Consider the following 43,230-nt stretch of genomic DNA (forward strand, 5'->3'; position numbering starts at 1 on the left):
GGATGACAGGGAAACCGTCATGTCCGGTTCGGCGGGAGGCCGCGCGGAAAAGGACCTGCCACGGGCAGGTACCTCGCCGCGCGGCCGACCCAACCGCCTGGCTCCACGGCTTCCGCCGCCTGCGCATCCGCTGGGAACGACGCGACGACATCCACGAGACCTTCCTCGACCTCGCCACCTGCCTGATCACCCACCGGCACGTCCAACGCCTTTGTTAGGACCTCTAAGTGGGTGAGCGCGGCGGGTCACGACGGGCAGATGGAGTGAGTGGACCATTCCGGAAGGTACGCCGCCTGCTCCTCGGGTGTGATGTTGCGGTGCAGTGCCTGGCAGATCCTCGTGATCGCTGTGTCCGGTCCGGGCACTAAGACGTCCCACAGCCGTACCTTGCCGTCGCCACCGGCGGTGGCCAGGGTGTGTCCGTCGGGGCCGAACGCCAGCGCGTAAACGGGACCGAGGTTGCCAGTGAAGGTGCTACGGACGGCACCGGTGGTGGGGTCCCACAGCCGTACCTTCCCGTCCTCGGCGGCGGTGGCCAGGGTGTGCCCGTCAGGGCCGAACGCCAGCGCGTAGACGGTGCCAGCCTTGTCAATGAGGGTGGCACGGACCCCGCCGGTCGCGGTGTCCCACAGCCGCACCGTACCGTTCTCGCCTGTGGCGGCCAGGGTGCGGCCGTCAGGGCTGAACGCCACCGCGCGGACCATACCCCCGTAGTTGCTGAGGGTGGCGCGGATGGTGTTGGTGGTGGTGTCCCATAGTCGCACCGTGCCGTTGTCGGTAGCGGCGGCCAGGGTGCGGCCGTCTGGAGCGTAGGCCAGCGGGCCGGAAACATCGTGGGGGCTGGTCAGGGTGGTGCGGACGGCACCGGTGGACGTGTCCCGCAACTGCACGTTGCCGTTGAGGTCCGTGCTGGCCAGAGTGCGGCCGTCAGGGCTGAACACCACGCCGCGGCCGACGTCGGTGATGGTGGTGCGGATGGCACCGGTGGACGTGTCCCGCAACTGCACGTTGCCGTTGAGGTCCGTGCTGGCCAGAGTGCGGCCGTCAGAGCTGAACAACACATTTTTCGCGCCGCGGCCGACGTCGGTGATGGTGGTGCGGATGGCACCGGTGGACGTGTCCCGCAACTGCACGTTGCCGTTGACGTCCGTGCTGGCCAGAGTGCGGCCGTCAGAGCTGATTACCACAAAGTCCCGGGTATAGGTGTCGGTGATGGTGGTGCGGATGGTGCCGGTGGCGGTGTTCCACAGTCGCACCACGGAATCGCTGCCGGTGGCCAGCGTGCGGCCGTCCGGGCTGAAGGACACTGCCATGCTGTCGGTAAGGCCGACGGCGATGGTGCGCGAGGTCCCGGTGTGGTTCTCCCACAGCCGCAGCGCACCTTTGTGGTTCACGGCGGCCAGGGCGAGCCCGTCGGGGCTGAACGCCATGGATGTCACACCGTCCACAGGGAGGGTGTCGTAGGACAGGCCGGTAGCCGTGTCCCACAGCCGAACCATCTGGGCAGTGCCGCTGCTGGCGGCCAGGGTGCGCCCGTCCGGACTGAACGCCACTATCTCCGCCGACTCGTCATGGCCTGTGAGGGTGGTTCGGATAGCACCGGTGGCGGTGTTCCACAGCCGCACGCGACCAGAATCGCTGCCGGTGGCCAGCGTGAGGCCGTCCGGGCTGAAGGACACCGAGCTCACGATGCCGTCGAAGGTTTTGTCGTCGGAGAAGAGCGTACGGAAGGTACCGGCGCCTGTGTCCCACAGCCGTACCGACGAGGTTTCCACCGCGGCCAGGGTCTTCCCGTCGGGGCTGAACGCCACCGACCGGACGGGATTGTCGCCGGCGGTGAGGGTGGTGCGGATGGTGCCGGTTCCAATGTCCCACAACCGGACTCCGGCATAGGTCGCGGCAGCCAGGGTATGCCCGTCAGGGCTGAACGCCACCGAGAGGGGTGCCTCGGTGAAGGTGCTGGAGGCCGTGAGGATGGCACGGGTGGTGTTGGTGGTCGTGTCCCAGAGCCGCACCCTGCCATCCTCGGCGCCGCTGGCCAGCGTGCGCCCATCAGGACTGAAGGACACCGAGCGCACCCGGCCGGTGTGGCCGACCAACCGCTGGCGCAGCGGTCGGTCTGCGGCGGCGTCCAGAGCGGCGGTCGCCTCGCCGGTGGGACTGGTCCGATAGGCGGCGATGGCCAGGAGCGATGCGAGGTCGGGGTCGGTGTCGAACATGGCGGCGGACTGTGCCGCGAGCTGGCGAGAAAGGGTGTCCTGCCGCTCGGCGAGAGCGGTCTGCCACTGCCACAACCCGGAGGCGACCAGCACGAGAGCGAGGACGCTGGCCAGGATGACGTTGATCCGCCTGCTGCGCCGAATGGCTACTCGCTGGTGTTGTCGGCCAGCCGTGACGAAGGCGTCGAGGTCGGCGGGCAGGCGCCGCTGACGGGCCCACTCGACGCCTTCGGTGAGGGTCGTCCCGGCGGGCAGGTCCTGGAGGTGGCCGGATGCCTGCCAGCGGGTCTGCTGGGCGCGGGCTCGGTGGAGCCAGTCACAGAACCGGGAGTCCTGGTCGAGCCACCCGCGCAGCGTTTCCCAGTCGCGGATGAGGGCGTCGTGGATCAGCTCGGCCACGGGGATTCCTGGGGAAACACCGTCCTGCCCGGGTAGACGCACCATTTCGGTGGTGACGATGCGGTGCCGGGTGAGTACGGCCAGGACCTTGTCGACGGCGTGCGGGTCTTCGGGTGCGCCGGCTCCGGAGGCCAGAGCACGTAGCTCAGCGAGAGGAACCTGCTGGCGCACGGCGGGGATGTGCCGCGTGTCGCTGGCCGGGCGGACGAGCGCGGTCAGAATCCTTTGCGCGATGGATCGTTGGTGTTCGTCCAGTTCGGCGAGTGCGCTGTCGCACCAGGTGGCCAGAGCCCCGGTGACCCCGCCCAGGCGGCGGTAGGCATCGTGGGTCAGGAGGCCGTCGTAGTCGAGCCGACGTTCCCACAGTCGGCTGAGTGCCACCTCCAGGAGAGGCAGTGCCGTCACTGGGACCTGGAGGGCGGCAGCCGAGCTGGGGTCGGTGGCCAGGACATCCGCGATGATCTGCTCGGCCAGCCCCGGTTGGAAACGTGCGCCCAGGTCGCAGGCGGGCCCGGTAATGATCGCCTGCAGTTCGTCATGGGTCAGGACGGAAGGCACGTTGAGAAGCCCGGGTAGTGCGGCTTGCAGCAAACGGGGGGCCAACGCGGACAGCCGGGAGTAGAAGTCGTCGCGCATCACGATCACCACGCTGAGTGCGGCCGAGGAGTCGATCGCCGCGGTGATCTGTGCGAGCGCGTCCTCGCCTCGGTCAGAACACTCCGGTCCGGCGACAAGGTGGGCGAGGAGCTCTTCAAACTGGTCGATGATTAGGACGACACGGTCGTGAGCCGGGTCGTCGGCGAGCAGGCGAGTGACGGCGGGTCCGATGCCCTCCTCGGCAGTCATGGGCAGACCGGCCCGTTCGAGCGCGGCGGGAAGATCCTGGCCTGGCCGGACCACTACAGGTCGCCACCGGTCACTGCCGGGCAGTCGGCCAGAAGCCAGTGCCGGCAGTACGCCTGCCTGTACCAGGGACGACTTACCCGACCCGGAAGGCCCGAGCAGCAGCACTGCCCGCCGCCCGCCGCCCAGGCCGGCCAGCACCTGCCGCACCGCTTCCTCGCGGCCCCTGAACCAGCGGGCGTGCTCCGCGGTGAAGGGCTCCAGCCCCCGGTACGGTGACACATCGCTCTCGGCCAGGGCGGGCCAGACGTCTCGCAGCGCCGATGCGGGAGTGACGTAGACGATGCCCCGCCCACGGTCGTGGCCGTCCGATGCGGTGATCGCGGCCACCATCCCCACCACCAGGCCGGTCACCTCATCCAGCACCGGCCCGCCGCTGAACCCGGTGGTCAGATCGTTGGCCTCGGTCAGCTGCAGCAGATCACCGGCGCTGTCGGCGGCCGGCAGCAGCCCACCGGCCGTGGCGAACCCGAAGTGACCGCCCGGCGGAGCCTGCTGAGGGAAACCGAACGAGCGCACCCGGTGCCCGCGGCAGCCCGCAGCCGACCCCAGGGACAGCGGGGCCGCCCCCACCGCGCGCTCCAGCCGCACCAGGGCGATGTCCTGGCCCTGCGGGTCGCGCCATCCGTCCTCCAGCACCCGGCCCGCGACCGCCGGCGCGCCAGGTGCATGCGGGAACACCAGTTCCACCATCGCCCCGGGATCGCATCCGCCATTCACCAGGACGTGGGCACACGTGACCAGCAGGTCCTCAGCCACCAGGAAGCCCGCCCCCACCACGACCCCGGCCCCGTCACGGACCTGGGCGACAGCCGCAGGTACCGTCCCGGCCCGGGAGACTTCATGCCCGGCGCCCACCCGATCTCTCCCCCTCGGAGCCTCACCGGCCCCATGCGTGCGTGTCCCTCTCCCCGTACCGCTCCCACCAACCCGGCCGACGCGAAACCCACGGACCTGACAAGCCAGGCAGCGGGCCCACCGTACAAGGCCGCACCTGAAACCGCCTCCGGAATGGACAGAACCGCCGCCAACTCATATATACGTACAGGGACTTGTCGATCAAAGCAGCGGACTCGCCCGTCCCCGTTCGCTGCTCACGGTGCTCGCCACCGTACCGGCTCTCCCGTCCTGCCCTCCTCCGGAACGGCAACGGGCGGACCGTCAGCCTCTCGGCGCCACACCGGTACTCTGACGACCCTGCTGCGCGGCAGCCGCGGGGGCAGCGGCGCTCCGGCGACACCTCGAGTGGCACTGCCGACACGCCACCGCGACCGGCCAACGCCGGAAACGCATCAGTCTCCGCGCCCGGCCCTGTCCCGTGCCCCGCGGCGGGTGGCTACCGTCCGAACCGTCAAACATCCGGCGGTCCGGACGGGCCGCCGTCACACGCCTTCTGGAGGTCACGGTGACCGCGAACCACCCCACCCGCAGGAAGCATCCTCAAGTCCACCGGCGGGCTCGGCGCCGCGCTGGCGCTCGGCGGCGCGAGCGTCCTCGCGACGGCCTCGACCGCCCACGCCACCAACGACGGCTTCGGCCTGCACATCACCGACCGCAACGAGGGAGACGCCCGGATGTGGTACTGCCGCTTCCGGACCGCCGAGATCGGCTGGGACCGCGGGGTGCCGATGGCCGGGATGTCGAGCTGCGGGGTTCGACGGTGGCGCGGGAGCGGGAGCTGCAGCGGCGGGTCGAGGGGGCGCTGGAGGAGATGCTCGGGGTGCGGTTCCTGGCGTCGGAGTACTCGACGGGGCCGTGGCATCAGGGGCGGATAGACACGCTGGGGCTGGACGAGGGACGGCGTGCCGGTGGTCATCGAGTTCAAGCGTGGGCGCGATGCCGGGGTGATCACCCAGGCCGGGTCCTACCTTGTCTGGCTGCTGGCGCACCGGCACGAGTTCGAGGCGCTGGTGCGCAGACGGCTGGGCGTCGAGGTGGCGGAATCGGTCCAGTGGCAGCGGCCTCGGGTGATCTGCGTGGCGGGCGAGTTCTCGCGCCATGACCGGGCGGCTGCTTCGCTGTACCAGCGGGATCACCGCGTTGACCTGGTGCGTTACCGGGTTTTCGGGCCGGACCTGCTGACGCTGCAGCTGGTCGAGACCGTTCCGGGTTTCTCCGCTACGGGTGCCGCGCCGGTGTCGGCCCGTGCGGCCGACGAGGCGGGTGGCGAGCCGGAGGTGGTCGCGGTGCTGGCGGGGTCCTCGCAGGTGGAAGTGCCGGAGTGCCTGCGGGAGCTGTACGGCGAGCTGGACGAGGCACTGACCGAGGCGGGCGAGCTGGAGGTGGTAGTGCTCAAGCACTACATCGCCTACAAGCGGCTGCTGAACGTGGCGTCGGTGGTCTTCCGGCCCTCCGTCTCGCACCGGGCGCTTCTGGTGTACCTGCGGCTGGACCCGGACACGGTGGAGCTGGAGGAAGGCTTCACCCGCGACGTGCGCGGCATCGGGCATCTGGGGACGGGTGACCTGGAGGTGCGGGTCGTCTCGTCGGCGGACATGAAGAAGGCGTTGCCGTTGATCCGGCGTGCGGTCGAGGAGTCCTGAGGAGGCGGGAAGGGCGGCTGGAGTCTGGTGCTCCGGCCGCCCTTTCGCGTCTTCGGCCGCGCGCCCTGGTGGCGGTTCTGATGCTCACGCCTCCGGTCCGGCGAGGACGAGGTCGTCCTTGGTCAGCTCGGCGCGCAGCCGCTGTTCGGCGATGTCGGCGTAGTGGGGCGAGAGTTCGGCGCCGACGAATCGCCGGCCTTCGCGTAGGGCGGCGACGCCGGTGGAGCCGCTGCCGGTGAAGGGGTCGAGGACAGTCCCGCCTTCAGGGCAGATCTGGACGAGCTGCTGCATGATCTCCAGCGGCTTCTGGGTGATGTGGACGCGGTCCTTGCGGGGCTGGCTAGCGATGAAGTGGCCGGGCAGGTAGAGGGCGCGGCTGTTGTCGAGGGTGCCCTTGACGCCCCAGGTGATGAACTCCGCGCTCTGCTTGAAGCCGCCCTTGCGGGGCCGGCTGGCGGGCTTGATCCAGGGGATGGTGCCCTGCCAGGTCCAGCCGGCCATCTGGAGCGCGTCGCTCGTGGTGGGTTCCTGCCTCCAGTCGGAGAAGACCATCGCGACGGCATGCTCGGTGCTCACCCGGTACGCCTCGGTGAGCAGTTCGGTGAGCCAGGAGCGGTAGGAGCGCTGGTCGCGGTTCTCGCCGGGGAAGGTCTGGAGGTCGTGGGCGGAGCCGGTCTGCACGTACTTGGCGCGGGCGTCGCGGCTGGTGCGCTCGGAGCTGGTCCGGCCGCCGCTGTTGTACGGCGGGTCGGTGATGACGGCGTTGACGGACTCGTCGGGGAGGGTCTTGAGCACGGTGAGGGCGTCGCCTCGGTGCAGCGTGTAGGTCACGGGTTTTCCTTCGGGGCGTGGTTGGGCCCGCTCCGGGCGGCGCCCGGCGGCAGCCGCCGGGAGCGGGGATGCCGAGGAAGGTAGCGGCGATCGGCAGCCGGACCTAACGGCTGGCAGCGGGGGTGCCGGGCCTGGTCGGGGGTCGTTTGGTGCGGCCGACTTTCGCGTCTACTGTCTCGCCATGCCAACCGGGCAGCAGGCCAAACGGCCCTGGCCCGGCGAGTGTTGATCCGTGCTGCCCTGTGCTCGCGGAGCCACGCGGGCAGCATCTCCCCTTCCCCCGATCCCGAGGAGCGCCGTCGTGTTCCGGCTGAGATTACGAGCGCGGCTGGCTGCCGCGCGTACCCGAGACCGGCGTCCTGGAGCTACCAACTCCCGTGACCCGGGCCCGCCCTGAACGAGGGCGGTTTCACCACCGGCGCGGTGCCGGCGACTTCTTCGCACGAGAGGCCGGCACCGCGTTCTCCTACGAACCCCCAAGGAGCCGCTGCGATGCAGCATGCCCTGGCACACCCGTGCCCTCATCCACCTACGCCACCCGGTCGGCCGCTGCCTGGTGACCTGGGGCCGTCGTGAAGAAGACGGTCGGCGCGCTCGTCGGCGTCGTCGCGTGCGGTCCGCTGGTGCTGGCCCTGCCCGTGGCGATCGTCGGCGCGGGCAACGCCTCGGCCGCCGCACCCAGTTCCTGCCCTCCCGGCGGAAATTCACAGGGTGTGGATTCCTCGGCGGTGGCGGCGCAGGTCGAGGCGATCCTCAAGGGCTCCAGTCCGCTGTCGGCGCCGGCCGTGGCCGGGCTGAGCAAGCCGTCCGAGCAGATCCCCAACGCGAGGGCGATCCAGGCCACCGGCGTCGCGATGCACATCCCTGTGCGCGGTCAGGTCGTCGCTCTGGCAACAGCCTTACAGGAGAGCGAACTTCGCAACGTCAACGGCGGCGACCGGGACTCGCTGGGCCTGTTCCAGCAGCGACCGAGCCAGGGCTGGGGCACGCCGGAGCAGATCATGCAGCCGGTGTACGCCTCGACGAAGTTCTACGAGGCGTTGCAGAAGGTCAACGGCTGGGAGTCGATGACCGTCACCCAGGCCGCCCAGGCGGTGCAGCGCTCCGGCTTCCCCGACGCCTACGCCAAGTGGCAGCCCCTGGCGGAGGCGCTCCAGAAGGCTCTCGCGTCGCTGCTCGCCCCCGCCGCCGGTACCTCGCCTACGCCGAACCCGACGCCGACACTGACCCCAACGGCCAGCGCGAGCGCCAGCCCGGCAGCGGGTGGCGGATGCGGGACGCCCACGGCGGGCGGTGACGGCAGCGACTTCGGCACGATCCCGGCCGGCTCGCTGCCAGGCGGCTACATGATCCCGGCCGACGCACCGCAGCCGGTGCAGACGGCGATCCGGTGGGCGCTCGGCCAGCTCGGCACCGCCTATCAGTGGGGCGGCAGCTGCGCGAACTCGCATGGTGCGGACCCGATGGGCAGGTGTGACTGCTCCTCGCTGATGCAGATGGCCTATCGGTCGGCTGGCGTCTCGCTGGAGCGGACCACGTACGACCAGGTCAAGCAGGGCACCGCCGCTTCGGCGGACGCGCTCAAGCCGGGCGACCTGCTGTTCACGCGCGGCACCGCCGCCGTGCCGGAGCACGTCGGGATGTTCATCGGCAACGGGCTGATCGTGCACGCGCCGAAGACCGGTGACGTGGTCAAGATCTCGACCCTAGCCTCGTGGCGGCCGGAGATCCTCGCGGTCCGCCGGGTCGTCTGACCCGCGCCCTCGTCTTCCTCTCTCCTCTCCCCCTTTCTTTGGGCTGCCTTCGCGCGCCCTGAATTGCTCTGGAGCTTCCCTTGTATCTCGCGGACGCAGTCGTTCAGCTCGCCTACGACCCCGGCATCACCCCCAACGAGGGTGGCCTGCCTGGTCTTTCGGTCCTCAAGCAGGTGATGGGCAGCCTGAATTTGTTCGGGATCATCGCGGTCGTCGGCGCCCTGGCCGTGAGCGCCGGTGTGTGGGCCTGGGGCCATCACTCGGGCGGGCACCAGGCGGAGGCCAACGGCAAGAAGGGCGTCCTCGTCTCGGCCGGCGCGGCGCTGCTGCTCGGCGCGGCTAACGGGGTCGTCTCCTTCTTCTCGACCCTCGGAAGCCAGGTCAAGTAATGCAGAAACGTTCCTTCAACCCCAGTCCTCGCGCAGGGGGCTCCGGCGGAATGCTGGTCCGCCGCCGGGCGGTGCTGGGCTCGCTGGTCCTGGTGGTGCTCGTCGCCTGTGCCGGCGTGCTGGCCTACGTCACCCGGGACGGGCGCGAGGCCGCCAACCCGGCTGCTGCGGCTGCTGGTTCGGCCGCGCCCTCCGCTCCGGTGGCCTCGCCGATGCCGGGTGGGCGTCCGAAGATAGCGCCGGGTCCGCCCTCGACGCACGATCCGATCGCGTTCGCGAAGGCGGCGGCGGTGGCGCTGTGGTCGTACGACACCCGCTCCTCCTCGCAGCCTGAGCTGGTGGCCTCCCTCCACCGGTGGCTGACCAACGAGGGGCAGTTCCTCGACGTCGACTCGGTCGACCGCCTGGTCCCCTCCCCGGTGCTGTGGGGACGGATGGCCGACTCCGGGCAGTTCGCCACCGCGACCGCGGACGAGGCGCACTTCCCGGACCGGTTCACCAAGGCGCTGCAGGCCGATCCGGGCGCGATCACGCAGGCGTACGTCTACGCCGTGACCGTCTCCGGGAAGCAGTCGATCTCCTGGAACGGCGCCCCGGCCGGTGGTTCCGAGGACCGTTCGGCCACCCTCGCCGTCCAGTGCCGTCCTGACCGCCCGTGTGCTCTGGCCGGTGTGCTGCCGGCCGTGGCGCCCTGACCTGGGGAGTTCCTCGTGGACATCTGCAACCTCCCGATGGTCGCCCAGGTCTGCAACGTGGTCGACGGCATCAACTTCGTCAGCGACCCGGGCAAGTCGATCACCGATGGCATCGGCGCGTGGATCGCCAAGAGCATGGGCGAGCTGGCGGCCAGCGCCGTCGACCTGTGCGCGAAGGCGGTCGACGAGACCACGGCCATCGACCTGTCGGCGCCGTGGTTCCGGGACAACTACCAGCTGATCCTGCCGATCGGGCTGATCCTGACCGTGGGCACCTTCTGCGCCCAGCTCGTCCTGGCTGCCTGGCGGCGGGACGAACGGGCGCTGGCCAAGGCCGCCTGGGGCACGATGACCGGCGTCCTGTTCGCCTTCGGTGCGATCAGCTTCACGGCGGTCGCGGTCACCGTGGTCGACGCCTTGTCGGCCGGGCTGTTCCAAGCCGCGCACACCAGCGTCGCCGACGCGGTCAGGCGCATGATCAAGATCAGCCAGTTCGGCCCCATGTTCGCCCTCGGCTGGGCGATCCCCGCCCTGGTCGCGGTCGGCAGCGCGATCGGTGCGTTCCTCTACTGGTGCGTGATGGTCGCCCGCAAGGTCGGCGTGCTGATCCTGGTGGTGCTCGCCGCGTTCGCGGGTGCCGGCGGCGGCTGGGAGGTCGCCCAGCGGTGGCGGCGCGGCTGGATCGAGGCCACCGCCACCCTGATCGTCTCCAAGCTGCTGATGACGGTGGTGTTCCTCGTCGGCGTCTCCGCGCTCGGCAAGACGGACGCCAAGGACGGCATGGCCGCCCTGTCCGACGCCATGGCGGGTGTCGTGATCATGGTGATGGTGCTGCTGTGCCCGTACGCCGTCTACAAGTTCGTCCACTGGGCGACGGACGGCAGCGGCCACGACGACACGCACCGCACCGGCATGGCCGGCATGGCGGTCGCGGCCGGGGCGGCGAAGACCGCCGGTTCTCTGGCCATGCAGATGGGCACCGGTGTCCCGGCGCCGCAGGGCCCGGCCCAGGTCCCGGGCATGGGCGAGGGCGTTGGCGGTGCCGCCTCCGGCATCGACCCGACCGGCCGGATCAGCAAGGAGGGCATCGACGCCGGCCCCGCGCAGCAGCCGACGAAGTTCCGCTTCGGCGAGGACCCGAGCGCGCCCGGCGACCGCGGACGCGCCCTGGTTACCAGGCCCGGCCTGCCGGCCCTGGTCACCCGGGCATCGTCCGGCGCAGGTGGCGGGCAGCCGCAGTCCGGCGGCGGCCAGGAGTCCCCGGCCGCACCGCCCCTCCAGGACGCTGTCGCGGCGGGCACGGTCTCGCCGTCCGGAACTGCCGTGCCCACGGCCGCGAGCCTGCCCACGCCCGGGGCCTCCGCACCGGCGCCTGGAGGACCGGCCGCCCCGGCACCGTCCCCTGCCGGAGCATCCGCTCCGGAGCCGGTCCGGTTCGTCTTCCCGAACCGGCCCACCCAGCCCGGTTCCTGATCGGAGCCCCGTAGCCCGGGGTGGGCGGCAGAGCGCCGCCCACCCCGGGTCCTGCCCCCGAGCCCCTGGAAGGAGCATCTGCGATGACGTCCAGAAGAGCGCCGCGCCCCCGCCCGCCGCCCGCACGCTCACCCCGCTGGAATCCCGATGTCCTCCTCGACGCCCGACACTCCTGCGTCCGTCAAGTTCCCCCACCGCAGCCGCCGAGGTGTGCTGCTCGGTCTGAGCGCCCCGCAGCTGATCACCACCGCCGCCACCGGCCTGCTGCTGCTCGCCGTACTCGTCACCCGCGGCATCACCGGCGCCCTGCAGCTCATACCCCTGTGGGCGGGTGTCGCCGCCCTGGTGTTCATCCGCTACCGAGGCCGCACCCTCGCCGACTGGGCACCCGTCGCCGCCCGTTACGGCCTGCGGCGCCTACGTGGCCAGCTGATCTGGCTCGCCCGTCCCTCCTCCCGCCCGGTCCGCGAGGGCCTGCTCCACCTGCCCGGCAGCGCGGCCAGCCTGCACGTGGTCACCGCCCCCGATGGCCGCTACGGCGCCGTCCACGACCCCCACACCGGCACCCTCACCGCCATCGTCAAGGTCTCCTCTCGCGCCTACGCCCTCCTGGACCCCGGCACCCAAAACGCCAACGTCAGCGGGTGGGGCCGCTCCCTGGCGGCGCTCGCCCGCACCGGGCAGGTCGCCCGAATCCAGGTCATCGAGCGGACCGTCCCGGACACCGGTGACGCGCTGCGCCGGTACTGGGAGGAGCACGGCCGCCCCGATGCCCCGCTCGCCGGTGAGCTGTACGGGGAGCTGATCCGCGGCGCCGGTCCGGCCGCCGCCCCGCACGAGGCGTACGTCGCCGTGGCCTTGGACTTCAAGGGCGCGCGGCGGCTGATCAACCAGGCCGGAGGCGGCCTGACCGGCGGTTTCGCGGTCCTGGCCCAGCTCACCTCCGCGTTCGAGCAGTCCGCCCGCACCGCCGGCCTCGCCCCGGCCGGCTGGCTGTCCGCAGGCGAGATCGCGGCCGTCGCCCGCACGGCCTACGACCCGAAGTCCCGTGCGGCGCTGGACCGCTGGTCCGAGGACGGCCGCCCGGCCGCCGACCCGGCCGCCGCCGGCCCGGTCGTCGTGGTGGAGAAGGCCGACCACATCTCCACCGACTCCGCCCACCACACCACCTACTGGGTGGAGAACTGGCCCAGGACGCAGGTCAACCCCGGCTTCCTGCACCAGCTCATGTTCGCCTCCGGCGTGCGCCGCACCGTCTCCCTCGCCTACGAGCCGCAGGACCTCGACTCCGCGCTGCGCGACGTGCGCCGCAAGAAGGCCAGCGTGATCGCCGACTCCGCCGAGCGCGCCCGCAAGGGCCAGGTCTCCAGCGAGGCCGACTCCGTGGAGTACCAGGACATCCAGGACCGCGAACGCCAGCTGATCGCCGGCCACGCCGACGTCGCCCTCACCGGCCTGCTGACCGTCTCCGCCGACACCGAGGACGAACTGCGCTCCGCCTGCGCCGTGGTGGAGACCGCCGCCCTGGGCGCCCAGCTCGACCTGCGCCCGCTCACCTGGCAACAGGCCGAAGCCTTCACCGCCTCCGCCCTGCCGTTCGCCCTCGCCGCCTGATGCCAGCCTCCCGCCTCCCGAAAGAGCACCCCTGATGCCGGCCACCGCCCCCGTCGCGCAGGACTTCGTCCCGTACGCGACCGCCGCGATCGACTTCCATCGCGCGCTCAACATCCCCACCGGCCCGCTGGTCGCCTCCCGCGCCGAACTCGATTCCCTCCACGAGCACCTGGTCGCGCTGCACGGCCTCCTTGATGCCCACGCCCAGCGCACCTTCCGGCTGCTGCCGGGCGAGGGCGACCACCTCAAGGCCGCGCGCACCCGGCTGTGGCAGGCCGCCGACCACCTCCACGCCGCCTACCACGCCTCGCCCCGGCCCGGCAGCGGCGAGGTCCCAGGCCCCGAAGCCTGCCGCGCCCGGCTTCCCGAGGGCGCGCCGGAGCTGAGCATCTGCCGCCGCCACCAGGAGACCGCGCAGCTGGTGCGCCGCCGCACCACCCCTGCCGACCTGCACACCCCGTTCACCGGCCTCGTCCGCCGCTGACCCTGCACCCCGGAATCCGTGATCATGCCCAGGAACCGCGCCACCGCCAGCCCCCTGTTCGTCCCGCGCAAGATCACCCGCGCCCAACAGCGCGCGGCCCGAGCCGAGTTCGCCCAGGCCCGTACCAAGGCCCGCCACGCGCAGCCCGCCGCCGAACGCCCCCGGAACGTCGGTCCCGACGCGGACCTCCGGCCCGTCTTCCCGGCTGCCGGCCGCCCGGGTCCGGCCTCCGCTCGCGGCGGCAAGCTCCGCCTGCCCAAGCACCGCCTGACCACCGCCGTCGCGGGCGGGGCCTACCCGTTCCTCGCGGAAGCCGGCCTCGGAGCCGAGGGGATCTTCGTCGGCCGCGACCTCCATGCCGAGGGCTCGTTCTGCTACGACCCCTTCACGCTCTACAACTCGGGCCGAATAGAAGGGTTCACGAACCCGAACGGCATCTTGTGCGGCGTCATCGGCATGGGCAAGAGCGCCCTGGCCAAGTCCATCGCCACCCGTGCCATCGCCCACGGGTACAAGATCTACGTGCCGAGCGATCCCAAGGGCGAGTGGTCGGGACTGGCTGAGGCTCTTGGCGGCCAGACCATCGCCCTGGGCCCCGGCCTCCCGGGCAGGCTGAACCCGCTGGACGCCCCGCAGCGCCCGGAGGGGGTGAGCGAGGAGGACTGGAGCAGCGAGGTCCGCAAGCGCCGGCTCCTGCTGCTGGCCAGCCTCGCGGCCACCGTGCTCAAGCGGGACTTGCTGCCGATGGAACACACCGGCCTCGACGTCGCGCTCGACCTGGTCGTCGCCGACGCCCTCGCTGCCGACACGGTGCCCCTGCTCGGTGACATCGCCCACGTCCTCGGCCGTCCCGAGCGCCTCGACGCCGCCCTCGGCGGCCAGGCCGGAAGCCTCGGCCACGCCGCCGACGACCTCGCCCACGCCCTGCGTCGCCTGGTCCACGGTGATCTCAGCGGGATGTTCGACGCGCCGTCCACCGTGACGTTCGACGCGAACGCGCCGATGCTCTCCATCGACCTGTCGCGTCTCGGCAGCAGCGGCGACGACACCGCCCTCGTCCTGGCGATGACCTGCGCCTCGGCATGGATGGAGGCGGCCCTTGCAGACCCTTCCGGTGGCCGCCGGTGGGTGATCTACGACGAGGCGTGGCGGATCATGCGCCATGTCGGCTTGTTGGAGCGGATGCAGCAGCAGTGGAAGCTCTCGCGAGGCCTCGGCATCGCCAACTTGCTGATCCTGCACCGGCTTTCCGACCTGCTGTCCGCAGGCGACGCCGGATCGCGCGGGCGGGTTCTCGCCGAGGGCCTCCTGGCCGACTGCAGCACGAGGATCATCTACCGCCAGGAACCGGACCAGATCCCCGCCGCCATGGCCCTGCTCGGCCTCACCGGCGTCGAAGCGCAGGCCATCGCTGCCCTCACTCGCGGCCGGGGCCTGTGGAAGGTCGCCTCGCTCTCCTTCATCGTCCAGCACCTCCTCCATAGCCGCGAACGGGCGCTCTACGACACCGACTTCCGCATGGCCGCATGACCTGCATGACTTCAGAAATCCTGAACTCAGGGGTCCACCACGGACGACTCGCGCCTCACACCGGACAGCGAGGAGCGGGTCCCAGCCGTCCTCGTCCGCAGCGGCCGCCTCCCCGGCCAGCTCCCCGACCTTGCGGCGCGCGCTTCCGGATGCGTGGTGCCCGGCCCGGCTGACATGCGCTCTACCAGCAGATTCCGGCCGGGCCAAACTCCCGCTTCTCCGCATCATCAGCTCCGCCGGAAGCCGTCCTCACGGCCTCGGCCGCCCTTGTCCGTACCAGCGAAGCGGAGCCCCCCGTGCCTGCCGCCGACCCCACCCAGCTTCCCGACGTCGCCATCGGCCACCACCCGAGCCACGGCATCGTCGCCTCCCTGCCCACCCAGAACCCAGCCGCCCAGTGGATGCTGGAACGCCTCGACTTCCAGCACCTGCCCGGCAACCCGCGCCTGTACACGCTCACCGACCAGCATCGCGAGGCCCCCGAGCGCGCCGCTTGGGCCGCCAAGCTCCTCACCGGTGCCGGCTACCGCGTCGACACCGACATGTCCCTGGCCCCCGAGACCACCACTGGAAAGCACCGGGCACAAGCCCGGAAGACCGGCGCCACGCCGGAGCCCTCCGGGCCGCAGCGCATACCCGCGCCGGACGCCGGCCCGGATGTCGCCATCGCCGAGCACCCGAGCCTGGGCATCGTCGCCGCTGTCAACGACGACCTGCCCTTCAACCCGGGCATCTTCCTGGACACCGATGGCTGGCGCTACCGCCGGGACCTGGACGTCTACCTCCCCCCGGCCGGCACCCGGGAGGAGTCCCTCGACGTGGTGGCCCACACCGTCACGGGACTGCGGCGCGGTCACTTCCAGGTCGCCATGCAGCCCCAGCTCGCCGAGGACGTCGCCGCCCACCGCGTAGCGGTCCGCCAGGCGTTCACCACGCACAAGTTCCGCGTCGACGAGGCCGCGCTCAAGACGCCCGCCACCGTGCCGCCCGCTGTCGCCGTGAGCCCGCCGCCCGCGGCGGTCGACCCGCGCATCGCCTTCGCCCGCGCCCGCTGACCGACCCCGCCGCACCGTCCGGCCACCACCCAGGGGGCCGCCACCCACCGGGCCGGTGCGCACGCCTGATGTCCACTCCCCCGATCACCAAGGAACAGAATTTAGATGGCTGTGAAGAAGGTCTGGCAGATCACCCACCAGTGCGGGCACGAATCGGCAAGGGATCTTGGTGACCGTCCGGCCGACCGCCGGGCCGGCTTCGCCGAGTGGCTGGCGAAGCAGGAGTGCACCGACTGCTGGCGCGCCGCCCAGAGCGAGGATGAAGCGGGCAAGGCGCAGTGGTTGGAAGCCAAGCGCGCCGCCGAACAGGCCGAATCCGAGGCCTGGTCCGAGCAGTTCCGGATGCCGCCGCTGGAAGGCTCCGCCAAGGGTGTTGCCTGGGGGGTTCGCTGCCGCCACCAGGTCCTCGCCGCCGCCTACACCGCCCTCGTCCTCGATGCCGGCATGCCGGAGCCGCAGTGGGAGCAGATCGAGGACCAGGCCCGCACGATCACCCGCGCCGGCTGGTGGATCGACCAGCGCGCCTGCGAGCCGGGCGACCTGCCCGAGCTGCTGGAGGCGGCCGTCGACGCCGACCGGCCGACCGAGAATCCCTTCGTCTGACCCGCCGGCGCCCCGCCCCGGCGCAGGGCACCTGCCCCAACTCCCTGCCAGCGCGCACTGATTCGGAACACAGCACCATGGCCACCGCCCCTCTGTATTGCACCGTTAAGCGCACCGAGAGCACCCCCGACCTGCTCGCCGCGCTGTACGACGACGGTCCCGGCTTCGAGTCCTACCTGCTGGCCTCGTGGTCGCCTGGCCCGCCCGCCGAGGAGGACCTCGTCCTGCCGGACCTGGCCGCGCTGCTGGACGAGCCGGTGGCTTTGCGCAAGCCCCGTACCGGCCACGCCCCTTCCCGGCGTCTGACTTGGCACTGCTCGATACGCAGCACTGGCGCGCTCAGCGACGACCAGTGGTTCGAGCTGACGTGGAAGGTGCTCGACGCCACCGGCATCGAGCCGGACGGCGACCTGGGCGCCTGCCGGTGGGTCGCCCTGCGCAACACCGGCGACCGGCTCGACCTCGTCGCCACCGTTATCCGCAAGGACGGCCGCTGGGCCCGGCTGCACAACGACCAGCGCCTCGCCCGGTGGGCCTGCGAGGACTTCGCCCGCGACCACCGGCTCACTGCGCGGCGCTGACCCCCGCGCGGCGCCGGGCCAAACCGGCGGATCTGCGGATTCTGTCCCCTGTCAGCCTGCCCGCCGGGCCCCGCCGTCCGCCGTCCGAGAAGGGGACGTTCGTGATCGCTCACCTGCAGCGCGCCGCCACGACGGCCGCGCTGATCCCCGCCCTGTACGGCCTGGACGACCCACGTGGCCGCCGGCGCCCCTGGCTGATCGGCGCCGACTACCGCGGCGCCGACAAGCAGCTGCCGCTGTTCGGCGACCCGCAGGAGGTCCTCGGCGGCGGCGTGCTCGACGCCCCGGCCCTGCGGATCGGCTCCCGGGCGCCCGAGCAGCCGGTGTGGATGTGCTCGGTGCGCTCCGACCCCCGCCACCCGGACCTGAGCGACGCCCAGTGGGTCGACGTCGCCCGGCGTCTGGTCGCCGCGACCGGGCTCGCCCCCGTCGGCGACCCGCACGGCTGCCGGTGGGCCGCGATCCGCAACGACGACCGGTCGGTGCACGTCGTCGCCACCGTCGTCCGCGAGGACGGATACCTCCACAACACCTACCGGGACCCCTTCCACGTGCAGGCCGAGTGCACCCGCATCGCCGCCGAACTCGGCCACCTCACCCGCACCGTCACCACCGCCAAGGACCACCGGATGCCCGTCATCACCATCAGCGCCGCGCCCAGCGGCAGCGTCGTCGCCACCGGCACCGGCGACGACCTCTCCGCTACCCTGCTCCGGCACGCCGGGTTCCAACAGATCGACGACTGGCACGGCCGCCGCCACCGGCTGCCCACCACCACACCCCGCCCCGAAGCGGCCTCCATCGCCACCCACGCCGCCCAGATGCTTCGCGCCGCCCGCTACAACGTCGACGTCGACCCCAAGCTCCACGTCGAGCCGCTCGACCCCCCGGGCCGGCAGATCCTCCACCTCACCGACGCGATCCGCGGCGCCGCCGACTTCGCCGAACTCGCCGGGGTGCTCGACGAGCTGCTCGACGCGGACGACGGGATGCTCGTCCGCCTCCAGGAGGCCCTGGAGACCGCCTCCGAGCAGATCACCGATCTCGACCCCGACCAGTACGAACTCTCCGACCGGTTCGGCGCCGCGTCCGACCAGCTCGTCACCGCCCAGGCCGAACTCGCCGGGGTGCTCGACGAGGTGCAGCTCGCCATGTCCAACACCGCCGGCACCGCTGACGTCCTTGCCGCTGAGGACCTACGCACCCGCGCGGCTCTCGCCCGCAGCACCACCACTCCCGCCGCCAATGCGCCGGGCGCGCCCGCCGCAGCAGCCTCCACCGGGCTTCCGCCCGTGCTGGCCGCAGCGGTGGGCGCTGCCGGCCGCCCCCGCTGAAACGTTCCTGCCCTTCACTACCGCCCAGGGAGCCCGGATGCCCGAGCACTGCCCGTCAATCGGAGAAGCGGTCGGCGCCGCCATGCAGCACAACATCCGCCTGGCCCATCGCGACCCGCAGACCCTCGCCGACCAGCCACTCCGGGTCCGCTACATCCCACCGCCCGCCGCCGACCCCTACTCCCTGCCGGGGATGGTCGTCCGGCTGGAGGAGGACGCCGGCCCCGGGGAGGTGGCGGCGATCCTCGAGGAGACGACCAGCGCCCTGACCGGGCCGCTGACGCAGCTGACCGAGCTGGTCGCGGCCGCAGCCGACTGGGCCGGAGCCCGGGTGGACTTCGACCCGCCCGGTTACAACCTGACCTACGACATGTGGACGCGACTGGCCACCGCGCACCAAGCGCTCCTCACCGTCCGGGAGGACCTGGAGGCCGCCACCGAGGGAATCCCGGCCTGCCCCCGCCGAGCCCAGCCCCACGCGCCACCCGGACATGACGCCCGTCCTGCGCACCCGCGAACTCCTGCACGACGTCATGGGCGCCGAACCTCCGCCCGGCCCAGGCACGCCGGACACCCGCCGCCAGGCAGCGGCCCTCGCCACCTCCCCCAACGCCACCGCCCGCAGGGCCACCCCTACAGACCTGCCGACCCCCGCGTCGGCCACGGCCGCCACCGCCCGCCCCCGGCCCACCCGCTGACCGAACGAAGGAGGACCAGGAAGATGCGCACCCTCGCCGACGTCTTCGGCACCGACGTCGAGATCGTCCACCGCTCGGACGACATAGTCCGAGCCTTCTGCCGGGCCGACGCCCCGGAGCAGATCCACGACGTCCTGCGCCAGTGCGGGTTCACCGCATCCGAAAAGCACAGCTCCTGCTGCTACAGCCTGCCCCCGGAAACTCCCGGCGCCGACCAGGCCGCTACGGCCTCCACGGCAGCCGCCCTCCTGGACGACGCCGGGCACCGGGTCGGAATCGCCCCCCACCTGGTCGTCGGCTACGTCGGCCAGAACTGCATCGTCCAGACCGAGGCACAACGGCACGCCGCCACCCTGCGCACCGGACCCTCCGCCGCTGCCAACGCCGCCCCCACACAAGTCGGCACGCCCGCGGCGGCGCCTGTCCGGCCTGCCGCCCGCACCCGCTGAAACGTTCCGCCAACCCCGCCCCGAAGGGAGAGCAGTCCCGTGGTGATCCGTACGAGAGCCGAGCGCGCCCCGCCCGCCGCCCGCTCGCACCCCCATGGATCTCTTGTGCCCGCCCCGCGCACCGGCGCTCCGTCGACCACCACCGGTACGGACGCGCTCCTCTACTCCCTGTTCGCCGTCGTCGGCGCAGCCCTCGCCTTCGGCTCCCTCGCCTGGCTGACCGGCAACATCACCAACGCCCTTGTCGGGTCCGGCCCGTGGGCGCCGTTCCACGCCACCGAGGCCCTCCTTCACCCCGACCGGCTGTGGCCGGACCTGGGCCCGGTCGCCGTCCTGGCCGGCGCCCGCATCGTCCCCGGCGCGCTCACCCTCGCCCTCGCCGTCACCGCGCTCATCCTGTGGCTGCGCCACCGCTCCGGGACGAGGAGCGGCATGGCCCGGTCTGCGGACATCGCGCCGCTGCTGGACAAGGAGATCACCGCCAAGGCCCGCAGCCTGCGCCCGAGCCTGAGGGACGTCAAGGACATCGCCCCGGCCGACCGCGGTATCCCCATCGGCACGCTCTCCCCGGGCAAGGCCGAGGTCCGGGCCTCGTGGGAAGACGTGATGGTCGCGATCATGGCGCCCCGCTCCGGCAAGACGAGCGGCATCGCGATCCCCGCGATTCTGGCAGCCCCCGGCCCCGTCCTGTTGACGTCGAACAAGGCCGCCAACGACGCCTTTACGGCGTGTATCGACGCCCGTGCGAAGGTCGGCACGGTATGGACGCTCGACCCCCAGCAGATCGCGCACCACCCACGCGAGATGTGGTGGGACATCCTCGCCGACGCCCGCGACCTCGCCGGCGCCAAGCGCCTCGCCGGGCACTTCGTCACCGCCAGCGTGGACGAGTCCAGCGGCTCCGACTTCTGGTCGACCGCGGCGAGCAACACGCTCGGGTCGCTCTTCCTGGCTGCGGCGAGCCATCGCCGCCCGATCACCGACGTGCTGGCCTGGCTCGCTTCCCCCTCCGACCGCACCCCCGTCGACCTGCTCACCGACGCCGGCCACCACGCGGTCGCCGCCCAGCTCCAGGGCACCGTCACCGGCGCCACCGAGACCAGGGATGGCATCTACGAGACGGCGCGCCAGTACGCGAGCTGCCTGCTCGACCCGGAGATCGCCGCCTGGGTCACCCCCACGCCCGACCTTGCGGAGTTCAAGCCGTTCGACTTCGCCTCCTCCCGCGACACGCTGTTCCTGCTCAGCAAGGACGGCGGTGGCAGCGCATCGGCGATCATCGCCGCTGCGGCCGACGCGGTGATGCGCGCAGCCGTCATCGTCGCCGAACGATCCGGCGGCCGGCTCGACCCGCCCGCCCTGTGCGTCCTCGACGAGGCCGCGAACGTCTGCCGCATCAGCGACCTGCCGGACCTGTACAGCCACTTGGGCAGCCGTGGCGTCATCCCGATCACCATCCTGCAGTCCTACCGGCAGGGCCAGCGATGCTGGGGTGAGGCCGGCATGGACGCCCTGTGGAGTGCGGCCACCGTCAAGGTGATCGGCAGCGGGATCGATGACGCCGACTTCGCGGACAAGCTGTCGCGGCAGATCGGCGAGCACGACGTGCAGACCGTCTCCGTGTCCGACTCCGGCAGCGGCAAGTCGACTTCGGTGTCGATGCGCACCGAGCGCATCCTGCCGCCCGACGAGATCCGCGCCCTGCCCAAGGGCAAGATCCTGCTCTTCGCGACTGGCATGCGCGTGGCGATGCTCAACATCAAGCCCTGGTACAAGGAACGCTCCGCCAAGGAGATCGGCCCGGCCTCCTCCCGCGCCACCAAGGCCATCACGGATCGCGCCATCGCCAAGAGCACCACTGGCCGCGACGACTTCACGCTCTCGGCCTGACCCGCCCCGCCCGGCGGCACCGACCAGGAGTCCGCCCTTCTCCGGCCGGCGCCGCCACGGCCCTTCCCCCTCCTCCACTCCGACCGGGTGCGCCACGTCCACCCGCCCACGCCAAGGACACCAGCGCAGCCGCCAGTCCCTGCCGAGGCTGGCCCGGCAGCTGCCCGCCGCAGCCGCTGAACCACCGATCGACTCCTGGAAGGTCTTCATGTCCGACACCAACTCGCCCGTGGCCCAGCACCGTTCGGCCCTGCTGGCCGGAGCGCCGGTCGTCCGGCGCGGCGGCCAGTGGTGGCTGATCACCGGTACCGGTTCGATCCTGGCCACCGATCCGGTCTTCAGCGGCGAGCTGGACCGCTTCGCCGCCGCGATGGCCGCCGCCGACCACGAGGTCAACCGGCTACGGGACGACCAGGCTGCCGCCCGCAAGCAGCGGAAGGGGAAGCGGTGATGGACGCGCTGCTCAAGGGTGAGCAAGCCCTTCTCGGCGCGGTCCTGCTCGACCCTGCCCAGCTCGACACGCTGGCCTGGCTGACGCCTGCCGACTTCTACCGCCCGGCCCACCGCGCCCTGTTCACCGCGATGCGGACCCTGGCCACCGAGCGGCGGCCCGTACGGGAAGCTGACGGCACGGTGCCGCTGTCGTGGGTGACCGACACCCTTGCCGAGGCCGGCCGCGAGGTGCGCGGGCTGAGCGCCTCGTACGCGCACACGCTGATCGCCGCGTGCCCGCGCCCGCACAACGCCCCCGTGTACGGCCGGATGGTCCTCGAAGGAGCCATCCACCGCACGGTGCTGGAGCACGCCCTCCGGCTGGAGAACGTCGCCCGGACCGACGCCGAGCAGCACCAGGTCGAGGGCGTCCTGCACCACGCCGACATCCTCACCGGTGTGCTCGGCGACCTCGCCCGGCACTGGGGCGCCGAGCCCCGGCCCGTCCCGCCGCCCGCAACGGGCCCGGCCGTTCCTCCCTCACCGGTCGGGCCCGAGGAGGCCGAGGACGAGCGGTTCCTCCTGGCCGTCCTCGTCAACCAGCCTGCGGCGATGGCCGAGGTGTACGAATGGCTGCGACCCGGCGACTTCGCCGACGCCGGCCACGGCCAGGTCTACCGCTGCCTCGGCGCCCTCCACCACCGGGGCGAGCCGATCGACGAGGTGACCGCCGTGTGGGAGGTCCAGCGGCGCGGCCTGCTGGCCGATGGCACGATCTCGCGCGAACAGCTCGACGCTCTCTTCGGCGGGCCGGGGGCGGGTTCGGCCGAGTGGCTGGGCGACCAGGTCATCCGCTCCTCTGTCGTCCGCACCGCCGCCGGAGCCGCTGCCGCGATCAAGGCACTCGCCGAGGGCTCGACTACGGCGCCCGGCCGTCTCATCGGCCAGGCCCTGCACGTCCTCGGCCCGCTCGACGAGGTACGCACCCGCTGGCGCACGGCCAACCAACTCCCCTCCCCCGCAACCGAGAAAGCAGACCCGGCAGGGCACTCGGACCCTGAGGCCCGGGTACGCGCGGCACTGTCCCGAAGCCCCCAGCCGCCCTCCGTCCCGAGGGCTGCCCCGCCCGTCGCCGCAGCGACCCAGCGAGCCCCAGCCCGCTCACGCTGAACCGATCCCTTCGTCCCCTACACCACGGGAGCCCCCACCATGGACGTCACCCCCTACCGGCGCGAGCGTGAGCAGTTCCACGCGCGCGCCGACCAGCTCGCCGACGCCGCCCGGCATCTGGCACGCCTGAACCCGACCAGCCGCGTGCCCGCCCCCGAAGCGGCCTCCGACGTCCTGGCCGCCCTCGCGGGCCTGCAGCAGTACGTCCTCTCCTGCGCCGGCGACGTCAACGAAACCGGCGCCCTGCAACGCGACCCAGGACCACGTCCACCACCGCGCCGAATTCAGCGACGCCCTGCTCGCGCCCGTCATCGCACGCGCACGCCCTTCCGCAGAACCTTTCAGGGGTACGACTGGGGATCCGGTCCGACGCCGCGATCAGTCCGCTTCGGGGAGCTGTCCCACCGCCTGGGCGCTGACCGTAGCCGTGACCTTCGCCCCGGGATAGCGGCCCTCCAGCTTCTTGACGAGGCTCTGCACCCGGCGGGGGGTCTCCGCCGGGCTGACCCCCCGCAGCACGGGAAGTGGCGGCAAGTCCTCGCCGTTGGACCAGGACCCCTCGATGACCAGATCGGGACCGATCATCCGGGATCCCCGGTCCCGGGCCTCTTGGGCTGCCCAGTCCGGCCGCGCCGTTCTCGACACGCTCAAGGTCAGGACGTGGCCTGCGTACTGTCCCTCTCGGACGGGCTCGGGAATCGCTGGCCGTGCGCGGCGCGGCTCCAGTGGGTGTCCACGGCCGATCGGCCACAGCCTGGGGGCGTGGAGCTCACTGTCGTAGGGCTGGAGGTACGGCCTGCCGGTTTCCGGGTTGACGGTCTTACGGGCCTGCTCGATCCAGCGCTCGTACTTACGGGAGGGCTGAGCACGCTCACCCTCGGCTTCCACCAGAGGGAGGTCATAGACCTCCGAGATGGCGCGCTTCGGAGAGAGGCCCAGCTTGAGCGCGTAGTTGTACATCGTGGCAATGGTGGCGGCCCGCAACTGCACGCCGTCCGTCTTCTTCCTGTGCGGCGTGGGAAGGGCCAGGGAGACCACCCAAATCGAGCTGCGGGGGAGTTCCTTGGCTGCCTCAGCTGCCTTTCTTATGCGCCGGACCAGTTCGGGGTCGTCGGTCGGTCGCCGGGCGTTGCTCCGGGTCCGAGGGGGCGGGGCGTCCCGGACAGTGCGCGAGCTCCAGGTCGACCAGTCGATGTCGACCTCTATCACCCAGCCCGGCCACCCGTAGAGATTCCGCAGGGTGACGCCGGTCTCGGTGAGGTCCATCTCGATCTCACCGGACCCCATCCCGAATGCCATACGGCCACTATCTCGCAAGCCGGCATTCGGCACGTCGCGGTCGTCCGGAGAAACACCCCCGATTTTGTCGGGCAGGATCTCCCGGCGATCGCAACGATGCTCGTGCCATGACGAACATCAGCTCCACCCAGACGCCTTCCGCCCTGCCCCAGCAGTCCTACCCGGCTCCCGCAGGCCCGGCTGCCGCGGCCCTGCTCCCTCTCCTGATCCTGCTCTTCGTCCTCGTCATCCTCATCATCGGAGCCGGTCTGCTCTACGTGACGCTCGCGCACCCCTGGCTCGCGACCCCGCTCACAGTCGCGGTCGCCGGCGTGACCCTCATCGTCACGATCGCGGGAGCGATCGCCGCCTTCCTCACCGTCTCCAAGAGGTAGACAGCGCGACGCACACCGCCAGGCCAGGATCGAAGTCACCTGAAAGAGAGTGATGGTCCTGATCTGCCAATCTCACGACGGCGGCACAAGTGCCAGCGTTGTGCCATCGAGCCCGAGACTGTGTCACGGAACCTGAGGCCCTACAGGCAAGGAACGGCGGCAGCCAGCACCCGGCGAAGCGCAAGAGCGGCGGCCGCGGGCCGGACCTGGCCGACGAGATGGACTGGCTGCTACTGACGCCGAAGGCGAGCGACGGAACGAAGGGTTCGCCGAACAAGCGACACGGGAACGGCGACCTGACCCTGCCGTCCGCGGCGGCGTTCCTGCTGCCGACCCCGAGGGCAAGCGACACCGGCACCCAGGGCCGGTGGCCGGGCAAGGGCTGGCGTCCGCCGCTGTCAGCAGTGGTGCTTCCGCTCTGGTCGCCCCCCGACACCCCCGGAGACTCCGGGTGGTGGGGCCAGTGTGCCCCCGCCATCGCCCGCTGGGAGATGCTCACCCGGCCCGCGCCACTCCCGCGGACGCGGGCGACCGGCTTCGCGCGGAGTGGATGCAAGGGCTGGAGCTGGGCTGGGTGACCGTCACGCCGGGTCTCAGCCGACCCGCCCAGCTCACCGCCCTCGGCGACGGCCTCATCCCCAAGAAGCCGCCAGGGCATTGGAGCTGGCTCCACTCTGCGCGCTGCCCGCGCTGCCGCACCGGCTGACGGGCTTCTACCTGCTTTTCCCGGCCGTACCAAATCCCGGAATCCGTGGACTCTTCTCCCCGCAGCCGCACCGAATCGAGGGGCTGTCATGCCCTGCGCATGCCCCGGTCCGGCGCGCCCGCGCGCCGCCGGCCGTACGACCGAAGGACTTCCTCCTTGAGCACAACCACCGACCGCGGCCCGGACCAAGACAGCAGCAGTTACCGCACTGTCCTGGGTGCGCCGCACGTCGCCCGTCTGCTGGGCGGCACCCTGATCGGCCGCCTGCCCACCGGCATGGCGCCGATCGTGATCCTGCTGCTGGTGCGCGCCGCGGACGGCCCGCTCGCCCTGGGCGGGCTGCTCGGCGCCCTGTACGGCCTCGCCTCCGCGCTCGGGCAGCCGCTGCTCGGGCGCCTGGTCGACCGCCACGGCCAGACCCGGGTCCTCGTCGCCGCCACGGCCACGGCTAGCACGGCGTTCCTGCTGCTGCCGTACACCGGTCCGGTGCGGCACCCGGTGTTCGCCGCGCTGACGGTGCTGGTGGCGGGGCTGGCGACGCCTCCGCTGGAGGCAGGTCTTCGGGCTCTGTGGCCGGTGCTGCTGCCGGACGCCGGGCGCCAGCGCAGCGCGCTCTCGCTGGACAGCAGCACCCAGGGCCTGGTGTTCGTCGCAGGTCCCCTGCTGGCCAGCGGCTTCGCGGCCGGTGCCGGAGCGATGACCGCGCTGGTGGCGACCGCGGCACTCGGCCTTGTGGGCACCGGCCTGGTCGTCACCGCCCGCGCCTCCCGTACCTGGCTGCCTGCGGAGTCCGTCGAGGCCATGCACTGGGCAGGTCCGCTGCGGGTTCCGGGCCTTCGGGTGCTGTTCGCCGCACTGATCGGCACCGGTGTCGCGCTCGGTGCCGTCGACGTCCTTGCCCTGTCCGCCGCAGAGCGCCACCACGCCGGGTGGCTGGCCGGGGTGATGCCGGCCGCGCTGTCCATCGGCAGCATGCTCGGCGGCCTCGCCTACGGCCGCCACGCCTGGCCCGGCGCGCCTTCGAAGCACCTGGTCGCCGCCTCGGTCGGCTTTGCCGCCGGATGGCTGCCGCTGCTGCCCGACCCCGTGCCCGCCGTCGCCGTCCTGGGTGCGGTGCTGCCCGGAACCTTCCTCGCGCCGCTGCTGACGGCCGCGTTCCTCACCGTCGACCGCCTCGCCCCGTACGGCGAGAGCACGGAGGCGTTCGCCTGGCTGATCGCCTGCATCGGCGTCGGCCAGGCCGCGGGCACCGCCCTCGCCTCCCTCGCCGCCACCGCCGGGCCGCTGCTCGTCGCCGCCGTCCCGCTCGCCGGGGCCGCCTTCGCGCTGTGGCTGCTGCACCGCTTCAACGACCGCCTCTCCGCCTGAACCACCCACGCTCACCCCGAAGGACAACCGCCGTGAACACCCCCTTCCTCGCCGCCGCAACCGCCTCCACCCGCATGCACGTGGTGTGGGACTGGAACGGGACGGTCAAGGACGACCTCGACGACCACGTCGACGCGCTGAACGCGACCCTGCCCGCCCTCGGCGGCGAGCCGGTCGACCGCGAAACGTACCGGGCCAAGCACACCGTGCCGATCCCGAACTTCTACGCCCGCCTGCTCGGCCGCACCATCACCGAGCAGGAGTGGGTCTCCAGCGACAACGCCTTCCTGGACCACCTGCGTGCCCAGCCGGTGCGCGTGCGCGAGGGCGCCGTCGAGCTGATGGCCGCCCTGCGCGAGGCCGGACACACCCAGTCGCTGCTGTCACTGTGCCCGCACGACACCTTGCTTCGCGAGGTCGAGCAGGCCGGCATCGGCCACTTCTTCACCCGGGTCGAGGGCCGCACCGGGCCCTCCGGCGGCACCAAGGCCGCCCCGCTCGCCGCCCACCTCGCCGCCCTCGGCCTCACCGACCAGGCGCACCGGGTGCTGCTGGTCGGCGACGCCGTCGACGACGCCGAGGCCGCCCACGTCTGCGGCGCGTACGCGGTGCTGCACACCGGCGGGCTGCACCACCCCGCCAAGCTCGCCGCCTCCGGCCACCCGCTCACCGCAACCCTCGCCGACGCCGTCGCCCTCGGCCTGCGCCTCATCCAGGACCACGGCACCCAACTGGCCTGCGCCTAGCGCGAATCGGCGGCCGGACCAAACCGCCGATCCTGCGGACCATCTCCCCCAACGACCGCTTCACCGGAGCCCCGCTGTGACCAGAAGAAGACCCGCCACGCCCGCCCTCCCCGTCCGTACGAACCTCCTGGATGTGCCATGTCCGAGTCCGACCCGATGCCGGGCACCCCCGAGCCCGAGCCGATCCGTATCCCCGACGAGGACCTCGACGACCTCGTCAGCGCCCTGACCCGCACCATGGCCGAGGTCCGCCAGCACGGCGTCATCCTCGACCGCCTCGGCTCCGAAGCCGACGACGAGACCGGGTCCGGCCCCGCGCGGCCGGACCCGGCGGCCGGGGCCGAACCCGCCACCGCCCCACCTCTGTTCATCCTCGCCATGGGCGGCGCCCAGTACGCCGCCGAACTGGCCGAGCTCTCGGCCTGGGTCACTCACCTCCTGCTGCCCGTCTACGGCCGGGAGATCGGCTCCACCCGCCCCTGGTGCGCGAAGTGGCACGAACACCCGGAGGCCGTCGCCCGTCTCCACGCGCTGTGGCTCGCGTGGCAGCAGCTGACGGCCGCCGAGGCCGGCCAGAGCGGGCCTTCGACGTGGCACCGCGACCACCTGGACCACGCCCTGCTCCAGCTCCGCGCTCCGGACGGCCCGTTCGCCGCTTGCACCACCAGCCCGTCCCGGCTGGCCCACCGCGTCCTGACCACCCCCGACCAGCTGGGACTCGCCGCATGAACACCCTCGACTTCCGCCTCGACGGCCTCAAGCCCGCCGACGAGTCCCCCGGCCATGCATACAACTACCCCTGGGAGAACGACTTTCAGCTCATCTCCCAGCACGACGTGGGCGAGCGCAGCTTCATCATCGCCTTCGACAAGACGGCCACCTGGGACTACCCCAACAAGGCCAACATCGTCTCCTTCGACGCCGACCGCGACAGCAGCCGAGGCATGTTCAGCATGCACCGGGAACGGCACGCCACCTTCGCGTTCGCGCAGAACTGGCTCGTCAACCGCGGCTGCCCGCCGGACACGCTCGCACCGGTCCTCGGCGGCCCCACCCCCGCCGACGAGCTGTCCGTCCGGGTCGAGGACCGCATCCGGCGCTCGGGCGAGCGCCTGGAGGTCGCCGACTACCAGGTCATCGACGGGGCCGAGACCGAGGGCTGGAGCATCGCCGTCGACAGCGAGGCCAAGGAACTGCCCGTCCGCCTGTTCATCGAGACGCTTCAGCCCGATCAGTGGACCTACACGGTGCGCGAGGGAGCTTTCCCGGACCACGCCGCCGCCGATGAGTGGCTGGAGAAGCGCTCCACCCCGCTGCCCGAGCCGCCCGAGTACCGCCGCGACGCCCTGCGCACCCGCGCCGCCCTCGCCCGCAGCACCACCTCACCGGCCAACGCCGCCGCCGTGCTGGCGTCCGCGCCCGCAGCCGCCGCCGTCGCGCAGCCCGATCGGGGGCGGTCGCTGTGAGCCGCGCCAAGTTCGCCTTCTCCGCCCACCCCGACGCCATCGCGGACCTGCGCCAACTCCCGGACGCCATCCGCGACCAGGCCCTGTTGAGTCTGCAGGACCTCGTCCGTGGCGAACGCGTGGCCACTCGTCTGGAGGGCCGGCTGGAGGGCTACCACAAGGTCTACCTCGGCGTCGGAAATGAGTGGGCCAGCCACCGCTTGGTCGTGCAGTTCCGCGACGCGCCCGCTGAGTCCCAGCACCGGCGCGAGGTCCATCTCGTTGCTGCCGGCCCCCGGCTCGACTACCAGGTCTACCGCTCCGCGCAGAACCGCCTGGGCCGTACCGGACTCAACCTGCCGTCCGGTCTCGGCTCGGCCGAGGAAGCCCGTGTCCGGGCGGCCCGTACCCGGTCCGTACGCCCTGCACCGGTGGCTGCCGGCGGTCCGGCTTACACCACCGCCTCCCCTGGCTTCGCCACCGGCGCCGCCGCCCGAAAGGCCCGCTGATGACCACCCCGACCCCCACGCACGCCGATCTCGCCGTGTGGCTCGCCGAGGCCGCCCAGGCCGTCTCCGACATCGTCACCGCCCGGCACGACACCGCGCCCTCGCGTTCCCACCTCCACCCCGTCCTCGGGCCGCTCACCGCCGGGCCGCAGGTGATCACCGCTCTCGCCGAGCGGATGGAGGACCTGCTGGACGCCAAGCTGTCGACCACCCCCGCCACCCTGTTCACACTCGCCTCCTACGCCTCCGCCCTGGGCTGGCTGAGCGAATCTCTCGCCGAACTCACCCAGGCCGTCGACCTCCTGGTCTCCGAGGCCGCCCTGCCGGACGATGCCACGGCCACCGCCACCGACGAGGCCCCGGACCTGTCGGGCTACACCCCGCAGGACCGCCAGGCCATCACCGCCCTCGCCGCCGAGGCCGCCCTCCCGCCCGGCCTCTACCTGCAGATCCTGGGCCAGGCCCTGCTCGCCTCCACGGAATTCACCGAGGCGTGCACGGAGATCATCGGTGCCCTGACCGAGGACGCCCACCGTCTCCTGGACGAGTCGGTCAGCGTCGTGCGCCTCGGCGGCGACGGCCCCGACAGCCTGCCCACCCTGGTCCGCTCCCTCCTCGCGCGGATGGAGACGGCGCGGTGAACCCGCACGACCCTCTGGTGCACCCTGGCGCCCACCTCGTCTTCGAGCGCCTCGGTGCGTACAACGCGTCGGAGCTGAGCGCCGGCTACCCCGGCTCGGACCCTCTCGGGCGCCTTGCCTTCATGGTCGCCTCCTCGGCCCGCGAGGTCGACCGGCTCCACCAGGAACTCACCGCTCGCGCCCAGACGGTGATCGAGCGCCTGGAACCGATCGCCCGCGGTGACCACGCGAGCATGCGCGGCGTCAACGGCATCATCCAGTCCGCCGGCCTCCAGGTCGAACTGCTCGCCGCCCGCCGGGGAGCGGCCTACGAGCAACTCAGCAGCGCGGTCACCGCCTACGAGCGGTGCGCCGAGGCGCGCCTACCTGCGCCTGAGAGTCCGCTTGCTCTCAAGCACGCGACGGCCAGCGTCCCCCCGGTGCCAGCCGCAGGGCCCGACCTGCCCAGCGCGGCGACCAGGTACAACCCCCGCCTCCGGGAGATCGAGGCCCTGGCGACGATCGACCGCGGTGATCTACGGCTGTGCGAAAGCGTCGTCTACGGCTACAAGTTCATGTCCGACGGCAGTGGCAAGCCTTCCTCGGTCTGGCCACACACCGTCGAGGAGCTGATGGCCGAGGACTTCGTCGTCGCCGACACCAGCTCATCGTCCTACCGGCCCGGCCACCTGCTCTCACTGACGCCCGCCGGCAAGGCCCTCCTCGACACCTCACGCGCCGCCGACCAGCGCGTATCCGCCGCGCTTTCCCGCAGTGCCACCGGCCCCACCGCACCACCTGCCGCCGGGCCTGCGCCGTCCGCCCCCTCCGTATCCGCCCAGCCGACCCGCTCCCGCTGACCAGGAACCACCGCCATGTCCCAGCCCCTCGCCGCCATGTCCCAGCCCCTCGCCGCCACGTCCTCCCAGCCGACCACCATGAGCACCTCCGACGCGCAGCGGTCCGAGGCCGTCCTTCGCCGTCTCGCCCCGAGGTGGACCACCCACGTCGTCCACACAATCGCCAAGTGGGGCCCGGATATGCGGGTTTCGGACGTGACCCGGCACCTCCCGTCGATCTCCCAGTCGTACGTCAGCAAGCGCCTGGCCGCGATGTCCGAGGCCGGCCTGGCGGTCCGGGACGGCGAGTTCGACCGCGTTGCGCCCTACCGGCTCTCGGCCTCGGCCCGCACGCTCGGCCCGGTCTACCGCGCGCTCGCCCAGTGGTCCGCCGACCACGTCGACCACCCCCCGCAGGGGCGCTACGACCGAATCGAGGACGCCCTGCACCGCCTGCAACTGGCGGATACCACCGAGACCGTCCGCCTGCTCTCCGAGCAGGGGAGCCTGCGTCTTCCCCACCTCGCCGAACGCCTCGGCGCGTCCGAGCAGTCCGCCGCCGCCAGGCTGAGCCGCATGCAGGCGGACGGCCTCGTCGCCCGCACCAGCAACCGGGTGCACGGCGCCCCCTACGTCCTCACCGACGCCGGACGGGCGCTCGGCCCCGTCTACTCCGCCCTCCAGCAGTGGGACCAGCGGCACACGACCACCGTGGCCCCGGCAGTGCCGGCCGCCACGCGCACCCTGGCCTCTCCCGCGCCGTCCGTGCGCACCGCTGCGGCGCTGCGCCGAAGCCCGGTCCCCTCCGCGCTGTTCAGCCACGACCCGGTGTCGCAACCGTGCGTCCCCTCCGCCGCAACCGCGGCCTCCCGCCCCGCGCGTGGTCGGTGACCAGCGTGGACTCCCAGCTCAGAGCAGCTCCCCGACCTCAGCGTCCCGGGCCCGCACGCCGTCTCACCGCCGTTGGCGGTGTGCGGGTCTGCTCCCCGCCGCGTTCAGGAGCCCCCGTTGTCGTCCGCCGCCCCTCTGCTCGTTCGTCCGCTGCGTCTCGCCGGCCCCGGTGACCACCGCCTCGTCTCCGGCCTGCTCGGCTCTGCCCCTGGTTGGAGCCGCGCCCGCGCGCCGGACGGCGGCATCTCCTTCACCAGCCCCTGCCGCACCGCCGCCATCACCGGCTCCGGCACATCCGACCACTCGTGCGCCTGGACCGTCCACGGCTACCCGGCGCCCGGATCAAAGCCGCTGTGGCGTGCGGCGTTCGGCCCCGGCACGCCCGCCGAGATCACCGCCGCCTTCACCGCCGTCCTCGTCGATGGCCTGCGCAGCGGGCACCGCGACTACCTGCGCGGCGGGCCGCACCATCGGCCCGGCACGCCCGCCTCCGTCCTCTCCGACCGCGGCTGACAGCCCGCCCCAGGACCGAAGGGCTTCCACGACCAGGTCGCTCCGGACACCACCGCCCGCTACCGGCACCGCGTCGGCCACCAGATGGCCGACGCGGAGGTCGCCGGCCTGGTCCCGCCGTCGTGGACCATGCTCGCGGGCGACCCGCAACACCCGTCCTGGCGTGCGGACTTCACCATCGGCGTGCCGTTCTACCCGCTCCTGCGCGCCGCCCTCGCCTTCAGCTCCCCCGAGCCCGTCGAGAGGCCCCTCGGCGGCGTCCCGGCCCGCCACCTGCCCTACATCACCGCCCTCCGCGCCCCGGCCCCTGCTCACCGTCCGAACGCCAGCCCGCCGCAGGGCCCCGCCGCCCCTGCCGCTGCGGTGCCGGCGCCCGGCGGAGCGCGTCGGCGCTGACCACCCGAAGGAACCCCTCATGCCGTACACCCCCGAGAAGCCCCGCGAGTACCGCGTCCAGCCGCGCTACCTCGCGGGGTCGGAGGCCGACGCCACCGATGCCATCACCCCGCTGCTCAGGGCCGGGTGGGCTGCCAGCAACGACGAGCTGGGCAACGCCTACGTCACCGCGCCGGACCTGACTGCCCGCCTGGCGTTCATGCCCGAGGGCCGGGACTCGACGCTCTGGAAGATCAGCGCGGGTCCGGAGGCGACCGCGATGCCCAGGTGGCTGGTCACCTTCGACGACCGGGTGCCCTACGAGATCGTCCAGGACTTCACCACCGCCCTCGCCGACGCCTACACCCAAGGCCCCGGCGCCTACCTCGGCCCAGGCAAGCCCGCCCCGCGCCGGGTGGCAGGGCGGTGGACGGAGCCCATCGTCGTCCAGAGCCCCGACCAGCTCGTCACGCGCGCGACACGCCCCGGCTTCCTGCCGCACGCCGAGGAGATGGACGACACCAGCGCACGGTGGCTCTTCGAATCGGGACCGCCCGAGCACCGCTGGTACGCCACCGCCTCCTCACACGTGCCCGCACCCCTGCTGGAAACACTCACCGTCGCCGCCTTCGACCCGTCGCCGGTGCACCGGTACCTGCGGCGCGCGGAGGTCGCGCGCCTGCCTGCGGGCGCCGTCGCGACGCCCACGGCGCCGAGCCCGCTGGAGGTGGCGCGCGTGCGGGCCGCCACCTCCCGCTCCGTCACCGCGACGCGCGCCCCGGCCGCCGCGCTCGCCTACACCACCTCGACCCCGCCCCCGGCGCCCCCTCGGGTCGCCCTCGCCAGGCCCTCCCGCTGACCATCCCACCAACGTCTCGGAGGACACCGTGTCCGACGCCACCGCCCTCGACCACGCGGACGCCATGATCGAGCAAGCCTGGAAACGGCCGATCGCCGAACTGGAGAAGGCCGCGCCCCGCCTGCCCGTCGAAGATGCGATGCTGCGCGCGGCCATGCACCACCGCTCCCACCTCGTCATCGTGTCCAACTCCATTGCCGTGCACCAGGACCGGCTGCACGCCCTCACCCGGCCCGGTCACGTCCCCGCCTTCTACGACCTCGACCGGATCACCGCCTCGGCGAGCGCCCTGCGCGCGGCCTACGCCGAGAGCAACACGGCCGTCCAGATGATCCGCCACGTCATCGACGCCCGCGAACTCGCGCTCACCGCCGAGGGCAGTCCCAACGCCCAGCGCGTGCGGGCCGCCACCGCCCGCAGCTCGCGGGCACCCCACCCCCTCGGGCTTCCTGCCGACCAGCCCGCCCCGCCTTCGGCTGCCGCCGCGGCCCAGCCGGTGGCGAACCGTCGCTAGCCACAGGTCAGTTCGCCTCCGGTTCGTGGCGGGTGCCCGGGTCGGTGGCGCCCACCACGCGGGCCAGCTCCTCCACGGTCAGCTCCACCCGCCGACCGTCCACCAGCCGCGCCTCCACCGCCTCATCCTGCTGCCGCTCGGCACGGCTCCCGGTGCGCACGGCCCACTGGCCCTCGCCGATCGCCGTGACGTCGCCCAACGTCCACGTCCGTCCCGCGCTGCGGATCTTGTGCTCCAGCGCCGCCATGGCCCGGCCTCTGCCCGCCGCCATCGCCTTCATCCCCCTCGTGATCCCGTACGGCGTAGCGCCGTAACCCTGCTTCAGCATCCGGGCGCCCCGATCCATTCCCGCCCAGTTCGCCCACGGCAGAGGGCGGTTCCCGGTAAACGACTACGAACTTCGGGACGCTGCATGTCAACGTACTCATGTCGCCGAAACCGCAGGTCAACTAAGGGACCGGCCCCCGTGAACACCCCCAGCAGCCTCCTGCCAGCCCCCGTCCGCCCGTCCGCCGAAGAGCGCTCCTGGCTCGCGTCCGACCACAGCGCGGAGCCGGTCCTCGCCCTGCTCTCCGGCCTCGGCTGGCCGATGGTCGACACCCCCGAGGCCAACGTGCACTGCACCAGCCCGGACGGGCTCGTCTACGTCGGCTGGCTGCCCGAGGACCCCGGCGCGTGGAAGCGCGGCATCCTCTGGCGCATCCAGGTCCAGCCCACCGGCGCCGCCCCGTGGACCCAGGAGTTCGGCGTCCATACCCCCTCCGAGGCCGTCGCAGGCTTCCTCGCCGCACTCATCGCCACCCCCGCCCACGGACACCGGCCGACTACCGCTCCCGGAGGACTCGTTGCCCACACCCCGCCTCGACCACCGCATCGCCCACGGCACCGCGCGCGACGCGCTCAGCCGCGCCCTGGCCGACCCGCACATCGCGTGCGCGGACGGCTTCCGCCTCTCGGTGCTCGCCCCGACCGCGCCGACGTGTTCCTGCTGCCCGCCGTCACGCTGGAGGTCGGATTCCCCACCCGCCGCCCCGAACCGTGGGCCCACTGGCGCGAGCACCTCGACCCCGGCGCGGACGAGAACGACCCCACCGAATCCGTGTACCTGCACGTCCCCGTCGCCCTGGTGCGGGACCTGATCGAGGCCCACGGCGGCGAAGCCCCGCCCATACCGCGCCAGCGCGCCTGACCAGCCACCGCTGCCACCGACTCCGGCAAAGGAAGCATCCCTGCCCATCACCACCGTCCTCACCCGCGCCCCCGGCCCGGTCATCACCGCGCTCGGCCTGACCAACGCCTTCTTCGTCCCGCCCGTCTCCACCACGTTCGCCCTCAGCCTCGGCTTCGCCGTGAGCGGCCTGCTGCTCACCCTCGACGACGTCCACGAGAGCGACCTGCGCCGGGATGCCCGCGTCCTCGCCCAGCTCGCCAAGACACCGGTCGGCACCCGGGTCCGCCGGATCGGCACCGCTCTCGGCCTGAGCGACCGCACCGTCGCCAGGTCCCTCGGCCGCCTGGCCGCCGACGGCCTGGTCCTCCTCGGCACCGAAAACGGGCCGCTTCCGCAGCGCTCCTGCCGCCTCGCCGACTGAACCACCAGCGGCTGGTCCGGCCCGCGCCTGGGGCAGCCGCCCACCACGAGGGGCAGTGCCATGACCACCCATCACGTCGCCTTCCACCCGCTCATCGTCACCGCCGCCACCGCCCACCGCGCAGCCCGCCTCCTCCTGGCCAGCCCCGCCCTTCGGATCGTCCGCGCCGACGAGGTCCGTCCCGGCGACCTGATCGTCTCCGCCTTCACCGCCGACACCGCGCGCCTGCGCTGCACCGACTACTTCGCCGGCGGCCCCTACCCGGCCGACCCCGGCCCGTACGACCCTGCCTGCGGCTGCGGCGTCTGCGGCCTGCCCGAGGTCGAGGGCCCGCACGGCACCGTGGTCCTCGCCCGGGACTTCCCCTGGGAGTGCTGCGACCCGTGGCCCGCCGACGAATCCGTCCTCGTCCGTCCCCGACGCCGCCTTCCCGCCCCGACGATCCCGGCCCCCGAGAGGACCTGAGTGACCGTCCACCGCGTCCCGCTGACCAACCACCACTCCGACGACTCCCTCTGCCCGCCGGACCACAAGCACACCAGTCCGGCAAGCCCCTGCACCCCGACTGCCCCGGCCGCGCCTACTCCAGCGCCGTCTGCACCTGCGGCAGCTGGGAGTTCAAGCGCCCCGGCAAGGGCTACGTCAACGAGTCCCGCAAGCGCCACCTCGACACCCACCCCCGGCCCCGTCCGAAGGCCCCGCCCGTGCTGCGCGAGAGGCTCCGCCTCGACCTCCCGTGACCACCGCCCACACCCCCACCGCCGCCCCCTTCACCACCCGGAGACCGCTGTGCCCCAGTACCTGACCGTCGCCCACCTAATCGCCCAGCTCAAGGACCTCGACCCCAACCTGCGCGTCCGCCTCGCCGTGAACCCGGACTGGCCGTTCTCCCACCTGCTCGCCTCGAACGTCACGGTCCACGACGGCCTCGTCTACCTGGCCGAGGACGGCCAGGAGGGCTACCTGCCCACCGCCGTCCGCGAAGAGCTCGCCTGGGCCTGAACCATCGCCCGCCCGAAGGAGACCCACATCCCCACCACCCGCCGCCCCGCCCACCCGCAGCCGCTGGAGCGCTTCGCGCTGCACCCCATGCCGCCGTGGGCCAGCGGAGCGCTCGTCCACCGCGCCCCCGCCGTCCCCGACCGGCCGATCCAGATCCTGTGGCTCCCGAACACCGCACCCAGACTCCCCTTCGGCCGCGTCCTGCTGCGGTGGGAGAAGGCTCCCCAGGCCGGCTGGGACGTCACCGCCCGCCTCGGCCTCGCCATCACCGACGTCCACCTCGCCACCTGGCCCGCCGCCCCCGACGACTGGCCCCGCCTGGTGCGGCCCACCCTCCACGAGGTCACCGGCCTGTGCTCCGCCCTCGCCGTCGCCACCGCCGCCCTCAACCTCGCCAACCACCTCGCCGATTCCTGAACACCACCGCACAAGGCCGCCCCGCGCCGACCAGACCGGGGTGGCCTCGCCGTACGCCCACCCGAGCGGCGGCGCGTACGCTCGTCACCGAAGCACCGAGGAAGGACACACGCATGGCCGACGACCAGCAGCTCTGGAGCTACGCCGAGGTCGCCGCGCACCTGGGCATCAGCGTCGGCGCCGCCCGCAACCGCCGAAACCGCGGCACCCTTCCCGCCCCCGACGACACCAGCATCCCCGACCGCCCCCGCTGGAAGCCCTCCACCTTCCGGGACTGGAAGCCGATCGGCCAGGGCCACCGCAGCGACCTGCGCACCAGGACGGCCACCGACACCAGCAGCTGACGAAATCCGCCGTGACCGATCGCCCGATCCGCCGCCCCGGCGCGCTCATCGTCTGCTGCGCCCTCGCCCCCCTGGGCGCCGCCACCGCCGTCCCGGCCGCCCTGACCGACGCCTACGGTGTGCGCCATCGGCATGTTCGCCCTCGCCTGCGGCGCGCTCGGCGCCTGCCGCACGATGCGCGCGGCCGACGAGCGGACCGACCGCGCCGTCCTCGAACACCTTCAGCAGGCCCCCGGCCTCGCACCGGAGACGCTGGCCGACAGCCTCGGCCTGCGCCCGGCCGCCGTCCGGCTCAGCCTCCACCGGCTGGCCGTCTCCGGCCGACTCCCCTCACCAGCACCTCCTCCGACTCCGGAGCGCTGACCAAGCGCAAGGGAGCGCCGCCCGACACCGGGAAGCGGTCCCTTCGCGTTTCCTGCCTATACCGGCGGAGAGCACTTATTCCTTTGCCGTCGTATTCCTCTGGAGGACGTGATTCGCTCCGCCCACCACGACCCGCGAGGCCGGTACGAATCCGCCTACGCCAGGCCGTGCAAAGGTCCGGCATTGGTGTGACGCACGCGACTGTCTGAGACTGCCTCGCTGGTGCGGCCGGGCAGTGTGCTCTGCCCGGCCACGACCGACTGGCGGCCGGAATAAAGGTCTGGTCGCCCCCGGCGTCGCAGCCGATCGTGTCCTGTAGGCAGGGCACGGTGATGGCGTCCGGCCGACGCCGGAGCACGACACCATCGCCCGCCGCGACGAGTTCCCGCGTCACGGCCGTGACGCTCTCCAGCCCGCCGGGCACGCCGAGCCGCTCGCCGACGGCGGCCAGGGTCACCCGTCACAGCGGCGAGGGCACGCCGCCTCAGCTCCCGCCCTCCCGGTTCGGGGAGACGGGGTGATGCGCGGGGCGGCCGGAACCATCGAGGTTCCTTGTGATGTTCAGCGGACGGTGACCTGGATGCTCTTGGAGATGTCGCACCGCTCCCACTCGAACTTCGGTACGCCGGCACTGCAACCCCCCTCCCCGAACAACCACGTCAGTGTGGTGGTTCCGGGCGCCAAGGCGCTGAAGGTCAGGTCGAACTCTGACGTGCAACCCGGCAGGGGTGGGCAGGAGCTGACGACGAAGTCCTTACCGGGCCGCAGCACGCTGCCGTCGCCCGCCGAGTAGAGGTACCACTTCTTCTGCAGGGCGCCCCCGATCGTTCTGACGCCGAGCCGCTGTCCGACCGCCAGGGTCACCGTACTGGTCGGATACGGGGTGGTGGCGTCCCACGCCTTGTCGGGGAGAGGCACCTCCACCTCCGGTCGGGTGGCGGTGGCGACCGTGGTGCCGGTCGGGCCGGAGTCGGACCACCAGCCCTCGAGGTAGGAGACGAGCAGCAGGGCGCCGGCCAGGAGTGCCGCCACGGTGGTGATGACGGTTCGGCGCATCAGTTGCCCTCTTCCCGGACTCGGCGACGCATGGTGATCAGGAGCGCGACCTCGGCCAGCCAGCGGGCGAACAGGACCTCGCGCCCGAGGTCCGCCCCGCCGGCCGCGGCCGCGCGCAGCCAGCCGCGGACCAGCTCGCCCGGTTCCCGGCCGATCACCGGCTCGGGCAGGGCGAGCGCGCCGGCGAAGCCGCCGGCGCGGACGTACTGGGCCAGGAAGCCCAGCGGGTCGGGGCCGATGCGTAGGGCCTCGGCCTGGTAGGAGGCGGCGATCGCCGCCTCGCCGAAGAGCACCCGGCGCGGGACTCCGTCGATCAGCAGGCCGCGGGTGATGGCGGCCTCGACGTCGTAGCCGGTCATCAGGTCGGCGTCCGGGAGGATGTCGGTCATTTCGGCAGCTCCGCTCCGTAGGGCCGGTTGATGTTCGTCGTGCCGGTGAGGCCACCGTCGTTCAGGTGGTTGTGGATGAACTGGTCCTCGGTCACCCACACCGACTGGCCCCACGGGTTGTAGACCTGTAGCCGGTCGCCGTCCCGGGCCACGATCACCATCTGGTGGTAGTTGCCGTTCTCGCCCTTCGCGGCGCTGGCCTCGTCGAAGGCGCAGAACGGCACCGGCTTGCCCTCGTCCAGGGCCTTCTCGATCCGGGTGACGGCCGCGCGCCGGTCGTCGTCGGTGTCCAGGTTGACGTACTCGTAGGTCGAACCCGTGGCCTTCCCGAGGTTCTGGTCGGCGAGGAAGGTGTTGCCCTTCGGTCCGATCCCGCCGTTGTTCTCCGGGTAGACCTTCTGGCCGCCGTCGGCCAGCTGGCCCTGCTGGTACTGGCCGATGAAGAGCTGCTGGAGGCGCTGCTTGAAGTACTCGGGCGAGTCGGCTCCCGGGACGTCGGTCATGTTGCCGGTGGTGAGCTGGAGCATCGTCACCGGGTCGATCTTGAGGCTCGCGACCACCGTGGAGGCGGCGACGCAGTCGTTGACGCTGCCCTGGCTGTAGACGTCGATGCCGTCGAGGACCGCGGTGCCCTTGTAGGTCAGCCCGGTCGCCTGGGTGGTGGACTCCTCCCGCAAGGGATCCGAACCGAGCGCCGGAACCAGGTGCTCGGACAGCCAGCGCGGGTCGTCGCCGTGGGGGTGGATCAGCGCGGCGAACTTCTGGACGTCGGCCACCGAGTGGCCGGCCGCCAGGGCCTTCCAGAGGTAGGCGGCCTCCTCCGGTGACTTCGCGTCGGACAGGAGCTTCTGGAACGCGAGCTGGTCGGCGCCGTTCATCACGGACATGAACTGCTTGGCGCGGTCGAGTTGCCCGTCCGTCAGGATGTAATCGCCGTCCGCGTTGCCGCCGGGGCCCTTCTCGTTCGCCAGCACCAGCGCCGCGAGGGGATCGATCGGCCCCTGTCCGGCGCGCTCGGTACGGGCCCTGGCGGCGAGCTGGTTGAGCATGCTCGCGGCGCGGGTGCCGCTGCTGTCCGCCCGCTGGGCGGCCGAGATCCTGGTTCCCACGGCGGTGTTGGCAGGTTCGATGGCGGCTATGGCCTTGCTGACGTCGAAGGCGTCGTGGGCGAGTGACTTCTGCACGTTCTCCAGGGCGGTCACGCCCTGCGCGTCGGTGCTCTGAGCCCCTTCCAGGCTGTCCGCCCAGGCGTTCAGCTCGGTGGCGGCCTGCTCCAAGGACTTCTGGGAGACGGCCAGTTCGTTCGCCAGCGCCCGGATGGACTGGGCGGCGTTCTCGGCGACCGAGCCGGTCCAGGCGTTCGGCAGCCGGTTGTCGGCGGCGTCCCCGAGGTCGGTGGACGCCTTGGCATAGGCCTTGGCGGTTTCCGCGTACGCCTTGGCCCGCTCGCGTATCACGCCCGGGTTCCCGGCCGGCCCGGCCACGGCCAGGGCCTTGCCGATCGCGCTGAGCAGCGCGGGGCCGATGAAGAAGTCGGAACCAGGGTGCGTGATGGACTGCTGCGCCTTCTGCAGGTCCGCGACCTTGCTCATCGGGTCTGCGCCGGGGTCAGCGATGCGGCGGCCGTTGTTTCCGCGGCACGGTAGTTGGCGCTGGTGGCCGACATCTTCTGGACCAGTTGCGCCACGGCGCGCTGGGTGACGTGCAGTTCCTGGCCCCAGTTGGTGTCGAAGCCCGCCCACGCCTGGTCCACACCGAACTCGCCGAAGTCGGCGGACTGGTAGGGCTTCTGCGCGGTGTAGGCCTGGTTGGCCGAGGCCAGGTCGGTTGCGACGTTGTTGAGTCCCGTGGTCACGTGGTCCAGCGCGTCGGGCTGGACGGTGTACCCCACCGAGTCGGACATCGGCTGCTCTCCCCCAAGAAGCTCCATGGCTCGCCGTGATCGAACGAGCACGGTCGCCGAGCATAGACGCTTCGGGAGAAGTGTCGGTTGCGGGGGCAGTCCAGCCGACGAGCTTGGCGCTCGTTACTCCAGGTACAGCCCGGCGAACATGCCATCGAACCCCAGAGCGATTCGGGCCTCGGCGAGGCTGCCGTACCGCGTCCAGGTCGGGTCCGCGATCATGGCGTCGAAGTCCCGCCGGGTGATCTCCGGCTCCAGCCACTCCGCCCCGCAGCGACAGCCGATCCAGACGTGGCGGCGGTGGTTGATCAGCAGCCAGTCGCGGCGCCCGCGGCAGCTGGAGCAGGTCACCGGGATGCCGCGCAGCGCCAGTTCGGAGGGGCACTGCGCGAGACGGACGGTCTCGGGTCCGCTGGGCGGCTGGGTCTCGTACTCCAGCTGCAGGAGCGGGTCGGAGGCGGCCGGGACCGGGGTGGTGATCGGGGCCGGGGTGGTGGTGGCGTGCTCGGTGGTTCTGGTCACGGGGCCTCCGTTCGCGGTGCTCGGGTACTTGCGTAACACCTGGTGGAATCGGGTGTCGGGGGATTTCGCGGTCAGCGGCGCGGTGCCGGGCGGTGCGGGCCGGCCGGGGGCTGGGGCGGTGCCTGAAGTTCCCCCGCTGAACTGGACAGCCTGATACTGGGACGGTTGGGTCCCGAAGGAAGCAGTTCAGGCAGTGAGTGGCAAGAGCAACATGAGCAAGCGGTACACGGCCGAGTTCAAGCGGGACGCGATCGCGCTCATCCGGTCCTCGCCGCATCGGAACGTCACCGAGATCGCCCGGGAACTGGGAGTGGGCCCCGAAGGGCTGCGGGGCTGGGTCAAGCAGGACCGCACCGACCGGGGCGAGGGGCAGGCCGGTGCGCTGACCACCGATGAACGCGAGGAGTTGCGCCGTGTCCGCCGCGAGCTCGCCGAGGTCAAGAAGGCGAACGAGATCCTGGTAAAAGCCGCGGCCTTCTTCGCGAAGGAGATCGTGAAGTAGGCGCTGTATGCCTCTTCATCGATGCGGAGAAGGCCACCGAGGACAACCCCGATGTCTTCAGTGTCGCGCTGCTGTGCCGCGTGATGGGCGTCAACCGCTCCACCTACTACGCGTGGCTCGCCTCGCGGCCGGCGGTCGCCGAGCGAGAACGCACCGATGACGAGTTGGCCGGTCGGATTCGCGAGATCCACGCCGCTTCCCGGGGCGCCTACGGCGTCCCCCGGGTGCACGCGGCCCTGCGCAGGCAGGGCCACGGCATCAACCGGAAGAAGGTCGAGCGGATCATGCGCGAGCGGGATATCCGCGGTGTCACCCGTCGCAGGCGCCGCCACCTGACGAAGCAGGATTCCAAGGCCGCCCCGGCTCCGGACCTGGTCGGCCGGGACTTCACCGCCGAGCGGCCCGGCACGAAGCTCGTCGGGGACATCACGTATCTCCCGACGGTCGAGGGCTGGTGGTACCTGGCGACGGTCATCGACCTGGCAACCCGCGAGGTGATCGGCTACGCGATGGCCGACCACCACCGCGCCGAGCTGGTCACCGACGCCCTGAAGATGGCCGCCGGCCGCGGCGGCCTGAAGCCCGGCTGCATCATGCACACCGACCGCGGCAGCGAGTACACGAGTACCGAATTCCGCAGGAAAGCAAGGAAGTTGAATCTGAGGCAGAGCATGGGACGAACCGGCATATGCTACGATAACGCCGCAGCTGAGAGCTTCTTCGGCTTGCTGAAGGCGGAGATCGGCACCACCGTCTGGGAGAGCCGCGAGGCCGCCAGAGCCGACGTCTTCCGCTTCATCGAAGTCGAATACAACCGCACCAGGCTCCGCAAGCACCCCGAGTTCGGATACCTCACCCCACTCGAAACCCGAGCCAGGCTGCAGCAAGACTTCACCCCCGCAGCGTAAGAACCCGCTGTCCAAGATCAGGGGGGAACTTCAGCAGCAGGTGGCGTGCTATCTCCCGTAGGCCGTCGGCGAGGGCCGTGGCCAGGCGTTCAGGGGGAAAAGGCCGCTTGCGCGGTCACTTGGCGACG

General features: G+C 72.1%; 47 protein-coding genes and 2 pseudogenes. 40 read left to right on the forward strand and 9 right to left on the reverse strand.

The features are described from left to right. A pseudogene (locus ACIRRH_RS39910) lies at positions 1 to 218 on the forward strand (hypothetical protein); the annotation flags it as partial. A gap of 27 nt (positions 219 to 245) precedes the next feature. On the opposite strand, the gene ACIRRH_RS39915 reads toward ACIRRH_RS39910, so the two are convergent. Then, a complete protein-coding gene (locus ACIRRH_RS39915; protein WP_403077715.1) occupies positions 246 to 4,379 on the reverse strand; it encodes a trypsin-like peptidase domain-containing protein in 4,134 nt (1,377 codons plus the stop codon). Between the two features lie 853 nt (positions 4,380 to 5,232). Here ACIRRH_RS39915 and ACIRRH_RS39920 point away from each other — a divergent pair. Further along, positions 5,233 to 6,064, forward strand: a pseudogene (locus ACIRRH_RS39920) (hypothetical protein). Between the two features lie 84 nt (positions 6,065 to 6,148). Here the strand turns inward: ACIRRH_RS39920 and ACIRRH_RS39925 are convergent. Continuing rightward, entirely contained in the window at positions 6,149 to 6,895 is a 747-nt protein-coding gene (locus ACIRRH_RS39925) for a DNA-methyltransferase (protein ID WP_403077716.1), read from the reverse strand. A 572-nt stretch (positions 6,896 to 7,467) separates the two neighbouring features. Between ACIRRH_RS39925 and ACIRRH_RS39930 the strand changes: the two genes are divergently transcribed. From ACIRRH_RS39930 to ACIRRH_RS40000, 15 genes are all read left to right on the forward strand, one after another. Further along, a complete protein-coding gene (locus ACIRRH_RS39930) occupies positions 7,468 to 8,649 on the forward strand; it encodes a C40 family peptidase (RefSeq protein ID WP_403077719.1) in 1,182 nt (393 codons plus the stop codon). Positions 8,650 to 8,729: 80 nt separating this feature from the next. Continuing rightward, positions 8,730 to 9,038, forward strand: coding sequence for a DUF6112 family protein (locus ACIRRH_RS39935; RefSeq protein ID WP_063346628.1), 309 nt, complete (start codon positions 8,730 to 8,732; stop codon positions 9,036 to 9,038). Between the two features lie 50 nt (positions 9,039 to 9,088). Further along, positions 9,089 to 9,733, forward strand: a complete 645-nt coding sequence (locus tag ACIRRH_RS39940) for a hypothetical protein (RefSeq protein ID WP_403077722.1) — start codon at positions 9,089 to 9,091, stop codon at positions 9,731 to 9,733. 15 nt (positions 9,734 to 9,748) lie between these two features. Continuing rightward, positions 9,749 to 11,206, forward strand: coding sequence for an ATP-binding protein (locus tag ACIRRH_RS39945; protein ID WP_403077725.1), 1,458 nt, complete (start codon positions 9,749 to 9,751; stop codon positions 11,204 to 11,206). A gap of 147 nt (positions 11,207 to 11,353) precedes the next feature. After that, positions 11,354 to 12,820, forward strand: a complete 1,467-nt coding sequence (locus ACIRRH_RS39950; RefSeq protein WP_403077728.1) for an SCO6880 family protein — start codon at positions 11,354 to 11,356, stop codon at positions 12,818 to 12,820. 34 nt (positions 12,821 to 12,854) lie between these two features. Next, entirely contained in the window at positions 12,855 to 13,304 is a 450-nt protein-coding gene (locus ACIRRH_RS39955; RefSeq protein WP_403077730.1) for a DUF6238 family protein, read from the forward strand. Between the two features lie 24 nt (positions 13,305 to 13,328). Further along, complete coding sequence (locus ACIRRH_RS39960) at positions 13,329 to 14,834, forward strand: ATP-binding protein (RefSeq protein WP_403077732.1); 1,506 nt, start codon at positions 13,329 to 13,331, stop codon at positions 14,832 to 14,834. A 296-nt stretch (positions 14,835 to 15,130) separates the two neighbouring features. Further along, complete coding sequence (locus ACIRRH_RS39965; RefSeq protein WP_403077734.1) at positions 15,131 to 15,889, forward strand: hypothetical protein; 759 nt, start codon at positions 15,131 to 15,133, stop codon at positions 15,887 to 15,889. Positions 15,890 to 15,994: 105 nt separating this feature from the next. After that, complete coding sequence (locus tag ACIRRH_RS39970; RefSeq protein WP_403077736.1) at positions 15,995 to 16,492, forward strand: hypothetical protein; 498 nt, start codon at positions 15,995 to 15,997, stop codon at positions 16,490 to 16,492. A 77-nt stretch (positions 16,493 to 16,569) separates the two neighbouring features. Continuing rightward, the gene (locus ACIRRH_RS39975; protein ID WP_403077738.1) at positions 16,570 to 17,073 is read left to right on the forward strand and encodes a hypothetical protein; all 504 of its coding nucleotides are present in this window, start codon (positions 16,570 to 16,572) and stop codon (positions 17,071 to 17,073) included. 101 nt (positions 17,074 to 17,174) lie between these two features. Next, complete coding sequence (locus ACIRRH_RS39980) at positions 17,175 to 18,407, forward strand: hypothetical protein (protein WP_403077740.1); 1,233 nt, start codon at positions 17,175 to 17,177, stop codon at positions 18,405 to 18,407. 37 nt (positions 18,408 to 18,444) lie between these two features. Continuing rightward, positions 18,445 to 19,554, forward strand: coding sequence for a hypothetical protein (locus ACIRRH_RS39985; protein WP_403077743.1), 1,110 nt, complete (start codon positions 18,445 to 18,447; stop codon positions 19,552 to 19,554). A 105-nt stretch (positions 19,555 to 19,659) separates the two neighbouring features. Next, positions 19,660 to 21,444 carry a type IV secretory system conjugative DNA transfer family protein gene (locus ACIRRH_RS39990; protein WP_403077827.1) on the forward strand — a complete coding sequence of 595 codons (1,785 nt, stop codon included), beginning with the start codon at positions 19,660 to 19,662 and terminating at the stop codon, positions 21,442 to 21,444. A 208-nt stretch (positions 21,445 to 21,652) separates the two neighbouring features. Next, positions 21,653 to 21,895, forward strand: a complete 243-nt coding sequence (locus ACIRRH_RS39995) for a hypothetical protein (protein WP_403077745.1) — start codon at positions 21,653 to 21,655, stop codon at positions 21,893 to 21,895. Beyond that, on the forward strand, positions 21,895 to 23,046 hold the full coding sequence (locus ACIRRH_RS40000) for a DnaB-like helicase N-terminal domain-containing protein (protein WP_403077748.1): 1,152 nt from the start codon (positions 21,895 to 21,897) through the stop codon (positions 23,044 to 23,046). The genes ACIRRH_RS39995 and ACIRRH_RS40000 overlap by 1 nt, the downstream gene beginning before the upstream one ends. Before the next feature lie 378 nt (positions 23,047 to 23,424). Here the strand turns inward: ACIRRH_RS40000 and ACIRRH_RS40005 are convergent, their stop codons facing one another. Continuing rightward, positions 23,425 to 24,345: a hypothetical protein gene (locus tag ACIRRH_RS40005; RefSeq protein ID WP_403077751.1), complete on the reverse strand. Its 921-nt coding sequence runs from the start codon at positions 24,343 to 24,345 to the stop codon at positions 23,425 to 23,427. Between the two features lie 107 nt (positions 24,346 to 24,452). Between ACIRRH_RS40005 and ACIRRH_RS40010 the strand changes: the two genes are divergently transcribed. The 14 genes from ACIRRH_RS40010 to ACIRRH_RS40075 all read left to right on the forward strand — a co-directional run bounded on the left by ACIRRH_RS40010 (position 24,453) and on the right by ACIRRH_RS40075 (position 34,104). After that, positions 24,453 to 24,719: a hypothetical protein gene (locus ACIRRH_RS40010; RefSeq protein WP_403077753.1), complete on the forward strand. Its 267-nt coding sequence runs from the start codon at positions 24,453 to 24,455 to the stop codon at positions 24,717 to 24,719. A gap of 574 nt (positions 24,720 to 25,293) precedes the next feature. Further along, positions 25,294 to 25,425 (forward strand): hypothetical protein, encoded by a 132-nt coding sequence (locus ACIRRH_RS40015; protein WP_403077756.1) that lies wholly within the window; start codon positions 25,294 to 25,296, stop codon positions 25,423 to 25,425. Positions 25,426 to 25,581: 156 nt separating this feature from the next. Continuing rightward, entirely contained in the window at positions 25,582 to 26,793 is a 1,212-nt protein-coding gene (locus ACIRRH_RS40020) for an MFS transporter (protein ID WP_403077758.1), read from the forward strand. 32 nt (positions 26,794 to 26,825) lie between these two features. After that, the gene (locus ACIRRH_RS40025) at positions 26,826 to 27,539 is read left to right on the forward strand and encodes an HAD family hydrolase (RefSeq protein WP_403077760.1); all 714 of its coding nucleotides are present in this window, start codon (positions 26,826 to 26,828) and stop codon (positions 27,537 to 27,539) included. Positions 27,540 to 27,677: 138 nt separating this feature from the next. Beyond that, positions 27,678 to 28,268 carry a DUF4913 domain-containing protein gene (locus ACIRRH_RS40030; RefSeq protein ID WP_403077762.1) on the forward strand — a complete coding sequence of 197 codons (591 nt, stop codon included), beginning with the start codon at positions 27,678 to 27,680 and terminating at the stop codon, positions 28,266 to 28,268. Continuing rightward, the gene (locus ACIRRH_RS40035) at positions 28,265 to 29,005 is read left to right on the forward strand and encodes a glycosyl hydrolase (RefSeq protein WP_403077765.1); all 741 of its coding nucleotides are present in this window, start codon (positions 28,265 to 28,267) and stop codon (positions 29,003 to 29,005) included. The genes ACIRRH_RS40030 and ACIRRH_RS40035 overlap by 4 nt, the downstream gene beginning before the upstream one ends. Continuing rightward, complete coding sequence (locus ACIRRH_RS40040; protein ID WP_403077767.1) at positions 29,002 to 29,493, forward strand: hypothetical protein; 492 nt, start codon at positions 29,002 to 29,004, stop codon at positions 29,491 to 29,493. Before ACIRRH_RS40035 ends, ACIRRH_RS40040 begins: the two co-directional genes overlap by 4 nt. Further along, positions 29,493 to 30,134, forward strand: a complete 642-nt coding sequence (locus tag ACIRRH_RS40045; RefSeq protein ID WP_403077769.1) for a hypothetical protein — start codon at positions 29,493 to 29,495, stop codon at positions 30,132 to 30,134. Before ACIRRH_RS40040 ends, ACIRRH_RS40045 begins: the two co-directional genes overlap by 1 nt. After that, positions 30,131 to 30,973, forward strand: coding sequence for a hypothetical protein (locus tag ACIRRH_RS40050; RefSeq protein WP_403077771.1), 843 nt, complete (start codon positions 30,131 to 30,133; stop codon positions 30,971 to 30,973). Before ACIRRH_RS40045 ends, ACIRRH_RS40050 begins: the two co-directional genes overlap by 4 nt. A 15-nt stretch (positions 30,974 to 30,988) precedes the next feature. Beyond that, positions 30,989 to 31,843, forward strand: a complete 855-nt coding sequence (locus tag ACIRRH_RS40055) for a winged helix-turn-helix transcriptional regulator (RefSeq protein ID WP_403077774.1) — start codon at positions 30,989 to 30,991, stop codon at positions 31,841 to 31,843. A gap of 117 nt (positions 31,844 to 31,960) precedes the next feature. Then, a complete protein-coding gene (locus tag ACIRRH_RS40060) occupies positions 31,961 to 32,356 on the forward strand; it encodes a DUF317 domain-containing protein (protein ID WP_403077777.1) in 396 nt (131 codons plus the stop codon). An 84-nt stretch (positions 32,357 to 32,440) separates the two neighbouring features. Further along, the gene (locus ACIRRH_RS40065) at positions 32,441 to 32,752 is read left to right on the forward strand and encodes a hypothetical protein (protein ID WP_403077780.1); all 312 of its coding nucleotides are present in this window, start codon (positions 32,441 to 32,443) and stop codon (positions 32,750 to 32,752) included. A 19-nt stretch (positions 32,753 to 32,771) separates the two neighbouring features. After that, positions 32,772 to 33,590, forward strand: coding sequence for a DUF317 domain-containing protein (locus ACIRRH_RS40070; RefSeq protein ID WP_403077782.1), 819 nt, complete (start codon positions 32,772 to 32,774; stop codon positions 33,588 to 33,590). Between the two features lie 28 nt (positions 33,591 to 33,618). Beyond that, positions 33,619 to 34,104, forward strand: a complete 486-nt coding sequence (locus tag ACIRRH_RS40075) for a hypothetical protein (RefSeq protein ID WP_403077785.1) — start codon at positions 33,619 to 33,621, stop codon at positions 34,102 to 34,104. Positions 34,105 to 34,111: 7 nt separating this feature from the next. Here the strand turns inward: ACIRRH_RS40075 and ACIRRH_RS40080 are convergent, their stop codons facing one another. Next, complete coding sequence (locus ACIRRH_RS40080; RefSeq protein WP_403077788.1) at positions 34,112 to 34,432, reverse strand: hypothetical protein; 321 nt, start codon at positions 34,430 to 34,432, stop codon at positions 34,112 to 34,114. Between the two features lie 138 nt (positions 34,433 to 34,570). On the opposite strand from ACIRRH_RS40080, the gene ACIRRH_RS40085 reads away from it, so the two are divergent. The 7 genes from ACIRRH_RS40085 to ACIRRH_RS40115 all read left to right on the forward strand — a co-directional run bounded on the left by ACIRRH_RS40085 (position 34,571) and on the right by ACIRRH_RS40115 (position 37,822). After that, positions 34,571 to 35,293, forward strand: a complete 723-nt coding sequence (locus ACIRRH_RS40085; RefSeq protein ID WP_403077791.1) for a DUF317 domain-containing protein — start codon at positions 34,571 to 34,573, stop codon at positions 35,291 to 35,293. Between the two features lie 160 nt (positions 35,294 to 35,453). Then, a complete protein-coding gene (locus ACIRRH_RS40090) occupies positions 35,454 to 35,696 on the forward strand; it encodes a hypothetical protein (RefSeq protein ID WP_403077794.1) in 243 nt (80 codons plus the stop codon). A gap of 60 nt (positions 35,697 to 35,756) precedes the next feature. Next, on the forward strand, positions 35,757 to 36,161 hold the full coding sequence (locus ACIRRH_RS40095; RefSeq protein ID WP_403077797.1) for a hypothetical protein: 405 nt from the start codon (positions 35,757 to 35,759) through the stop codon (positions 36,159 to 36,161). A gap of 324 nt (positions 36,162 to 36,485) precedes the next feature. Then, a complete protein-coding gene (locus ACIRRH_RS40100; protein WP_403077799.1) occupies positions 36,486 to 36,698 on the forward strand; it encodes a hypothetical protein in 213 nt (70 codons plus the stop codon). Positions 36,699 to 36,785: 87 nt separating this feature from the next. Beyond that, the gene (locus tag ACIRRH_RS40105; RefSeq protein ID WP_403077802.1) at positions 36,786 to 37,115 is read left to right on the forward strand and encodes an esterase; all 330 of its coding nucleotides are present in this window, start codon (positions 36,786 to 36,788) and stop codon (positions 37,113 to 37,115) included. A 113-nt stretch (positions 37,116 to 37,228) separates the two neighbouring features. Next, positions 37,229 to 37,459, forward strand: coding sequence for a MarR family transcriptional regulator (locus ACIRRH_RS40110; protein WP_403077805.1), 231 nt, complete (start codon positions 37,229 to 37,231; stop codon positions 37,457 to 37,459). Positions 37,460 to 37,591: 132 nt separating this feature from the next. Next, positions 37,592 to 37,822 (forward strand): winged helix-turn-helix domain-containing protein, encoded by a 231-nt coding sequence (locus ACIRRH_RS40115; protein WP_403077808.1) that lies wholly within the window; start codon positions 37,592 to 37,594, stop codon positions 37,820 to 37,822. 561 nt (positions 37,823 to 38,383) lie between these two features. Here ACIRRH_RS40115 and ACIRRH_RS40120 read toward each other — a convergent pair. From ACIRRH_RS40120 to ACIRRH_RS40140, 5 genes are all read right to left on the reverse strand, one after another. Then, positions 38,384 to 38,878 carry a hypothetical protein gene (locus tag ACIRRH_RS40120; protein ID WP_403077810.1) on the reverse strand — a complete coding sequence of 165 codons (495 nt, stop codon included), beginning with the start codon at positions 38,876 to 38,878 and terminating at the stop codon, positions 38,384 to 38,386. Then, complete coding sequence (locus tag ACIRRH_RS40125) at positions 38,878 to 39,267, reverse strand: hypothetical protein (protein WP_403077813.1); 390 nt, start codon at positions 39,265 to 39,267, stop codon at positions 38,878 to 38,880. The genes ACIRRH_RS40120 and ACIRRH_RS40125 overlap by 1 nt, the downstream gene beginning before the upstream one ends. Continuing rightward, entirely contained in the window at positions 39,264 to 40,859 is a 1,596-nt protein-coding gene (locus tag ACIRRH_RS40130) for a hypothetical protein (protein WP_403077816.1), read from the reverse strand. Before ACIRRH_RS40130 ends, ACIRRH_RS40125 begins: the two co-directional genes overlap by 4 nt. Further along, on the reverse strand, positions 40,856 to 41,170 hold the full coding sequence (locus tag ACIRRH_RS40135) for a type VII secretion target (protein ID WP_403077818.1): 315 nt from the start codon (positions 41,168 to 41,170) through the stop codon (positions 40,856 to 40,858). The genes ACIRRH_RS40130 and ACIRRH_RS40135 overlap by 4 nt, the downstream gene beginning before the upstream one ends. 123 nt (positions 41,171 to 41,293) lie before the next feature. Then, positions 41,294 to 41,692: a hypothetical protein gene (locus ACIRRH_RS40140; protein WP_403077821.1), complete on the reverse strand. Its 399-nt coding sequence runs from the start codon at positions 41,690 to 41,692 to the stop codon at positions 41,294 to 41,296. A gap of 193 nt (positions 41,693 to 41,885) precedes the next feature. Between ACIRRH_RS40140 and ACIRRH_RS40145 the strand changes: the two genes are divergently transcribed. Together ACIRRH_RS40145 and ACIRRH_RS40150 are read left to right on the forward strand one after the other, a co-directional pair. Further along, the gene (locus ACIRRH_RS40145) at positions 41,886 to 42,194 is read left to right on the forward strand and encodes a transposase (protein WP_403077824.1); all 309 of its coding nucleotides are present in this window, start codon (positions 41,886 to 41,888) and stop codon (positions 42,192 to 42,194) included. A gap of 17 nt (positions 42,195 to 42,211) precedes the next feature. Further along, positions 42,212 to 43,102 (forward strand): IS3 family transposase, encoded by an 891-nt coding sequence (locus ACIRRH_RS40150; protein ID WP_403077830.1) that lies wholly within the window; start codon positions 42,212 to 42,214, stop codon positions 43,100 to 43,102. Positions 43,103 to 43,230 lie beyond the last annotated feature (128 nt).

It is taken from the genome of Kitasatospora sp. NPDC101235 (assembly GCF_044767505.1).
In the GTDB taxonomy this organism is placed as follows: domain Bacteria; phylum Actinomycetota; class Actinomycetes; order Streptomycetales; family Streptomycetaceae; genus Kitasatospora.

Excerpts from the sequence above, each read along its gene's own strand:
- ACIRRH_RS40080 (WP_403077788.1), bottom strand. The coding sequence starts at position 34,432 with ATGCTGAAGCAGGGTTACGGCGCTACGCCGTACGGGATCACGAGGGGG.
- ACIRRH_RS40035 (WP_403077765.1), top strand. The coding sequence starts at position 28,265 with ATGAACACCCTCGACTTCCGCCTCGACGGCCTCAAGCCCGCCGACGAG.
- ACIRRH_RS39985 (WP_403077743.1), top strand. The coding sequence starts at position 18,445 with ATGCCCGAGCACTGCCCGTCAATCGGAGAAGCGGTCGGCGCCGCCATG.
- ACIRRH_RS39975 (WP_403077738.1), top strand. The coding sequence starts at position 16,570 with ATGGCCACCGCCCCTCTGTATTGCACCGTTAAGCGCACCGAGAGCACC.
- ACIRRH_RS40105 (WP_403077802.1), top strand. The coding sequence starts at position 36,786 with ATGCCGCCGTGGGCCAGCGGAGCGCTCGTCCACCGCGCCCCCGCCGTC.
- ACIRRH_RS40135 (WP_403077818.1), bottom strand. The coding sequence starts at position 41,170 with ATGTCCGACTCGGTGGGGTACACCGTCCAGCCCGACGCGCTGGACCAC.
- ACIRRH_RS40130 (WP_403077816.1), bottom strand. The coding sequence starts at position 40,859 with ATGAGCAAGGTCGCGGACCTGCAGAAGGCGCAGCAGTCCATCACGCAC.
- ACIRRH_RS40065 (WP_403077780.1), top strand. The coding sequence starts at position 32,441 with ATGGCCGACGCGGAGGTCGCCGGCCTGGTCCCGCCGTCGTGGACCATG.
- ACIRRH_RS40120 (WP_403077810.1), bottom strand. The coding sequence starts at position 38,878 with ATGCGCCGAACCGTCATCACCACCGTGGCGGCACTCCTGGCCGGCGCC.
- ACIRRH_RS39940 (WP_403077722.1), top strand. The coding sequence starts at position 9,089 with ATGCTGGTCCGCCGCCGGGCGGTGCTGGGCTCGCTGGTCCTGGTGGTG.
- ACIRRH_RS40000 (WP_403077748.1), top strand. The coding sequence starts at position 21,895 with ATGGACGCGCTGCTCAAGGGTGAGCAAGCCCTTCTCGGCGCGGTCCTG.
- ACIRRH_RS39960 (WP_403077732.1), top strand. The coding sequence starts at position 13,329 with ATGCCCAGGAACCGCGCCACCGCCAGCCCCCTGTTCGTCCCGCGCAAG.
- ACIRRH_RS40070 (WP_403077782.1), top strand. The coding sequence starts at position 32,772 with ATGCCGTACACCCCCGAGAAGCCCCGCGAGTACCGCGTCCAGCCGCGC.
- ACIRRH_RS40115 (WP_403077808.1), top strand. The coding sequence starts at position 37,592 with ATGTTCGCCCTCGCCTGCGGCGCGCTCGGCGCCTGCCGCACGATGCGC.
- ACIRRH_RS40095 (WP_403077797.1), top strand. The coding sequence starts at position 35,757 with ATGACCACCCATCACGTCGCCTTCCACCCGCTCATCGTCACCGCCGCC.
- ACIRRH_RS40055 (WP_403077774.1), top strand. The coding sequence starts at position 30,989 with ATGTCCCAGCCCCTCGCCGCCATGTCCCAGCCCCTCGCCGCCACGTCC.
- ACIRRH_RS40010 (WP_403077753.1), top strand. The coding sequence starts at position 24,453 with ATGACGAACATCAGCTCCACCCAGACGCCTTCCGCCCTGCCCCAGCAG.
- ACIRRH_RS39995 (WP_403077745.1), top strand. The coding sequence starts at position 21,653 with ATGTCCGACACCAACTCGCCCGTGGCCCAGCACCGTTCGGCCCTGCTG.
- ACIRRH_RS40045 (WP_403077769.1), top strand. The coding sequence starts at position 29,493 with ATGACCACCCCGACCCCCACGCACGCCGATCTCGCCGTGTGGCTCGCC.
- ACIRRH_RS40125 (WP_403077813.1), bottom strand. The coding sequence starts at position 39,267 with ATGACCGACATCCTCCCGGACGCCGACCTGATGACCGGCTACGACGTC.
- ACIRRH_RS39955 (WP_403077730.1), top strand. The coding sequence starts at position 12,855 with ATGCCGGCCACCGCCCCCGTCGCGCAGGACTTCGTCCCGTACGCGACC.
- ACIRRH_RS39950 (WP_403077728.1), top strand. The coding sequence starts at position 11,354 with ATGTCCTCCTCGACGCCCGACACTCCTGCGTCCGTCAAGTTCCCCCAC.
- ACIRRH_RS40030 (WP_403077762.1), top strand. The coding sequence starts at position 27,678 with ATGTCCGAGTCCGACCCGATGCCGGGCACCCCCGAGCCCGAGCCGATC.
- ACIRRH_RS40110 (WP_403077805.1), top strand. The coding sequence starts at position 37,229 with ATGGCCGACGACCAGCAGCTCTGGAGCTACGCCGAGGTCGCCGCGCAC.
- ACIRRH_RS40005 (WP_403077751.1), bottom strand. The coding sequence starts at position 24,345 with ATGGCATTCGGGATGGGGTCCGGTGAGATCGAGATGGACCTCACCGAG.
- ACIRRH_RS39970 (WP_403077736.1), top strand. The coding sequence starts at position 15,995 with ATGGCTGTGAAGAAGGTCTGGCAGATCACCCACCAGTGCGGGCACGAA.